This is a genomic window from Oceanisphaera sp. (genome assembly GCF_048268965.1).
Classification (GTDB): Bacteria; Pseudomonadota; Gammaproteobacteria; order Enterobacterales; family Aeromonadaceae; genus Oceanimonas.
The window spans coordinates 1-55,304 of the sequence record NZ_JBLWUK010000021.1; the positions used below are offsets into that span (position 1 = coordinate 1).

At 55.9% G+C, this 55,304-nt stretch carries 58 protein-coding genes (1 of these 58 running past the window's edge); 30 read left to right on the forward strand and 28 right to left on the reverse strand.

Annotated elements, in window-relative coordinates:
• Positions 1–294: 294 nt before the first annotated feature.
• Both ACN0VL_RS10365 and ACN0VL_RS10370 read right to left on the reverse strand, forming a co-directional pair.
• Complete coding sequence (locus ACN0VL_RS10365; protein ID WP_417617070.1) at positions 295–894, reverse strand: uracil-DNA glycosylase family protein; 600 nt, start codon at positions 892–894, stop codon at positions 295–297.
• A gap of 42 nt (positions 895–936) precedes the next feature.
• Positions 937–1,881 (reverse strand): D-2-hydroxyacid dehydrogenase, encoded by a 945-nt coding sequence (locus ACN0VL_RS10370; RefSeq protein ID WP_417617072.1) that lies wholly within the window; start codon positions 1,879–1,881, stop codon positions 937–939.
• A 154-nt stretch (positions 1,882–2,035) separates the two neighbouring features.
• Between ACN0VL_RS10370 and ACN0VL_RS10375 the strand changes: the two genes are divergently transcribed.
• The gene (locus ACN0VL_RS10375; RefSeq protein WP_417617183.1) at positions 2,036–2,617 is read left to right on the forward strand and encodes a YjaG family protein; all 582 of its coding nucleotides are present in this window, start codon (positions 2,036–2,038) and stop codon (positions 2,615–2,617) included.
• Positions 2,618–2,710: 93 nt separating this feature from the next.
• On the opposite strand, the gene ACN0VL_RS10380 is transcribed toward ACN0VL_RS10375, so the two are convergent.
• On the reverse strand, positions 2,711–3,184 hold the full coding sequence (locus ACN0VL_RS10380) for a MarR family winged helix-turn-helix transcriptional regulator (RefSeq protein WP_417617074.1): 474 nt from the start codon (positions 3,182–3,184) through the stop codon (positions 2,711–2,713).
• Between the two features lie 156 nt (positions 3,185–3,340).
• Here ACN0VL_RS10380 and hutC point away from each other — a divergent pair, with 156 nt between their 5' ends.
• On the forward strand, positions 3,341–4,051 hold the full coding sequence (gene hutC, locus ACN0VL_RS10385) for a histidine utilization repressor (RefSeq protein WP_417617076.1): 711 nt from the start codon (positions 3,341–3,343) through the stop codon (positions 4,049–4,051).
• Positions 4,052–4,130: 79 nt separating this feature from the next.
• Here hutC and ACN0VL_RS10390 read toward each other — a convergent pair whose 3' ends face one another.
• The gene (locus ACN0VL_RS10390) at positions 4,131–4,667 is read right to left on the reverse strand and encodes a YaeQ family protein (protein ID WP_417617077.1); all 537 of its coding nucleotides are present in this window, start codon (positions 4,665–4,667) and stop codon (positions 4,131–4,133) included.
• Between the two features lie 98 nt (positions 4,668–4,765).
• Positions 4,766–6,076: a YjiH family protein gene (locus tag ACN0VL_RS10395; protein WP_417617079.1), complete on the reverse strand. Its 1,311-nt coding sequence runs from the start codon at positions 6,074–6,076 to the stop codon at positions 4,766–4,768.
• Positions 6,077–6,268: 192 nt separating this feature from the next.
• On the opposite strand from ACN0VL_RS10395, the gene hutI reads away from it, so the two are divergent.
• From hutI to ACN0VL_RS10425, 6 genes are all read left to right on the forward strand, one after another.
• Positions 6,269–7,489, forward strand: a complete 1,221-nt coding sequence (gene hutI / locus ACN0VL_RS10400) for an imidazolonepropionase (RefSeq protein ID WP_417617081.1) — start codon at positions 6,269–6,271, stop codon at positions 7,487–7,489.
• Positions 7,486–8,415 carry a formimidoylglutamase gene (hutG, locus tag ACN0VL_RS10405; RefSeq protein ID WP_417617083.1) on the forward strand — a complete coding sequence of 310 codons (930 nt, stop codon included), beginning with the start codon at positions 7,486–7,488 and terminating at the stop codon, positions 8,413–8,415. Before hutI ends, hutG begins: the two co-directional genes overlap by 4 nt.
• 12 nt (positions 8,416–8,427) lie before the next feature.
• Complete coding sequence (hutU, locus tag ACN0VL_RS10410) at positions 8,428–10,125, forward strand: urocanate hydratase (protein WP_417617085.1); 1,698 nt, start codon at positions 8,428–8,430, stop codon at positions 10,123–10,125.
• Between the two features lie 4 nt (positions 10,126–10,129).
• Complete coding sequence (hutH, locus tag ACN0VL_RS10415; protein ID WP_417617087.1) at positions 10,130–11,662, forward strand: histidine ammonia-lyase; 1,533 nt, start codon at positions 10,130–10,132, stop codon at positions 11,660–11,662.
• A 407-nt stretch (positions 11,663–12,069) separates the two neighbouring features.
• Positions 12,070–12,744, forward strand: a complete 675-nt coding sequence (locus tag ACN0VL_RS10420; RefSeq protein WP_417617089.1) for a metal-dependent hydrolase — start codon at positions 12,070–12,072, stop codon at positions 12,742–12,744.
• A 103-nt stretch (positions 12,745–12,847) separates the two neighbouring features.
• The gene (locus ACN0VL_RS10425; RefSeq protein WP_417617091.1) at positions 12,848–13,951 is read left to right on the forward strand and encodes a phosphoribosylaminoimidazolesuccinocarboxamide synthase; all 1,104 of its coding nucleotides are present in this window, start codon (positions 12,848–12,850) and stop codon (positions 13,949–13,951) included.
• A 69-nt stretch (positions 13,952–14,020) separates the two neighbouring features.
• Here ACN0VL_RS10425 and crp read toward each other — a convergent pair whose 3' ends face one another.
• Entirely contained in the window at positions 14,021–14,659 is a 639-nt protein-coding gene (gene crp / locus ACN0VL_RS10430; protein WP_417617093.1) for a cAMP-activated global transcriptional regulator CRP, read from the reverse strand.
• A gap of 182 nt (positions 14,660–14,841) precedes the next feature.
• Between crp and ACN0VL_RS10435 the strand changes: the two genes are divergently transcribed.
• Positions 14,842–15,246, forward strand: a complete 405-nt coding sequence (locus ACN0VL_RS10435) for an OsmC family protein (RefSeq protein ID WP_417617095.1) — start codon at positions 14,842–14,844, stop codon at positions 15,244–15,246.
• Positions 15,247–15,314: 68 nt separating this feature from the next.
• Here ACN0VL_RS10435 and ACN0VL_RS10440 read toward each other — a convergent pair whose 3' ends face one another.
• Genes ACN0VL_RS10440 through ACN0VL_RS10450 form a run of 3 tightly spaced genes read right to left on the reverse strand, consistent with a single transcriptional unit; the run spans position 15,315 to position 17,444 of the window.
• On the reverse strand, positions 15,315–16,184 hold the full coding sequence (locus ACN0VL_RS10440) for a phosphoribulokinase (RefSeq protein ID WP_417617097.1): 870 nt from the start codon (positions 16,182–16,184) through the stop codon (positions 15,315–15,317).
• A gap of 58 nt (positions 16,185–16,242) precedes the next feature.
• On the reverse strand, positions 16,243–16,467 hold the full coding sequence (locus tag ACN0VL_RS10445) for a YheU family protein (protein ID WP_417617099.1): 225 nt from the start codon (positions 16,465–16,467) through the stop codon (positions 16,243–16,245).
• Positions 16,464–17,444, reverse strand: coding sequence for a hydrolase (locus ACN0VL_RS10450; protein WP_417617101.1), 981 nt, complete (start codon positions 17,442–17,444; stop codon positions 16,464–16,466). The genes ACN0VL_RS10445 and ACN0VL_RS10450 overlap by 4 nt, the downstream gene beginning before the upstream one ends.
• Positions 17,445–17,601: 157 nt before the next feature.
• Here ACN0VL_RS10450 and ACN0VL_RS10455 point away from each other — a divergent pair, with 157 nt between their 5' ends.
• The gene (locus ACN0VL_RS10455; protein ID WP_417617103.1) at positions 17,602–18,195 is read left to right on the forward strand and encodes a LysE family translocator; all 594 of its coding nucleotides are present in this window, start codon (positions 17,602–17,604) and stop codon (positions 18,193–18,195) included.
• Between the two features lie 85 nt (positions 18,196–18,280).
• Positions 18,281–19,387: a 1-acyl-sn-glycerol-3-phosphate acyltransferase gene (locus tag ACN0VL_RS10460; RefSeq protein ID WP_417617105.1), complete on the forward strand. Its 1,107-nt coding sequence runs from the start codon at positions 18,281–18,283 to the stop codon at positions 19,385–19,387.
• Positions 19,388–19,622: 235 nt separating this feature from the next.
• Here the strand turns inward: ACN0VL_RS10460 and ACN0VL_RS10465 are convergent, their stop codons facing one another.
• From ACN0VL_RS10465 to ACN0VL_RS10485, 5 genes are all read right to left on the reverse strand, one after another.
• A complete protein-coding gene (locus ACN0VL_RS10465) occupies positions 19,623–20,492 on the reverse strand; it encodes a methyltransferase domain-containing protein (protein WP_417617107.1) in 870 nt (289 codons plus the stop codon).
• A gap of 307 nt (positions 20,493–20,799) precedes the next feature.
• On the reverse strand, positions 20,800–21,672 hold the full coding sequence (locus tag ACN0VL_RS10470; RefSeq protein ID WP_417617109.1) for a 23S rRNA (adenine(2030)-N(6))-methyltransferase RlmJ: 873 nt from the start codon (positions 21,670–21,672) through the stop codon (positions 20,800–20,802).
• 27 nt (positions 21,673–21,699) lie between these two features.
• Positions 21,700–22,131, reverse strand: coding sequence for a TIGR02444 family protein (locus ACN0VL_RS10475; RefSeq protein ID WP_417617111.1), 432 nt, complete (start codon positions 22,129–22,131; stop codon positions 21,700–21,702).
• Complete coding sequence (locus tag ACN0VL_RS10480; RefSeq protein WP_417617113.1) at positions 22,128–24,026, reverse strand: ABC transporter ATP-binding protein; 1,899 nt, start codon at positions 24,024–24,026, stop codon at positions 22,128–22,130. The genes ACN0VL_RS10475 and ACN0VL_RS10480 overlap by 4 nt, the downstream gene beginning before the upstream one ends.
• 36 nt (positions 24,027–24,062) lie before the next feature.
• Complete coding sequence (locus ACN0VL_RS10485) at positions 24,063–24,752, reverse strand: hypothetical protein (RefSeq protein ID WP_417617115.1); 690 nt, start codon at positions 24,750–24,752, stop codon at positions 24,063–24,065.
• Between the two features lie 61 nt (positions 24,753–24,813).
• On the opposite strand from ACN0VL_RS10485, the gene ACN0VL_RS10490 reads away from it, so the two are divergent.
• Positions 24,814–25,014 carry a YheV family putative zinc ribbon protein gene (locus ACN0VL_RS10490; RefSeq protein ID WP_417617116.1) on the forward strand — a complete coding sequence of 67 codons (201 nt, stop codon included), beginning with the start codon at positions 24,814–24,816 and terminating at the stop codon, positions 25,012–25,014.
• Positions 25,015–25,133: 119 nt separating this feature from the next.
• On the forward strand, positions 25,134–25,652 hold the full coding sequence (gene slyD / locus ACN0VL_RS10495; RefSeq protein WP_417617118.1) for a peptidylprolyl isomerase: 519 nt from the start codon (positions 25,134–25,136) through the stop codon (positions 25,650–25,652).
• 49 nt (positions 25,653–25,701) lie between these two features.
• On the opposite strand, the gene ACN0VL_RS10500 is transcribed toward slyD, so the two are convergent.
• The 4 genes from ACN0VL_RS10500 to ACN0VL_RS10515 form a co-directional block, all read right to left on the reverse strand.
• Complete coding sequence (locus ACN0VL_RS10500) at positions 25,702–26,640, reverse strand: AEC family transporter (protein ID WP_417617120.1); 939 nt, start codon at positions 26,638–26,640, stop codon at positions 25,702–25,704.
• Positions 26,641–26,731: 91 nt separating this feature from the next.
• Entirely contained in the window at positions 26,732–27,385 is a 654-nt protein-coding gene (locus ACN0VL_RS10505) for an HAD family hydrolase (RefSeq protein WP_417617122.1), read from the reverse strand.
• Positions 27,386–27,522: 137 nt separating this feature from the next.
• Complete coding sequence (locus ACN0VL_RS10510) at positions 27,523–28,824, reverse strand: TRAP transporter large permease (protein WP_417617124.1); 1,302 nt, start codon at positions 28,822–28,824, stop codon at positions 27,523–27,525.
• Positions 28,825–28,853: 29 nt separating this feature from the next.
• Entirely contained in the window at positions 28,854–29,342 is a 489-nt protein-coding gene (locus tag ACN0VL_RS10515) for a TRAP transporter small permease (protein ID WP_417617126.1), read from the reverse strand.
• Positions 29,343–29,673: 331 nt separating this feature from the next.
• Here ACN0VL_RS10515 and ACN0VL_RS10520 point away from each other — a divergent pair, with 331 nt between their 5' ends.
• The 7 genes from ACN0VL_RS10520 (at position 29,674) to ACN0VL_RS10550 (ending at position 37,386) form a co-directional block, all read left to right on the forward strand.
• Entirely contained in the window at positions 29,674–30,645 is a 972-nt protein-coding gene (locus ACN0VL_RS10520) for a TRAP transporter substrate-binding protein (RefSeq protein WP_417617128.1), read from the forward strand.
• Between the two features lie 113 nt (positions 30,646–30,758).
• Positions 30,759–31,514 carry an FCD domain-containing protein gene (locus ACN0VL_RS10525; RefSeq protein ID WP_417617130.1) on the forward strand — a complete coding sequence of 252 codons (756 nt, stop codon included), beginning with the start codon at positions 30,759–30,761 and terminating at the stop codon, positions 31,512–31,514.
• A gap of 97 nt (positions 31,515–31,611) precedes the next feature.
• A complete protein-coding gene (gene uxuA / locus ACN0VL_RS10530; RefSeq protein WP_417617131.1) occupies positions 31,612–32,799 on the forward strand; it encodes a mannonate dehydratase in 1,188 nt (395 codons plus the stop codon).
• An 89-nt stretch (positions 32,800–32,888) separates the two neighbouring features.
• Positions 32,889–34,364 (forward strand): mannitol dehydrogenase family protein, encoded by a 1,476-nt coding sequence (locus ACN0VL_RS10535; protein ID WP_417617133.1) that lies wholly within the window; start codon positions 32,889–32,891, stop codon positions 34,362–34,364.
• 24 nt (positions 34,365–34,388) lie between these two features.
• A complete protein-coding gene (uxaC, locus tag ACN0VL_RS10540; protein ID WP_417617135.1) occupies positions 34,389–35,810 on the forward strand; it encodes a glucuronate isomerase in 1,422 nt (473 codons plus the stop codon).
• Positions 35,807–36,763: a sugar kinase gene (locus ACN0VL_RS10545; RefSeq protein ID WP_417617137.1), complete on the forward strand. Its 957-nt coding sequence runs from the start codon at positions 35,807–35,809 to the stop codon at positions 36,761–36,763. The genes uxaC and ACN0VL_RS10545 overlap by 4 nt, the downstream gene beginning before the upstream one ends.
• Entirely contained in the window at positions 36,760–37,386 is a 627-nt protein-coding gene (locus ACN0VL_RS10550) for a bifunctional 4-hydroxy-2-oxoglutarate aldolase/2-dehydro-3-deoxy-phosphogluconate aldolase (protein WP_417617139.1), read from the forward strand. The genes ACN0VL_RS10545 and ACN0VL_RS10550 overlap by 4 nt, the downstream gene beginning before the upstream one ends.
• A gap of 148 nt (positions 37,387–37,534) precedes the next feature.
• Here ACN0VL_RS10550 and ACN0VL_RS10555 read toward each other — a convergent pair whose 3' ends face one another.
• Positions 37,535–37,750 (reverse strand): SlyX family protein, encoded by a 216-nt coding sequence (locus ACN0VL_RS10555; RefSeq protein WP_417617141.1) that lies wholly within the window; start codon positions 37,748–37,750, stop codon positions 37,535–37,537.
• The gene (locus tag ACN0VL_RS10560) at positions 37,750–38,790 is read right to left on the reverse strand and encodes a WD40 repeat domain-containing protein (RefSeq protein WP_417617143.1); all 1,041 of its coding nucleotides are present in this window, start codon (positions 38,788–38,790) and stop codon (positions 37,750–37,752) included. The genes ACN0VL_RS10555 and ACN0VL_RS10560 overlap by 1 nt, the downstream gene beginning before the upstream one ends.
• An 83-nt stretch (positions 38,791–38,873) precedes the next feature.
• On the opposite strand from ACN0VL_RS10560, the gene fkpA reads away from it, so the two are divergent.
• Complete coding sequence (gene fkpA / locus ACN0VL_RS10565) at positions 38,874–39,665, forward strand: FKBP-type peptidyl-prolyl cis-trans isomerase (RefSeq protein ID WP_417617145.1); 792 nt, start codon at positions 38,874–38,876, stop codon at positions 39,663–39,665.
• A 35-nt stretch (positions 39,666–39,700) separates the two neighbouring features.
• Here fkpA and ACN0VL_RS10570 read toward each other — a convergent pair whose 3' ends face one another.
• A complete protein-coding gene (locus ACN0VL_RS10570; RefSeq protein WP_417617147.1) occupies positions 39,701–40,024 on the reverse strand; it encodes a GIY-YIG nuclease family protein in 324 nt (107 codons plus the stop codon).
• Between the two features lie 52 nt (positions 40,025–40,076).
• Here ACN0VL_RS10570 and ACN0VL_RS10575 point away from each other — a divergent pair, with 52 nt between their 5' ends.
• Positions 40,077–40,787 carry an SIMPL domain-containing protein gene (locus ACN0VL_RS10575; RefSeq protein WP_417617149.1) on the forward strand — a complete coding sequence of 237 codons (711 nt, stop codon included), beginning with the start codon at positions 40,077–40,079 and terminating at the stop codon, positions 40,785–40,787.
• 110 nt (positions 40,788–40,897) lie between these two features.
• On the opposite strand, the gene ACN0VL_RS10580 is transcribed toward ACN0VL_RS10575, so the two are convergent.
• Positions 40,898–41,383 carry a protein-disulfide reductase DsbD domain-containing protein gene (locus tag ACN0VL_RS10580; RefSeq protein ID WP_417617151.1) on the reverse strand — a complete coding sequence of 162 codons (486 nt, stop codon included), beginning with the start codon at positions 41,381–41,383 and terminating at the stop codon, positions 40,898–40,900.
• Positions 41,384–41,571: 188 nt separating this feature from the next.
• Here ACN0VL_RS10580 and ACN0VL_RS10585 point away from each other — a divergent pair, with 188 nt between their 5' ends.
• On the forward strand, positions 41,572–42,036 hold the full coding sequence (locus ACN0VL_RS10585; RefSeq protein ID WP_417617153.1) for an FxsA family protein: 465 nt from the start codon (positions 41,572–41,574) through the stop codon (positions 42,034–42,036).
• A 142-nt stretch (positions 42,037–42,178) separates the two neighbouring features.
• On the opposite strand, the gene ACN0VL_RS10590 is transcribed toward ACN0VL_RS10585, so the two are convergent.
• Positions 42,179–43,477, reverse strand: coding sequence for an MATE family efflux transporter (locus ACN0VL_RS10590; RefSeq protein WP_417617185.1), 1,299 nt, complete (start codon positions 43,475–43,477; stop codon positions 42,179–42,181).
• Positions 43,478–43,728: 251 nt separating this feature from the next.
• On the opposite strand from ACN0VL_RS10590, the gene ACN0VL_RS10595 reads away from it, so the two are divergent.
• The 4 genes from ACN0VL_RS10595 (at position 43,729) to ACN0VL_RS10610 (ending at position 48,361) form a co-directional block, all read left to right on the forward strand.
• Positions 43,729–44,019 (forward strand): co-chaperone GroES, encoded by a 291-nt coding sequence (locus ACN0VL_RS10595; RefSeq protein WP_417617155.1) that lies wholly within the window; start codon positions 43,729–43,731, stop codon positions 44,017–44,019.
• Between the two features lie 35 nt (positions 44,020–44,054).
• A complete protein-coding gene (groL, locus tag ACN0VL_RS10600) occupies positions 44,055–45,701 on the forward strand; it encodes a chaperonin GroEL (RefSeq protein ID WP_417617157.1) in 1,647 nt (548 codons plus the stop codon).
• Between the two features lie 228 nt (positions 45,702–45,929).
• Positions 45,930–46,430 carry a molybdopterin-binding protein gene (locus ACN0VL_RS10605; protein WP_417617159.1) on the forward strand — a complete coding sequence of 167 codons (501 nt, stop codon included), beginning with the start codon at positions 45,930–45,932 and terminating at the stop codon, positions 46,428–46,430.
• Positions 46,427–48,361 carry an EAL domain-containing protein gene (locus ACN0VL_RS10610; protein ID WP_417617161.1) on the forward strand — a complete coding sequence of 645 codons (1,935 nt, stop codon included), beginning with the start codon at positions 46,427–46,429 and terminating at the stop codon, positions 48,359–48,361. Before ACN0VL_RS10605 ends, ACN0VL_RS10610 begins: the two co-directional genes overlap by 4 nt.
• A gap of 62 nt (positions 48,362–48,423) precedes the next feature.
• On the opposite strand, the gene ACN0VL_RS10615 is transcribed toward ACN0VL_RS10610, so the two are convergent.
• On the reverse strand, positions 48,424–48,738 hold the full coding sequence (locus ACN0VL_RS10615; RefSeq protein ID WP_417617162.1) for a hypothetical protein: 315 nt from the start codon (positions 48,736–48,738) through the stop codon (positions 48,424–48,426).
• 31 nt (positions 48,739–48,769) lie between these two features.
• Positions 48,770–49,798 carry an EF-P beta-lysylation protein EpmB gene (gene epmB / locus ACN0VL_RS10620; protein WP_417617164.1) on the reverse strand — a complete coding sequence of 343 codons (1,029 nt, stop codon included), beginning with the start codon at positions 49,796–49,798 and terminating at the stop codon, positions 48,770–48,772.
• Between the two features lie 33 nt (positions 49,799–49,831).
• On the opposite strand from epmB, the gene efp reads away from it, so the two are divergent.
• On the forward strand, positions 49,832–50,398 hold the full coding sequence (efp, locus tag ACN0VL_RS10625) for an elongation factor P (RefSeq protein WP_417617166.1): 567 nt from the start codon (positions 49,832–49,834) through the stop codon (positions 50,396–50,398).
• A 116-nt stretch (positions 50,399–50,514) separates the two neighbouring features.
• On the opposite strand, the gene ACN0VL_RS10630 is transcribed toward efp, so the two are convergent.
• Positions 50,515–51,558 carry a GMP reductase gene (locus ACN0VL_RS10630; RefSeq protein ID WP_417617168.1) on the reverse strand — a complete coding sequence of 348 codons (1,044 nt, stop codon included), beginning with the start codon at positions 51,556–51,558 and terminating at the stop codon, positions 50,515–50,517.
• Positions 51,559–51,807: 249 nt separating this feature from the next.
• Between ACN0VL_RS10630 and ACN0VL_RS10635 the strand changes: the two genes are divergently transcribed.
• Both ACN0VL_RS10635 and epmA read left to right on the forward strand, forming a co-directional pair.
• Positions 51,808–52,224, forward strand: coding sequence for a VOC family protein (locus ACN0VL_RS10635; RefSeq protein ID WP_417617170.1), 417 nt, complete (start codon positions 51,808–51,810; stop codon positions 52,222–52,224).
• Between the two features lie 79 nt (positions 52,225–52,303).
• Entirely contained in the window at positions 52,304–53,278 is a 975-nt protein-coding gene (gene epmA / locus ACN0VL_RS10640; protein WP_417617172.1) for an elongation factor P--(R)-beta-lysine ligase, read from the forward strand.
• A gap of 9 nt (positions 53,279–53,287) precedes the next feature.
• Here epmA and ACN0VL_RS10645 read toward each other — a convergent pair whose 3' ends face one another.
• Both ACN0VL_RS10645 and mscM read right to left on the reverse strand, forming a co-directional pair.
• Entirely contained in the window at positions 53,288–53,785 is a 498-nt protein-coding gene (locus ACN0VL_RS10645; RefSeq protein ID WP_417617174.1) for a DUF4136 domain-containing protein, read from the reverse strand.
• 68 nt (positions 53,786–53,853) lie between these two features.
• Positions 53,854–55,304 carry the 3' portion of a miniconductance mechanosensitive channel MscM gene (gene mscM / locus ACN0VL_RS10650; protein WP_417617176.1) on the reverse strand. The gene runs 1,876 nt beyond the window's last position, so the window shows 1,451 of its 3,327 coding nt (coding positions 1,877–3,327); its start codon lies beyond the right edge, outside the window; it ends in the stop codon at positions 53,854–53,856.

Sequence of the window (55,304 nt, forward strand, 5' to 3'; positions counted from 1 at the left end):
GACGCTCAGCACATGACGTCCTGTCATGTGATGGTCGGCTGAGGCTATCCCAGTCGCCTCTTTTTAGGTCCCGAGTCTTCGGTGAGCATTACTGACCGACGGCACCGGTGTTAATGAGAAGGCAGAGGGTGTCTGCTCAGCCGACCATCCGCGCCAGGGATGGCGTGGTTTGAGCCCCCAGGGATGGGTTTACGGCGTGTCGGAGGAGTAGTGCCCTCTGCCTGACAAGCCACACTAATTTCAAAAATATCAACAGTATAGTCGTGACTAAGAGACAGGCTTACAGCTGATGGCTTAAAGCTTAAAGCTGCTTTTTCCTAATACCTGGTGTACTCGCTGGCGCAGTGCCGGCAGCTCTTCTTGTTCAAACCAGGGGTTCCTGGTTAACCAGTGACGGTTGCGTGGCGAAGGGTGGGGCAGGGGTAAACGAGTAGGAGCAAACTCCCGCCAGTGGCGGACGGTTTCGGTCAGGGTCTGGTATTGTTTACCCAGATAATGGCGCTGGGCATACTGGCCAATCAGCAGGGTAAGCTCAATGTTCGGCAACAGCTCCAGCAGTTGTTCATGCCAGGCGGGGGCACATTCCGGTCTGGGGGGAAGATCGCCACTTTTTCCCTTGCCCGGATAGCAAAAGCCCATTGGCATAATGGCGACAAGCTCGGGGTTGTAAAACTGCTCTCTGCTGAGTTGCAGCCAGCGGCGCAGCGTATCGCCGCTGGGATCATTCCAGGGAATGCCGGTTTCATGAACACGCAGGCCAGGGGCCTGGCCGATGATCATGATGCGAGCATTGGGGGCCATTTGCAGCACGGGCCTAGGCCCCAGCGGCAGCTGGGCTTCACAGATCCTGCAGGCCCGGGCCTGCTTCAGTCGCTGTGCAAACAGACTGCTCATGCCATCCCCCGAAATTTATAATGAAACCTAGGTCAACAGACCCTAATAACCCAGATTAAAGTCCACCAGACCTTCCATCGGTTTGCCCTCTATGAACTTTAGATAGTTACGGCTGAAGCGGGTCACTATCTGCTCTGGAAAGCTGTACCCCGAGTTGTGTGGGGTGATCACCACATTGGGCATATCCCATAAGGGGCTTGCGGCTGGCAGGGGTTCGGTGGTGAAGACATCCAGCACGGCCGCGCCCAGGTTGCCGTGGCGCAGTGCCTGGATCAGCGCGCCTTCATCAACCGCATCGCCCCTGCCCACGTTGAAGAAAATCGTGCCTGGCTTGAAATGATTGAGGCGTTCCGCGTTAAACAGGCCACGGGTTTGCGGCGTGGAGGGGATGATGCTGACCACCACATCGGCACGGGGCAGCACATTGTTCAGGGCTGGCAGCTGATAGGTATGATCAAAGCCCGCCGCCTCGCGGCCCGAGCGGTTGATGCCCAGCACCGTCATGCCAAAATGCTTGGCGGTATGGGCAATATGCTGGCCTATGCTGCCGGTGCCAATAATCAGCATGGTTTTGCCATCAATACTTTGGTAGGGAATTGGCTGCCAGTTGTGCAGACGTTGCTGCTCTTTGTAATGGCGTAGATGACGGGTAAAGGACAACAGATGCGCAAACACGTATTCGCTAATCAAGGGACCAAAAATCCCCCGGATGTTGGTCAGCTGATAATCCTGGCGACAGCCAGCATCCAGCAATGCATCTACTCCGGCATAGGTCGATTGTGCCCATTTCAGTGCGCGGGCTTCTTTTAAACGTGCACGCAGTCTGGCCGGTTCGCCAAGCAGAATATCGGCTTTGGTCAAGGCGGCCTGAATATCTGCTTCTTGTTCCGGTGCCAGAATCGTCAGCCCCGGCAGGTAGGCCTGCTGCAGTAACGTCTGGTATTCGGCGTTATCCTGGCTGAGCAATAACAGAGTATGATTGGCCATCCCTTCTCTCCTTAATATGCTTTTTGTCGCGGCATTTTATGAGACAATGACACAAGCATAAGCTTATACCAGCGTTTGCCCCGTAAAATGTGAACCTCGGCTTAAAAGAGCCATAATGGCAAAAATACCGCAGCTTAACCACAAGGAAATATCCGTGTTTGGTGAGAAATTCTATAAAAAAATCAACAAGCTAGCACCCTGGCAACAAACCGTATTTGCACTGGCGCTGGCACAGCGGATGTATCCCAATTATCAGCTGTTTAGCGAGACGAGCCAGTTTGGCAACAGCGGCCGCATGCGCGAAACCCTGGATGTCCTCTGGACGTATCTGACGGTAAAAGGCTCCCGGGTGGATCTGAGTGCCGAGCTTGAATCATTTGAAACGCAGATCCCCGATCCTGCCCGCTTTGAACAATACGGTGCTTATCCGGCGCTGGATGCCTGTATTGCCCTGGGCGCCGCCTATAACTCGGTTATTTGCCGGCTGGGTGAAGAAGCCATTGAAGCCAGCAGCGCGTCTTTGGGGACGGTAGCCGGCTTTGTCGAGCTGCTGGCCGAACGGGAGCTAAGCGAAGAAGAGCTGTACGACAATGAGTTAATCATGGCCGAGATGGAGTTTCAGGTCGAGTTGCTGGAAAAAGTCAGCCAGCCAAGAGACGCCAACGTTATTCTGGCGATCCGCGACTTCGCCAGCCAGGGGGGCGTGTCCAACATCGGTATCAGTCTGGAAACTTGAGAGGATAAGAATGTGCAGGGTGAATGGTGAGGCCTGAGGTGAGGAGTGTTACTCCTCACCTCTAACGGAGCCGTTTTCACCTCTTACGGCAAATTATTCGCGCAGCAGGCTGCCGACTTGCAGGAGCGGTGCAACGTCCAGATCGTTGGCGTTCATCATGGATGACACCCGCTGTACCGATGATAACAGCAGGTTCTGTTCCCACTCTTCCAGCGCCTGAAAACGCTGGATAAAGCTTTCCTGCAAGGGTCTTGGCGCAGACTTGAGTTTGGTCACGCCGTCTTCGGTCAGTACCGCATGCACCTTGCGTTTATCGGTTTGACTGCGCTCTCGCCGAACCAGCTGCTTCTGCTCCAGCCGGTCGATAATGGTAGTGGCGGTGGCCTGGCTCATGTGCGTGGCCTGTGCCAGCTTGCGCATTGTAATGTCGCCGTGCTCGCTAATGGCCTGCAGCAGAAGTAGCTGAGGGCCGGTCAGGCCAGAGGCCTTGCTGAGTTGACGAGAGTGGAGGTCGATGGCGCGAATGATCTGGCGCAGTGCCACCAGCACGTCTTCATGTTTTTCCAAAGTATTCCTGCCGATGGCTGACTGAATTTGCGCGCACCATAGCGTAAATCGGTGACGGTTTAAAGCCCTAGTGGGATCAGGCTCATGGTTTAATCGGTGTTGTATATGACAGGCTGGCAATTGTATGTACAATTGAACCTTGTTACCGGAGGCCACGTGACCCAATCCATTCCCCTTTATCAGCAGATCAAACAGCATATCCTGGTTCGAATCGAGTCTGGAGAGTATCCGCTGCATCAGCAGATACCGCCGGAACAGGAGCTGGCCGGGCAGTTCAAGGTCAGCCGGATGACGGCCCACAAGGCGATACGGGATCTGGTGCAGGAAGGCTATCTGATGCGTCGGGCCGGGCTGGGGACCTTTGTCACCGAGCCCAAGGCAGAGTCACCCCTGGCGGATATCAGCAATATAGCCGACGAGGTCCGCTCTCGGGGTCACGAGTACAGCAACAGCGTCATCGTGCTGGAAGCGATTCGGGCCAACGAAGAAGTGGCCCTGAACATGGGCATGCGGCTCAACGCCCGGGTATTTCATTCGGTAATAGTGCATCTGGAAAACAAGCAGCCGATACAGGTAGAAGAGCGCTTCGTGCATCCGGCGCTGGCGCCGGGCTATTTGCAGTGTGACTTCGGCCAGCAGACCCCAAACGCTTATCTGGTGGAGCATTGTCCGCTGTCGGATCTGGAGCATATCGTCGAGGCCCGGCTGGCGCCGGCCAACATTTGTGACTGGCTGCAGTTGTCGCCAGCGGCGCCCAGCCTGTTGGTTACCCGGCGCACCTGGTCGTTGCATCAGCTGGTCAGCTTCGCCCGGCTCTGGCATCCCGGCGACAAATACAAGCTGCGCTCCGCCCTCAAACTGGGCTAGGCAGGCCGCCGGCCCTTGCCCGGGCAAGATGGAAGCGACGATCCTGCCCGCCTCACGCCTCACGCCTCACGCCTCACTCTCAGCGCCACTGGCTAAGCTTCAAGTCCAGGCTGTGTTCACCATCGGTAACCTGAACTTCATTTTCCTGCAGGGTGGCGAACAGGTCGATGCTACGCTGGCACAGTTGGGACAGCTCTGCCGGTTGTGGGTCATCCAGGTGATAAATCTGCAGCCGTGGCAGCTGACCCAGCTCGCTCTGGTGCTTGTTCCACCATTCCTGGGCACTGCGGCCACCATAACTGTACACCACCACCTGCTCGGCGCGAGACAGCGCCTGCTTGATGCGCTTGGTGCTGGGCTCTCCCAGCTCTACCCATAACAGAATGCGGCCATCTGCGGATTTCAGCCACAGTTCCGGCTCGTCATCTGTGCTCAGGCCCTTGGTAAAGCTCAGGTGTTCGTCCGCATGGCGCATAAAGGCCAGCAGGCGCACCATGAGCCGGGTGTCGGTTTCGGACGGATGCTGGGCCACGGTCAGGCTGTGTTCTTGATAATAGTGTCGGTGCAAGTCGCTGATATTCATGCGGACTTTATGCAGGGTGGCAGTCAGGGCCATGAGGTTGCCTCGTGTAAAAGGCGATATCTTAACGGTAAGCTGCAGTTGGAGCCAGCCCGGCGCGCCGCAGCGGCCGGGCAGGGAAGGGGGATGAGGGGTTAAGGAGCGATCAGCATGGCCACGGGAATGGCCAGCAACAGACTCAGAAAGGCGCGAATAAACCACACCAGCACCAGAGTACCGACCTTCAGTGGCAGTCGGGTCGCCAGAATGCAGGGAATGGACGCCGAGAAGAAGAGTATCGACGACACGCACACCACGCCGGCGGCGAAGCGGGCGACAAAGTCGGCTTCGGCCATCAGCAACGCCGGCAGAAACATTTCCGCCAGCCCAGAGGCGGTGGCCTTGGACAACAGCATGCCGTCTTCCACGCCCCACAGCCAGGTTACCGGGTAGAACAGATAGCCCAGCCAGTCGAACACCGGGGTGTACTTGGCCACCAGCAGGCCAATCAGCCCCACCGACATGATGGACGGCAGTATGCTGATGGTCATCACCAGGCCGTCCTTGAAGTTATCGACCACGTTACGGCCGAGAGGCGGCGCCTGCTCGGCAATCTGCAGGCCATTCTGCCAGGCGGTGCTCATGCGATTACCATTTTCACAGGCCGGCTCCCTGTGCTCGGCCCGGTTATCCAGCCGTGACAGCGGCGGCAGCCGTACCGTAATGGCGGTCACCACGAAGGTGATCAGCAGGGTCAGCCAGAAGTACTGGTTCCAGATAGCCATCAAATCCAGGGTCTTGGCCACTATGATCATGAAGGTGGCAGACACGGTGGAAAAGCCGGTAGCGATGATGGCCGCTTCCCGGGCCGAGTAATGGCCGGAGACATAGACCCGGTTGGTGATCAGCAGGCCGATGGAGTAGCTACCGACGAAGGAAGCCACCGCATCGATGGCGGAGCGGCCCGGCGTGCGCCAGATAGGCTGCATCAGTTTCTGCACCATGATGCCGATGGCTTCCAGCAGGCCATAGCCCACCAGAAAGGCCAGGAATACCGAGCCGATGGGCACGATCAATCCCACCGAAATCACCAGCTTGTTGAACAGGAACGGCAGCATGTCCGGCGTTTGCAGGGCGGCAGGTCCGACGCCCGTCAGCGCCAACACGCCGGCGACCACCCCCAGCCACTTCAGTAGCAGAAAGATACGGTCGGTCAGGCTCTGCTTCCAGCGGCCGGTGAGCAGCGGGTAAACCGCCCCGGCGACTATCATCGCCATGGCGTACCAGCCGGCGCCGGTTTCACCCAGGGCGGTCCGCAGCCAGCCGACCATGTGATCCAGAGGGATGCTGGTCTTGCCCTGCAGGCTGATGGGGATAAAGAAGATAAAGATGCCGATGGCACTGAGTCCGAGCAGCCGGCCGATGGCCTTGCCGGGGGAATGGGTTTGCTCCGAGGCCTGCTGCATGAGAAGGCTCCTTGTAAGTGTTGAGGAATAGGAAGGTGCTCAATGTATATACAGTGGAAGCCGCAAAGTTAATAACATGTATGTAATAATGTGATCAGGATCGGTTATTTTAGCGTTTTTGATTAACAAGGCTTGTCAGGCAGCCGTAATAGGTTTAAATGTATATACAAATATCGATTTGAGGAGCTTTTCATGCACCAGTCACTACCGCAGCTTTGGATTAATGCGTCTCTGTTTGATGGTCTGGATAGTGCCGCCGAGCCGATGGCGGTGGCGGTGAAAGAGGGCCGGATTGCCTGGCTCAAGCCGATGAGCGCATTGAGAGCCGACGACAAGACCGGCTTCACGTGCATCGATGCGAAAGGTGCCTTGATGACTCCCGGGCTGGTTGACTGCCACACCCATCTGGTGTTCGGCGGCAACCGGGCCAGCGAATTTGAAGCCCGGCTGGAAGGGGCGAGCTACGAAGAAATCGCCCGTGCCGGCGGTGGCATCATCAGTACGGTGCGCGCCACCCGCGCCGCCACTGAAGACGAGCTGTTCGAGAGCGCCAGGCCCCGCCTGCAGGCCCTGATGGCCGACGGTGCCACTACGGTCGAAATCAAATCCGGTTACGGACTGGATCTGGAAAACGAATTGAAGATGCTGCGGGTGGCGCGTCGCCTGGGCCGCGAGCTGCCGGTGCGGGTGGTGACCACGCTGCTCGGCGCCCATGCCCTGCCGCCGGAATACAAGGACGATGCCGATGGCTATATCGATCTGGTGTGTAGCAAGATGATCCCGACCGCCGCCGCCGAAGGGCTGGCCGATGCGGTAGATGTGTTCTGCGAAAACATCGCCTTCTCGGTCGAGCAGTGCGAGCGGGTCTATGCCGCCGCCAAGGCGCACGGTCTCGCCATCAAGGGGCACACCGAGCAGCTGTCCAACCTGGGAGGCAGCGCCGCTGCCGCCCGGGCCGGTGCGCTGTCGGTGGATCATATCGAATACCTGGACGAAGAGGGGGTCAAGGCCCTGGCCGAGGCCGGCACCGTGGCCACCTTGTTGCCCGGCGCCTTCTTCATTCTGCGCGAAACCCAGCTGCCACCCATAGATCTGCTGCGTCGTTACCGGGTGCCGATGGCACTGGCCACCGATGCCAACCCGGGCACCTCGCCCATCTTCAGCCTGAAGCTGATGCTGAACATGGCCTGTACCCTGTTCCGCCTGACCCCGGTTGAGGCCCTGCGCGGTGTGACCGCCCACGGTGCCCGGGCGCTGGGATTACAGGATCAAGTGGGTCGTATTGTCCCCGGACTGCAGGCGGACTTCTGCCTGTGGGATACCAATAATCCGGCGGAGCTGGCCTACAGCGTGGGGCTGCCCCGGTTAACACAGCGTGTCGTTGCCGGAAAAATAACAGGAGATGCAGCATGACACCGGATATGAACGTCTGGACCGGTCGGGTCGATCCCGAGGCCAATACCGATCGCTGGCACCAGCAGGTGCAGCCCTTCAGTACCGCGGCCGAGCCGGGCACCACCCTGATTGGTTTTTGCAGCGACGAAGGCGTGCGCCGCAACAAGGGGCGAGTGGGTGCCGCCAAGGGACCGGCCGCCATGCGCAAGACGCTGGCGAGCCTGGCCTGGCACCAGTCGGCCCCGGTCTACGACGCCGGCGATGTGGTCTGTGAAGGCGAAGATCTGGAAGCGGCGCACAGCGCCCTGGCCGACCAGGTCGCCGAGTGTCTGGCGCTCCGCCAGCTGCCCATCGTCATGGGCGGTGGCCACGAGGTGGCCTTCGGCTCCTGGAGCGGTCTGGCGCAGCACCTGGCGACCCAGGAAGAATGCCCGCGTATCGGCATCATCAACTTCGATGCCCACTTCGACTTGCGCGATCCGGGCTTTGTGGTGTCGTCCGGCACCCCTTTTGCCCAGATAGCCCAGGCTTGTGAGCAAAAAGACTGGCCCTTCCAGTACGCCTGTCTGGGGGTGAGCCGGGGCGCCAATACCCGGGCCTTGTTCGACAAGGCCGAACAGCTGCAGGTACTGACCTGGGAAGACAGAACCATGGTTCAGAGCCGACTGGCCGAGATGCACAGCGAACTCGACGCCTTTATCGGTCGTTGCGACCACCTGTACCTGACCATAGATATCGATGTGTTTCCCGCCGCACAGGCACCGGGTGTCAGTGCTCCGGCCGCCCGGGGGGTAGCACTGGATGTGATTGAACCATTGATTGAACAGATTACCGCCAGCGGCAAGTTACGACTTGCCGACCTGGCAGAGCTTAACCCCGAGTATGACGTTGATGGCCATACGGCCCGGCTGGCGGCTCGGTTAATTCATACTTTGACACTGTAAGAGGGACATACCATGTCACAGCAAAATACGTCTCAGCAAGACAAGCGCCACGCGCCAGGCCGTGTAATCAAATCACCGACCGGCGTGAACAAGATCTGCAAGAGCTGGCTGACCGAAGCCGCCTACCGCATGCTGCACAACAACCTGCACCCGGACGTGGCCGAGCGCCCCGAAGATCTGGTGGTGTACGGTGGTATCGGCCGTGCGGCCCGTGACTGGAACTGTTTCGATCGCATTGCCGAAGTACTGACTCGCCTGGAAGACGACGAGACCCTGCTGGTGCAATCCGGCAAGCCGGTTGGTGTGTTCAAGACCCACGCCGACGCCCCGCGCGTGCTGCTGGCCAACTCCAACCTGGTGCCTCACTGGGCCAACTGGGAGCACTTCAACGAGCTGGATAAGAAAGGCCTGATGATGTACGGCCAGATGACCGCCGGTTCCTGGATCTACATCGGCTCTCAGGGCATAGTGCAGGGCACCTACGAAACCTTCGTCGCCGTGGCCAAGCAGCACTTCAAGGGTGAAGCCAAGGGACGCTGGGTACTGACCGGTGGTCTGGGTGGCATGGGTGGCGCTCAGCCCCTGGCCGCCACCATGGCCGGTTTCAACTGTATTACCGTTGAGTGTGACGAAACCCGTATCGATTTCCGTCTACGTACCCGTTACGTCGACAAGAAGGCCTACAGCCTGGACGAAGCGCTGGCCATGATCGATGAAGCGAAAGCCAAGGGCGAAGCGATTTCCGTCGGCCTGCTGGGCAACGCCGCCGATGTATTCAAGGAGCTGGTAGCGCGTAATATCACCCCGGATGTGGTCACCGACCAGACCTCTGCCCACGATCCGCTGAATGGCTACCTGCCTCAGGGCTGGACCATGGAGCACGCCGCCGAGATGCGCAAGCAGGACGAGGCCGCCGTGGTCAAGGCCGCCAAGCAGTCGATGGCAGTACAGGTACAGGCGATGCTGGATCTGCAGGAGCGCGGTGCTGCTACCCTGGATTACGGCAACAACATCCGCCAGATGGCGCTGGAAGAAGGCGTGAAGAATGCCTTTGATTTCCCCGGCTTCGTCCCCGCCTATGTGCGTCCGCTGTTCTGCGAAGGCATAGGTCCTTTCCGCTGGGTGGCACTGAGTGGCGATCCGGAAGATATCTACAAGACAGACGCCAAGGTGAAGGAGCTGATCCCGGATAACCCGCACCTGCACAACTGGCTGGACATGGCCCGCGAGCGTATCGCCTTCCAGGGTCTGCCTGCCCGTATCTGCTGGGTCGGCCTGAAAGACCGCGCCCGTCTGGCGCTGGCTTTCAACGAAATGGTCAAGAGCGGCGAGCTGAAAGCGCCCATCGTCATTGGCCGTGATCACCTGGACTCCGGCTCCGTTGCCAGCCCCAACCGCGAAACCGAAGCCATGCTCGACGGTTCCGATGCGGTTTCCGACTGGCCGCTGCTGAATGCCCTGCTGAACACCGCAGGCGGCGCGACCTGGGTATCTCTGCACCACGGTGGTGGTGTGGGCATGGGCTTCAGCCAGCACTCGGGTGTGGTGATTGTCGCGGACGGCACCGATGCCGCCGCCGCCCGCCTGGGCCGGGTACTGCGTAATGACCCGGGTACCGGGGTGATGCGTCACGCCGATGCCGGTTATGATATTGCTATCGATTGTGCCCGTGAACAGGGTCTGGACTTGCCAATGGTTAACAAGGATTAATGTAATGACGACTCTGACTATCAACCCCGGAAAAATGACCCTGGCCGAGATGCGCAAGGTCTACGAACAGCCGGTCCAGCTCGAGCTGGACCCCGGTTGCCACGAAGCGATTCAGGCCTCTGTTGACTGCGTTAACCGCATGGTCGCCGAAGATCGCACCGTATACGGCATCAATACCGGTTTTGGCCTGCTGGCCAGCACCCGCATCAAGCCGGAAGATCTGGAAACCCTGCAGCGCTCCCTGGTGCTGTCCCATGCCACCGGCCTGGGCGAACTGATCAGCGACGAGCTGGTACGGCTGATTATGGTGCTGAAGATCAACGGCCTGGCCCGTGGCTTCTCCGGCATCCGTCTGCAGGTGCTGGAAGCCCTGATGGCGCTGGTCAATCACGAAGTCTATCCCTGCATTCCGGGCAAGGGCTCCGTGGGCGCCTCCGGCGATCTGGCGCCGCTGGCTCACATGAGCTGCGTGTTGCTGGGCGAAGGTACCGCCCGCTACAAGGGTGAAGTGATCAGCGCCGGCCAGGCGCTGGAAATTGCCGGCCTCAAGCCGATGGCACTGGCACCGAAAGAGGGCCTGGCCCTGCTGAACGGCACCCAGGTGTCCACCGCCTTCGCCCTGCGCGGCCTGTTTGAAGCGGAAGACCTGTTCGCCAGCGCCATCGTGATCGGCGGCCTGACCGTAGAGGCGACCTTGAGCTCCCGTCGTCCCTTCGACCCGCGCATCCATGCCATACGTGGCCAGCAGGGGCAGATCGATGCCGCCGCCGGTTACCGTCATGTGCTGGGCGAGTCCAGTGAGGTCAGCCAGTCTCACAGCAACTGCTCCAAGGTGCAGGACCCGTACTCGCTGCGCTGTCAGCCCCAGGTGATGGGTGCCTGCCTGACCCAGCTGCGTCAGGTTGCCGAGGTGCTGCTGGTCGAAGGCAACGCCGTGTCCGACAACCCGCTGGTGTTTGCCGAAGACAATGACGTGATCTCCGGTGGTAACTTCCACGCCGAGCCGGTGGCCATGGCGGCGGATAACCTGGCACTGGCGATTGCCGAAATCGGCTCCCTGAGCGAACGTCGGGTGTCCCTGATGATGGATACCCACATGTCCGGTCTGCCGCCTTTCCTGGTGGACAACGGCGGCGTCAACTCCGGCTTCATGATAGCCCAGGTGACCGCCGCGGCACTGGCGTCCGACAACAAGGCCTTGTCGCACCCGCATTCGGTCGACTCGCTGCCAACGTCAGCCAACCAGGAAGACCATGTGTCCATGGCCCCCAACGGTGGACGTCGTCTGTGGCCAATGGCGGAAAACACCCGTGGCGTGCTGGCCATCGAATGGCTGGCCGCCTGTCAGGGCCTGGACTTCCGCGAGGGTCTCAAGACCACAGAAACGCTGGAGGTTGCCCGCCAGGCTCTGCGTGAAAAAGTCAGCTACTACGACAAGGACCGTTTCTTCGGCCCGGATATCGAACAGGCCGATGCCCTGCTCAAGGCCAACACCCTGAGCCACCTGGTACAGCCGGGTCTGTTACCCACTCACTGAACAGGAGTGAAGGTATAGGGAAAGTGAAGGGGGTTGCCGAGGCAACCCCCCTTTTTTTGTTCGAGATGGAGTAATACCAAACAGATTAAATAGCAGATCTATTTTCTTGCTCTATAAAGGTCGGATAAAGGGCCTCCTCCACCGACACGCTTCGGATAAATGACACTCACCGTTTCAACCTGACCGAACATCCAGTGAATGTTCGCAGTAGGCTGCAACGGTGAGTGTCATTTATCAATGGCGTGTCGTGGGAGGTGACTGTGGTGCCTCTGGTATTCAGGTTCAAAGGTGAACAGATCTTTACTGTAATTGGTATAAGTCCAAAACAAGGCTCTTATGAACCCTGTTTTTTTATCCAGTATCCACATGATACACTCGCAGCCCTTTATGAGCCTGGAAACTGCTTGATGGCAAATTTTAAAACCCATGTGCAAGTCGCGTCTGTAGCGAGTGGTGTCTTGGCGGGGGCCTTGGCCTGGGCTCAGCTGGTGAGCCTGCCCGAAGCGGGCCTGTTGTGGCTAACCGGCACCCTGGGCGGCATTATGCCGGATATAGACGCAGACACCTCCCGTTCCATTCAGATTATCTTTCGCTTGTTTGGCGCGCTCGGCACCACGCTGACGCTGCTCTATGGCCGCCAGCATTTGCCCCTGCTCGACACCCTGCTGCTGGGAGGGGCGGCTTACCTGCTGGTGCGTTATCCCCTGTGCTGGGCATTTGCCCGCCTGACGGTACACAGGGCCAGTTTGCACTCGCTGCTGGCCAACCTGGTGTTCGCCATGGTTACCGTGGTGATTAGCCACCAGCTGTTTCATCTTGGTGCCGAGCTGGCCTGGCTGATGGGCGTGTTCATGTTTGCGGGCGCCACCATTCATTTGCTGCTGGATGAGCTGTACAGCATCGATCTGGAAGGGCGGCGGCTGAAAAAGTCGTTTGGCACTGCCTTCAAAGTGATGGCATGGCCCGCGCCCTTGCCCAATCTTGCCTTGCTGGGGTTGCTGTTGCTTTGCTGGTGGCTGGTGCCGTCCCCCCAGCCTTTACTCGTGGTGCTGCAGCAACTATTGCCGCTTTCCCACATCTGATAAGATACAGTGGCTGGCATGGCTCGCTACCGCCAAACACTATTCTAACAATCGAGTGGCGACGGCCAGAGCCGATTAACATTCCACACACAGGACACAAGTGATGAGCCTTGCAGACAAGGTATTGGCCGTAAACAACGACCTCCCTATCCGTACCCAGCAACCGGTGCACAGCGGCAAGGTGCGCTCCGTATACTGGTTAACCGAAGCCGACAGCCGTCGTTTAATTCAGGAAAAAGGCTATAACGTAGCCGCCGATGCGCCGCTGGCGATCATGGTGATCAGCGACCGTATTTCGGCATTCGACTGCATCTGGCATGGTGAAGAGGGCATGCAGGGCGTACCCGGCAAGGGCGCGGCGCTGAATGCCATTTCCAACCACTGGTTCAAGCTGTTTCAAGAGCAGGGCCTGGCCGACAGTCATATTCTGGACATTCCCCATCCCTTTGTGTGGATAGTGCAAAAGGCCACACCGGTAAAAATAGAGGCTATTTGCCGTCAGTATATTACCGGCTCCATGTGGCGTAGCTATGCCAAGGGCGAGCGGGAATTCTGTGGCATTCGTCTGCCCGACGGCCTGCAAAAAGATCAGAAATTACCCGAGCTGCTGATGACGCCTTCCACCAAGGGCATTCTGACCGGTATTCCCGGCGTGCCCGAAGCGGACGACGTGAATATCACGCGAAAAAATATCGAGGACAACTTTGCGGCCTTTAACTTCAAACAGCCGGACGATATCGCCCTTTACGAGCGCCTGTTGAAAGAAGGCTTCGATGTTATAAGCAAAGAGCTGGCCAAGCTGGAACAAATCTTCGTGGATACCAAATTTGAATTTGGTTACGTGGTGGATGCCGCGGGTAATGAAAAACTGATCTATATGGATGAAGTGGGCACGCCCGATTCTTCCCGAATTTGGGACCAAGCCGCCTATAATGAAGGGCGTATCGTGGAAAACTCGAAAGAAGATTTCCGCCAGATGCTGCTGAACCATTTTCCCGATCCGGATATTTTGCTTAATAAAGAGCGTATGTCCGAGCGAGAAGCACTGGCGCGTGATAATGCCTTGCCAGTGGAAGCATTAATGAATATCTCTCGTACTTATGTCGGTATGGCGGAAAAGATCACCGGTCAAAAGCTGCAGTTATCGGATAACCCCAAGGCGGATATTATTGCGATCTTACGAGATCAATACGACTTGATTGATTAATACTGCATCTTAATCATAAAAAAACCCGAGGCTTGCCTCGGGTTTTTTTATTGCGCTTGGCGAGGGTAATTAACGGGTGCCAAAGACCACTATGGTTTTACCATGAGCCGAGATAAGTTCTTGTTCTTCCAGCATCTTTAATATGCGGCCCACGGTTTCGCGGGAACAACCGACAATCTGGCCAATTTCCTGACGGGTGATCTTGATTTGCATACCGTCGGGGTGGGTCATGGCATCGGGCTGGCGCGCCAGGCTCAGCAAGGTTTCGGCGATGCGTCCGGTCACATCCAAAAATGCCAGGTCACCGACTTTCTGGCTGGTAGTTTGTAAACGCTCGGCCATTTGCGCCGACAGTCGCATCAGAATTTCCGGATTTACCTGAATTAACTGACGAAACTTCTTGTAAGAAATTTCGGCGACTTCACAGGGGGATTTAGCGCGTACCCAGGCGGTACGCAGTGGATTGTCTGTTTCTTCAAACAGCCCCAATTCACCGATAAAGTCACCCTTGTTAAGATAAGACAGGATCATTTCCTTGCCGTCTTCATCTTTGATCAGCACGGAAACCGAGCCCTTGACGATGTAATACAGGGTTTCCGCTTTTTCACCCGCATGGATCAAAGAGCTTTTTGCCGGATACTTATGAATATGACAATGCGACAAAAACCATTCCAGGGTGGGGTCACTTTGGGGCTTGCCAATAACCATGATGCTTCCTCTTGATTACTTCCATTAACTCTGGGCTTAGGCCTGGCAAGCAGGCTGCCTTATGCGTACATAATCCGCTAGCATAAAAGGCTTACGCCTTGTCATCAAGGGGCTTGCACTTTTATCCTGCTCGTCGGGATGCAGCCGATACGCTAATATGATGGTTTTTCTGAGGAGTTGTTATGAAAGCCAAGGTGACCTGGTTAGAAGGAATGTGTTTCGAGGGACTGTCTGAGTCTGGCCATAAACTGGTGCTGGATGGTACTAATCCCGGTAAGGGCCCCAGCCCCATGGAGGCGGTGTTGTTGGGAGCCGGAGGCTGTAGCGCCATTGATGTGGTGTCTATTCTGGAAAAAAGTCGTCAGCAAATTACCGGCTGCGAAGTCGAACTTGACGCCGAACGTGCCGAGCAGCCCCCTAGGGTATTTACCGCGATCAAGCTGCACTTTGTGGTCACGGGTCAGGATTTATCGGAAAAGCAGGTGGCCCGGGCGGTTCAGCTGTCGATGGAAAAATACTGTTCGGTCATGAAAATGCTGGATAAAGCCCTGAGTGCCTCTTCGTCTTACGAGATCCGTCAGGCGTAATGTCATCGTGAGCAGTAAAGAGTAAGGCGTGAGGTCTGTCACGCCTTGCTATTCCCCCCTCAGGTTCGTTAGCGAATCTTTCCGGTTTCCAGCAAGCGTTCCAGCATGGGGCGCAGTATCAGCTCCATCACAAAGCCAACCTTGCCACCGGGGACCACTATGGTGTTGCGGCGCGACATGAAAGAGCCGTCGATCATGGCCAGCAGGTAGGGGAAGTCGACGTTTTTAATGCCGCGAAAGCGGATCACCATCATGCTTTCGTCGGCGCTGGGGATCACCTTGGCGCTGAACGGGTTGGAGGTATCCACAGTCGGGATCCGCTGAAAGTTGATATGAGTGCGGGAAAACTGCGGAGTAATAAAGTTAATGTAGTCTTCCATCGAGCGCACGATAGAGTCGGTAACGGCTTCCCGTGAATGGCCCCGCTCGGCGGTATCGCGGATCAACTTCTGAATCCACTCCAGGTTGACGATTGGCACCATGCCGATCAGCAGATCCACATGCTGCGCCACATTGTGATCTTCGGTGAGCACACCGCCGTGCAGCCCTTCGTAGAACAACAGGTTGGTATCATCGGGCAACTGCTGCCAGGGCGTAAAGGTGCCAGGCATCTGGTTAAAGGGCACGGCCTCGTCAAAGGTATGCAGGTAGCGGCGAAACTGGCCCGTTCCCGTGTCGCCATATTCCTTGAAAAAGCGTTCTAACAGCTCGAAGTCGTTGGCTTCCGGGCCAAAATAGCTGATATGTCTGCCTTGCTCCCGGGCACGGCGAATCGCCACGTCCATCTCTGGCCGAGTGTAACGATGAAAACTATCGCCTTCGAGCATGGCGGCCTTGACCCCCAGCTGGGCAAACATGGATTGAAACACCTCGGTAGAGGTTGAGGTGCCGGCACCCGAGGAGCCGGTAATTGCAATAATGGGGTGCTTGGCAGACATAAAAAACCTTAAATATAGTCAAACTGTGAATGTTTATACGCAGTGCCTTGGGGCCAGGTCAAGATTTGTCTCGGAATCGTGCCGCGGGCACTATGTTCACGCTCTCATGCAACTCACTGTACACTATGACCGCCTCACCCTGCTTAAGTTGCTGTTTAACCTCAATAACTTTTTCATCTAAGGAAATGTCCCGGGCGCCGTACTCGGTCCCTTCCTGCAGTACGAATTGCTCGATCAAATTGTTGAGCGCGTCTTCACTGAGTTCGGTAAAAGGAATAATCATGCATTCTCCAAATAAAGTGGCCATTGCCGGTCAAGCCACTGGGGCACCCGGTATTCCAGCCAGTAATCAGGTCGCCAGGGTAGCCCCTGCATAAACCCGACATGGCCACCGGTGCGGCTGAGCTCATAGGTAATGGATGGCGGCAGCTCGCTGGCATCGGGGATCACCGCATCGTTCATAAAGGGATCGTCGGCGGCATGAATAATCAGGGTTGGGGTCGAGATCCGGGCGAGCTTGTATAAACCAGAGCACCGCTGATAGTAATCCTCTGCATCACTGAAGCCGTGTACGGGCGCCGTTATTTTATCATCAAACTCGCGCAGACTCTTGATCCGGGTCAGATCCCCTTGCCATTGCTGTTGAGGGTGGCGTCGTAGACGTCGCTGCCAGTTATCTATCATGCGCTTGAGCAGGTAGCCCTGATAACAGCGAGAAAATCCGGAGTTGATCCGCTCGGCACAGGCCGCCAGTTGCAGGGGCGCCGACACCACAGTGGCCGCGCACAAGGGATTGCGCGGGTGCTCGGCCAGGTAGTTCACCAGCATGTTGCCGCCAAGAGAATAGCCGATGGCGGCCATGGGGCGCTCCGGGTAGCGTTGGCGCAGCAGGCCTAACACATAATGCGGGTCTTCAATGGCACCGGAGTGATAGGCCCGCATAGAGCGGTTGGGTTCGCCACTACAGCCTCGAAAGTGCATGAGTACCGCCTGCCATCCCTGTAAGTGCAGGGCGGTCATCATGCCTTGAATATAGTGTGACTCTATGCAGCCTTCCAGACCATGAAACAGCACCACCAGCGGCCTGTTGTCACTTTGCTCGGGCAGGCCCCAGGCTAGGTCGACAAAGTCACCATCGGGCAGCTCCAGCCGCTCTCGCCGGTGCTTGATGCGAGTGCGATGCAGGTACTTGGCCAGAATGGTCTGCACATGGGGATTTCTCGCCCACCAGGGGGAGTGAAACTGGCTGGGATGTATCATGATGTTTTGCTAATGCACATAAGAGGCAGGCCTGTATAAGCGGTGGCGCACCACCAGGGCGACACACATGTGATCACATTCAGCCGATAAAATACTGGGCGGCGCGCACAAAATCGAGTAAAACAACGTTTTTGCATGACTATTTGCCGAGTACATCATGGATTTTGCCTTATTGGGTTCTGCTGCCGGCTTTGCCTTTGCCGCCTGTGGCACGCCTGGCCCCAATAATATGCTGCTGACCAGCTCGGCCACCCGTTTGGGCTATGGTCCAACCCTCAGGCTGCTGCTGGGCATTATGCTGGGCTTGCAGCTGCTGATGCTGTTGACGGCGTTGGGGCTGGGCCAGCTGTTCCTGATGTGGCCTTCCTTGCAGTGGGGGCTGAAAATCGGTGGTAGCGGGTATTTGTTATGGCTGGCCTGGAACATCGGCCGCGCCGATTCGCAGGCAACAGACGAACTGGCCCGCGGCATGGGCTGGCGACAGGGGGCCTTGTTTCAGTTTCTCAATCCCAAGTCCTGGTTGATGGCGGTATCGGCGATCAGCGGTTTTACCCAGGCCGGCGAACACTACTGGCCCTCGGCATTAGCGGTGCTGGCCATCTTTCTCTCGCTGGGGCTGGTGACGGGTCATCTCTGGGCCTTCTTTGGTCTTAACCTGCGTCGCTGGTTGCACACCCCGGGCGATTGGCGACGTTTCAATCAGTTTATGGCGTTATTAACGGCGGCCAGTGTACTGATGATCTGGCATTAAGCGGCTTTTGCGCTTTATCGTTACAGTTTGCCGCTAAAGCGTGTAAAATCTGGGCGTTTTTCGTTTCATAAACCCCAAGGTTGTCATGGTCTCAGACACGGATTTATTTAAAGATATTCGTCCCTATCGGGATGATGAAGTCGCCGGTGCCATTCAGCGCCTGATCCGCGACGACGAATTTATTGGTGCCATCGCCAAATACCGTTTTTCCACTTTGTCCGGTATGGGTGGCCCTGTAATCAAGGCGATGATTCGTCTTTATTTAAGCTGGCGCTGGCGCAAGCTGAACAGCGTGCGGCAAATTCAGCTGGAAGTGGCCAGCTACATGGAAAAAATGATCAGCCGCACCACCTCGGGTGTCAGTTTTTCCGGTCTGGAGCAACTCAAGCCGGATCAGGGCTATCTGTTTATTTCCAATCATCGTGATATCGCCATGGATCCCGCCTTCGTGAACTGGGGCTTGCACAGCCACGGGCTGGATACGGTGCGTATCGCCATTGGCGATAACCTGTTGCGCAAGCCCTGTGCTGCCGAGCTGATGAAGCTGAACAAAAGCTTTATCGTGAAACGTTCGGCCAAAGGTCCACGAGAAATGATGAAGGCCTTTAGTGAGCTGTCGGCCTATTTGCGTCACTCGTTAGATGAAAATCAGTCTGTCTGGATTGCGCAAAAAGAAGGGCGGGCCAAAGATGGCAACGATAAAACCGATCCGGCGATCCTTAAGATGTTTTATATGGAAGGCAAGCGGCAGAAAATTCCGTTTTCAGATTACATCAAGAGTCTGAATCTGGTGCCGGTGTCTATCTCTTATGAATATGACCCAGGTGATCAGGCCAAGGCCCGGGAGCTGTATGCCAAAGCCACCCAGGGGGCCTATGAAAAAAGAGAGTTTGAAGACGTAGAAAGCATAGTGCAGGGCATTGTTGGCCAGAAAGGGCGGGTACACGTCGCCTTTGGCGAGCCCCTGAGCGGTGAATTTGAAAATGCCGATCAACTGGCCGCCGCGATCGATAAGCAGATTTATGACAACTACCATCTTTTTCCCAGCAACCTGCTGGCCGCGGGCCAGACGCTGGAAGGACATCAGGCCGAAGTGAAGCTGTTTGAGCAGCATATTGCCCAGATCCCGGCCGAGCTGAAGGAAATGGTGCTGTCGATGTATGCCCGACCGGTGCTGAACAAAGAGCGGTAAACCGCAGCTAAACAGCATCGACAAAAAAAGCCGGTTCGCGTGATGCGCGAACCGGCTTTTTAATAGCAACCTGGTTAAGTAATACCAAACAGATAAAATAACAGAACTATTTTATTGCTCTATAAAGGTCGGAGGAGGCTACCCGGTTGCCTCTGGGCATTAATACACTGGCTTGTGACTTGTGACTTGTGACTTGTGACTTGTGACTTGTGACTAAGAGACAGCCCTACAGCATCTAGTTTATTTTTACTGCGGGCGTTGCTTGTAAGTCACCTTCGGCGGCAATCAATTGCTTTGCCTGGCAGCGCATCAAAAAACTGATAGGGCGGCTGTTGTCAGCGTGCACGGTCAGTTCAAGTAGGTCTCCCCGCAATAACGCACTTTTTAATGGTACCGCCTGGCCGTTCACCCAGGCTGTGCCCGTTACTTCCTGGTATTTTTGCTGAAGACTCACACGATAGGTGTCACCGTTTGTTGCCTGCCACTCCCAGGTACCGGTCACTTTGGCGGGGACAATCCATTTATAGATTTTGATATTGCCACAGCTTTGCTGCTGATCAGGCTTCCAGTTCCCCATATCAAAAGCATGCGAAACAATACGAGTACCAGGGCGTAGTTCGTCAAGAAATCGAGGACGTAGCTTTATGTTCACTAAATCAAGCAGATAAAGAGTGATTACGCTCGCTTCACTGAAGTCTGCTTCCAGTAAATCGCCTTCAAAGAAATGGACTAAATGCTCAACGCCGGTATGGCCTGCGTATTCAATGGCTTCAGTGATGCGCATCGGATCCATATCAATGCCCACGCCCCGCGTGTTGCGCTCTAACGCGGCAGCAACCAAGATGCGTCCATCACCACAACCTAGGTCATACAAGGTGTCTTCGCTGCTGACATCTGCAAAATCCAGCATGGCATGAACTATTTTTTCATCGCTGGGCACATAAGGCACATCAAGAATCAAGTCTGGATCATCAGCTGAATAACCATCAAAATCCAGGTCTCTAAAGTCCGAGTCGGACAGGGAGTCATCAGCAAGCTCATAGCCTAAATCTCTAAGCTCATCGATCTGCTCGTCATCAAGATTAAATTCTGAATGGTTATACAAGATAGGTACCTAAGATTGAAAGTTAATATAAATAGCTGTTTTTAGTATTGTTAAGCAAGACCGAGTCTAGCTAAGTTAGTGAATGAGTGCAGCTTTAGGCTGATTTTCCTTTGTCGTTTAATAAAAGCACAAAAAGCCGGTCAGACGTGAGTCATGACCGGCTTTTTGGGGCTTATACCAATTCAATTAACAGTCGATCTATGCGGTTGCCATACCAGCCCAGAACAAAGCGTCCGCCCTACCGACCCGCTGCAGATGCATGACACTCACCGTTTCAGCCAGTTGCGAGCATTCACTGGATACTCGGTCAGGCTTGGCCTTTCAGCCAGCGCAATGACCAATCGGCGGCCTGGTCCTGCGCCAGTGCCTTGGTGAGTCGTGGCAGCAGCTCGCTGAGTTGCTCATCCAGCTTCCACGGTGGATTTAAAATCATCATGCCCGAACCGTACATGCCAAAGTCTTGGGCTTGCTCGCTGACGCTTAGCTCGGCACACAGAATATCCTGAAAGCCGCTGTTGGCAATCGCGGTTTTTAGCGCGCCACTGCGATCGACATTTTTGGCCAGCAACGGATACCAGATGGCATAAATGCCGATAGGCCAGCGCTTATAGGCCTTGGCCAGGGTAGTGGCGAGCGTTTGATAATCTTCTTTCAGCTCATAAGGGGGATCGATCAGCACCAGGCCACGCTTGGGCGTGGGTGGGAGCAGGGCGATGAGTCCTTCAAAGCCATCTCTATGATGAATGGTCGGGCCTTTGCTTCTACCAGAGCGTCTGCCTTGCGGCGCCATGTTTTCTCGCAATAGCTCCACTTCGTTATGGTGCAGCTCCATCAGGGTCAGGCTGTCTTGCGGACGCTGAAAATACTCGGCGACCTTGGGGGAGCCGGGGTAGAAGTCCAGTTGCTCGCCGCCGTTCATGGCCTCGATGGCGGCAAAATAGCCGGCCAGTTGTGGCCATTGTTGCCGTTGCTGCCACAGGGGAGCTATGCCGCCCAGGTATTCCGATTTTTTTTGCGTCCACTCATGGTCCAGCGCGTAACCACCGGCCCCGGCGTGGGTGTCGATATAGCTAAAACCCTTATCCTTGATACTTAGCGCTTCCAGTATCAGCGACTGTACCGCGTGTTTAAGTACATCGGCATGATTGCCCGCATGAAAAGCATGGCGATAACTCAGCATGAAATAGTCCGTATGAAAAAGGCCGTATCAACCGGCGAGTTTAAGCTGCCACAAGGGCGCATCGGCCACCTGTAATAGCGTGAGATAGGTCAGCAAGCCGCCGCTACCCGGGGAGGGAGGAGACAGCTCCAACTGCTGCAACAGCTCTTGTTGCTGCCAGCGTTCCAGCTCCAGCTCGTGCTGCAGCAGTTGCAGGTAATCGTCATTATGGAGTGTGGCTTTCAGCTGACGACGTAACCGGCGCCACTGGTTAAACAGCCCCTGGCGCCTGGCCAGCAGCGGCATAAAAGACGCAGGTTCGACCGTAACCCCCCGCTCTTCCAGCATCAAGAGCAACAGCAGCAGGTTGACGTTGGCGCCATGCTCATCCTGCAGTTGCAAGCAGGCCTGAGCCACCCCGGGGCGAGCATAATGCTGCTCGCTAAACTGCCAAAACTGCTCGGCGTCGGGCTGGTTCATGCCTGCTCCAGCTCTTCCAGCTGCTCCTGCAGCTCCAGCCATTCGGCTTCCGCCTCGGCCAGTGTTTGCTGCAAGGGGATTTGCGCCTTCAGCAGTTGCTGCAAGTTGGCTTTTTGCTCGGCGGTGTAGATTTCGGGGTCCGCGAGTTTTTGCTCTATGTCGGCCAATTGCTGCTGGCAGTGCTCCATTTGCTGCTCGAGTTTGGTGATGGCTTTGCGCAACGGCTGGGTTTGCTGGCGCAGTTCGGCCTGGCGACGTTTTTCGGCCTTGCGATTCTGTGCCGAGTGCTCGCCTGCGGTGCTGGTGGTGGCGGGCTGCTCGGCCTTGTCCTGAGCCACCAGCCACTGGTGATAGTCTTCAAGGTCGCCATCAAAGGGCTGCACCTTGCCGTTATCTACCAGGTAGAACTCGTCGGTGGTGGCGCGCAGCAAGTGCCGGTCGTGAGACACGATAACCATGGCGCCTTCAAAGTACTGTAATGCCATGGTGAGGGCGTCGCGCATGTCCAGATCGAGGTGGTTGGTCGGTTCATCGAGCAACAGCATATTGGGCTTTTGGTAGACGATCAGTGCCAGTACCAAACGGGCTTTTTCACCGCCGGAGAAGGGGCCGACCGGTTCTTTTACCTTGTCACCCTTGAAGTCGAAGCCACCCAGGTAGTCTCTCAGGCTCTGCTCGGACGCCTTAGGATCCAGGCGGGTCAAATGCATCAGCGGCGAATCATCCAGATACAGACTTTCCAGCTGGTGCTGGGCAAAATACCCCAGCGAAATGCCACTGTTGGCCGTGAGCTTGCCCGACAGGGGCGTGAGCTCACCGGACAGCAGCTTGATAAAGGTCGACTTGCCGGCGCCGTTCCGACCCAGTAAACCAATACGGGAGCCGGGCACCAGGTTCAGCTTGATGTCCGACAGGATCACTTTGTCGCCATAACCGGCGGACAGCTTTTCCATGGTGATCAGCGGAATGGGCAGGCTGCCGGGCGCCAGAAACTTGAAACTGAAAGGCGAGTCGGCATGGGCAGGCAGAATGCGCTCCATGCGTTCCATGGCCTTGAGCCGGCTTTGCGCCTGTTTGGCTTTGCTGGCTTTATAACGAAAGCGGTCCACATACTCCTGCATGTGGGTGATCTCGCGCTGTTGCTTTTCAAACATCGACTGCTGAAGCGCTAACTGCTCGGCGCGCAGCCGCTCGAAGTCGGAGTAGTTGCCGGTATATTCGTTAAGCTGGTTATTTTCGATATGAATAATGCGATTGACCACGGCATCCAGAAAGTCCCTGTCGTGAGAAATCAGGATCAGGGTGCCGGGGTAGCTTTTCAACCAGCGCTCCAGCCAAATGACCGCGTCCAGATCCAGGTGGTTGGTGGGTTCATCCAGCAGTAACAGGTCGGAGCGACAGATAAGTGCCTGTGCCAGGTTAAGGCGCATTCGCCAGCCACCAGAAAAGGCGCTCACGGGGCGGCTTTGGGCCTCGTTGGCAAAGCCCAGACCATGAAGCAGCTCGGCGGCACGGGCATGAATATGGTAGCCACCGTGAATGTCCAGCTTGCCGTGTAACTCGGCAATGGCAATACCGTCGTGCCGTTGCTCGGCGTGTTCCAGTTCGCGGCACAGGCGGCGATACTCCTGGTCACCGTCAATCACATAATCCAGGGCGGAACATTCCAGCGCCGGGGTTTCCTGGGCTACGCTGGCCAGCTGCCAGTCGGCCGGCAAGTAAAACTGACCGCTATCCAGGCTTATATCGCCTTTGAACAAGGCAAACAGCGTTGACTTGCCACAGCCATTTTTCCCCACCAAACCGACTTTATGGCCGCCATGAATGGTGGCACCGGTGTCTTTTAACAGGGGGCGGCCGCCCCTGAGGAGTTCAATCTGGCTGAGGGTGATCATAGAGCCCTAATATATCCGAGGTGAAAGAACGCCATTTTACCCGTTTTTGGCGCCAGTATCATTGCTCGTTCCCAACCAATGATCATGGGCGTGTTCAAACTGTGCCACAGAGGCAAAGCCATGGCGTTGCACCAGCTGTTCGAGCTGCGGGCTTTTCGCCAGATCGCGCAAGATCAGTAACAAGGCACACTGTTGTTTAATGGTGTGGCTGTCGGTGTTAAACGCCAGCCCGAACTCGGCTTCTTCGGCTGCTGTCAGGGTAAAACCGGCGATATCATCACTCATCTTCTGCAACAAGGGGGATGGGTTGGCCATGGGTTGTGGCTGGTGGCGCAGTAATTCATCGTGCAACACGCGGCACAAGCGGCCATGGGCTCCTTGCCAGTCCGGCGGCATTTGGCCGTCGGCAAGTCGTGCCGCACCGGCCAGCAAGAGCGGCGCCGACAACAGGCGTCCCGCCTGGGTAGGTTGAGCCAGCCGGGGCGAAAATACCAGCCGACTCACGCGGCTATGGGCAAAGCAGTGCCAGGCAAACAGCGTGTTAGCCGGTAAAAAGACGACATCATTGCCGGCTAGAGGGTAGTAATCACGGCCCAGCTGCAAGAGCCCACCGCCCTGGTGTACGATAAGCAGGGTGCCTTTTATGTGGCGTTGGCGTTTTCCCGGGCTGAAGTGAGTTAGCTCAAGAAGCTGATGATCAATACTGTAATGGGCGCTTGTGGTCATTGTGGTTGATTCATTTTTGGCGGAGAATTCAGGACAAGGTTTATTTTCAGGATGTAAAACCATGGAAACTCGTCGTAAGAAACGCTTTATTGCCGGAGCCGTGTGCCCCAGCTGTAGCGAGGTAGATACCATGATGCTGTATCTGGAGCACGGTGTCGAGAAAGTAGAATGTGTCAGCTGTGGTCATACCCAAACTCAAACGGATGATCAGGTCGCCGAGGCCAGTCACGGCGAAGTGATCGGCATATTCAAGCCGGAATAACAGGGGGTAAGAGCCGGTAATCTGACAGTGAAAAGTGGCAATATTGTCGCTATGCTGCATTTAAACCCGCTTGGCCATCCTGTATGCTAAACAACAAAATTCATTAACAGGTTAATCCTATGAGCATTTCTGAAAACAGCGTAGTGACGCTGGACTTTACCGTTACCAACATCAAGGGTGACATCCTCGATACGACCGAAGACAAACAGCCGCTTGAGTATCTGCACGGCATCGGTTATCTGGTAGCCGGCCTGGAAGCCGTACTGGACGGCAAGGCGGTCGGCGACGACTTCGACGTTACCCTGACTCCCGATCAGGCTTATGGCGAGCGCGACGATGTCCTGGTACAGACGGTACCCGGTGAGTTGTTTGATGGCATGGAAGTATCAGAAGGCGATACCTTTGTGGCTGAAACCGATGATGGCCATCGCCCGGTGACTATCGTTGAAGTGGCTGAAGAATACGTTAAAGTCGACGGCAACCACCCGCTGGCAGGCATGACGCTCACCTTTAAAGGTGTGGTGCGCGCCATCCGTGAAGCAACGGAAGAAGAGCTGGCCCATGGCCATGTTCACGGCGCTCATGATCATGATGAAGAGCACCACCATGAAGGCGGTTGCTGCGGTCACCAGCACTGAGTGTGTCATTGAGGTGATGATTGAAATTGGGGCGCCTAGGCGCCCTTTTTCATATCTGTATCAGCCACAGGGCGGCGGAAAGGGTGATAAAAGCCGTGATGGTCGTCAGCAGCAGGGTGCCGGCGCAAAAGCGACCATGGCCGTACTGAGCCCCAATGATAGGGTACATGCTCATCATCGGCATGGCGGCAATCAGTATCAGGGCCTTGCTTAACCCGGCATCAAAGGGCGGCAGCAGCCAGATCATCAGCGCCGCCAGCAAGGGGTGAAGCATCAACTTTCCCATCATGACCATGGCCATATCAGGAAGCTTGCCCTGAATTTTGTTACCAACCAGGGAACCGCCAATGGCAAATAACGCCACGGCAACCGATGCCTGGCCCAGCAGCCGGAGGGGAGTGTTGATGATGTCTGGCAGCCGGATGTCCCATAACGAAACGCACAAACCCGCCACGATAGCCAGCAACAGGGGGTTGCGCAGCAGACGCCCCAGCAACAGCCACCAGAGTGAACCTGCCTGATGGCGACCGTTATTGGGAGCGCTGTATTCCAGCAGCAGCAGTCCAAGCGGAATGATAATCAGGTTTTCCACCATGACCGACATGGCAAAGGCCTTGGCTGACGACGATTCCAGAACCTGCAGCAGGATCGGGTAACCAAAAAAAGCACTGTTGGGTGCCGTCATGCCCATGGTCTGGATGGCCGCCAGCGAGCCGTCTTTATGCCGGAAACACCGGATCAGCAGCAGGCCCACTGCCAGAGTCAGCAGGGAGCCGCCGGCATAGGCAGTCAAGTACAGGGGCTCCAGAACCTCCTGAAACTCCATCTGACTCAGGCTCTGGAACAGCAGGGCGGGCATGGCGAAATACAGCACGAACTGCCCGAGGCCCTGAATGGAGTGGGCCGTTATCAGCTGCCACCTTACCGCGCCATAGCCCAGGGCAATCAGCATGAAAATGGGCACTATGATCGACAGGATAAACAGCATCAGCCACTCCGTTGTTATTTTAAGTGTTGTTATTTTACGTTAGGTGCCAGCCCTTCCTGGTGCTGGCAGGCATTGAACGACCTGTGTTCTGTCAGGCCAGAGTCTCGATTACCCTGTTCAAGTCTGACCAGGCGTTGAGCATAATCGCCCCGGTCGGGGTGGGCTCTTGTTCAGGAAAGCGGTTGTAATGAATGACATGCATGCCGGCCGCGAGTGCCGCACTTAATCCCGCCGGGCTGTCTTCGATAACGGCACACTCTGCCGGAACAAAGCCGAGTCTTGCTGCCGATTCGAGAAAGATAAGCGGGTCAGGCTTGAACAGCTGCAATTCATGAGCACTGAAAATCCGCTCTGCAAAAAAAGACCGCAGTCCGGTAGCATCGAGTGCCAGCTGTATTTTGGCTAATGGACCATTAGAGACCACCGCCAGGGTATGGGGCTGAACTGACAAGGTATCCATGGCGCCGGGCATGGCCAGCAGCGAGGTGCGCATCCGCTCTGCCGTGCGCCGGCGCACTTCCTGCTCTATGGCCGAGAGCTGTGCAAAGGGCAGCGGTTGCCGATGAGCCTTGGCCACCGCAGTCAGGATCCTGTCTAGGACCACACCACGCCAGTTCTGCATATACTCGGTGGCGGTAAAAGGTAGCCCCGAATGACAGAAAACCTCTGCCAGCACTTCTGCCAGCAGAGTTTCGCTGTCGACCAGGGTGCCGTCACAGTCGATCAACAGGCACTTGATTGGCATGGCTGCACTCCACTACAAGATAGACACGGCGGGATTGGACGGTTTACCGCTTGTTGCTATGCAAGTCCCTTTATCTCCTCATGACTGCAATGCACTGGTGAAACTGCCGGGAAGGTTTCCCTTCCCGGCGGTGTCAATCAGTAACCCAGCAGCAGTCTGGGGAGGAAAAGGCTGATTTCGGGCACATAGGCCACGAGTAGCAAGGTGGCGAAGAGGACCGCATAGAAGGGCAGCAGTGGCTTGATGACCTTATCAATGGATACACCGCCGACGGAGCAGCCGATAAACAGCGCACTGCCGACCGGGGGAGTACAGATGCCGATACACAGGTTGAAGGTCATCATGATGCCGAAATGCACCGGGTCCAGCCCCATTTCCTGGGCGATGGGCCAGAAGATAGGCGTGAAAATCAGTACCGCCGGGGTCATGTCCATGAAGATACCGACCACCAGCAGAATGACGTTGATGATCAACAGCAGTATCAGCGGGTTTTCCGAGATGGCCAGCAAGGCATCACTGATCATGTAGGGGATATCGGCGTTGGCCATGGCCCAGGACATGCCCATGGAAGCCCCGATCAGCAGCAGCACTATGGAAGTGGTAATCGCCGAGTCCAGGATGATTTTCGGCAGATCCTTCACCTTGACCTCACGATACACGCCTACTGCCAGAAACAGGGTGTAGACGACGGCAATGGCGGAGGCTTCGGTGGCGGTAAACACGCCGGAGATAATACCGCCCATGATAATGAAGATCAGCGCCAGTGAAGGCAGGGCATCCCAGGTCAGGCGCATGACGTCCTGCCAGGTGGAGCGTTTATCGACCGGGTAACCACGGCGCTTGGCGATGATACCCGCCACCAGCATGATCCCCAGACCCATCAGCATACCGGGGATATAACCGGCCAGAAACAGCGCCGAAATGGAGGTGCCACCCGAGACCAGAGAGTAAACAATCAGGGTATTGGATGGTGGGATCAGCAGACCGCTTGGGCAAGAGGCAATATTAACGGCGGCGGAATAGGTCGGGCTGTAGCCCTCTCTGCGCTGCATAGGTGCCATGGTGCCACCTACGGCGGCAGCGGAAGCGACCGCCGAGCCCGAGATCGAGCCGAACATCATGTTGGCCAGCACATTACAGTGGGCCAGGGAGCCGGGCAGACGGCCACCCAGCACTTTTGCCAGATTGATCAGCCGCATGGCGATACCGCCACAGTTCATGATGTTACCGGCCAGAATAAAGAACGGAATCGCCAGCAATGAAAAGCTGTCCAGTCCCGAGGCCATCTTCTGGGACACCACGGCAATGGCCGGTTCAAAGGGTAACGACATCAGTATCGTGATGACGGAGGAAATGCCGATGGCGAAGGACACGGGAATGCCCAGCGCCAGCAGCACGAAAAAAGAACCAAACAAGGTCAGAATGACTTGCCATTCCATAGTAAACCCTTCCTGTAAACCGAAAAATATTATGCCGCGGGTGAAGTCAGTGTTTTCAGCTTATCCAGCGAGTCCACTACACAATAAAACAGTATCCCTATGCCACTGACAGGCAGGCAGAGATAGACGTAGCCCATGGGCAACCCCAGAGCCGGTGATATCTGACCGGTAGACAGGGTTTTATTGACCAGCCCCATGCCGCCATACACCATGACCACAGCGGCAAAGCCGGCAATAGCCAGTTGCACCAGCAGTTCGGAGCAGGCCTTGCGTTTTCCCGTCAGCCGCATGGTCAGCAGATCGATGGCCAGGTGACGCTTTAATCCCGTTGCATAGGCGGCGCCGAGCAGGCCGACCCACATGAACAAAAAGCGAGCCATTTCGTCGGTGACGGTACTGGGGGAACCCAATACATAGCGGCTCAGTACCTGCCAGACCACGCACCCGACCAGGACGGTCGAAATGGTGATCGTGAGCCAAGCCAGAGTTTGGTTGACCAGATTGGTTAGTGCTTTCATATGATTACCTTGGCATATGATGATGACCGGATGTGAATACACCCTGCTGCTTGCTGCTGAAAAAGGGCGAGGATGTTGAAAAATTGGCTCTTTGTCAATCTTGGAGGCACTTATATTTCTAAGTGTTACATCGATGTTGATCTATAGCACAAATAGTTTGGTCCAATATGTTTTTGTATTTTAAGTGTGATCCGGTTCAGCCGGTTTGTGATTGGTTTTTGACTTTGGCGGTATCTGGCCACATGGTATAGGGTCAGAAATAGGGTGCAGGCTGTACAAAGATGCAGGCTGGGCTGGCACTTTAATCAATGAACACATGGAGAACATCTGTATGCAAGGGAAAAAAACGATACTGGCGTTGATCGTGGGGGCTACCATGGCCGTGAGTGGTGCGGTACAGGCGACCACCCTTAAGCTGAGCCACAACATGGACACCAGCTACCCGGTACATAAAGCAATGAAGTTTATGGCAGACAGAGCCAAGGAACTGTCTGGTGGCGACCTCAAGATCCGTATCTATCCCAATGGCCAGCTGGGCTCCCAGCGTGAGTCTCTGGAGTTGATCCAGAACGGCGCCCTGCATATGGCCAAGTCCAATGCCGCTGAACTGGAAGCCTTTGCCAAGGCCTATGGCGCCTTCAACATGCCATACCTGTTCGATGATCAGGACCATTATTACCGGGCGCTGGAAAGCGACATCGGTCAGCAGATCCTGCAGTCCTCCGAGGCCAACGGTTTTGTCGGCGTGACTTACTACGATGCAGGCGCGCGCAGCTTCTACGCTAAAAAAGCCATTATGTCACCGGCTGATGTCAAGGGCATGAAGGTCCGGGTTCAGCCCAGCCCGACCGCCGTTGAAATGATTAAACTGCTGGGCGGTCACCCGACACCGCTGGCGTTTGGTGAGCTGTATACCGCGCTGCAGCAGGGTGTGGTGGATGCCGCCGAAAACAACCTGCCGTCGATGACCATGAACCGTCACAGCGAAGTCACCAAGTTTTTCAGCATGGACGAGCACACCATGATCCCGGATGTGCTGGTGATCTCCGCCAAGGTATGGAAAGAGCTGCCCGAGCATGAGCGCAATGCCCTGAGCCAGGCCGCCGCCGAGTCGATGCAGGAAATGAGAAAGCTGTGGGCCGAATCGGAAATTGCCGAGCGCAAATCTGCCGAGAAGCAGGGAGTAGAGTTTGTTACCGTCGACAAAGGCCCTTTCCAGCAGGCAGTGGCGCCCATGTACGACACACTGAAGCAGGAAGATCCCGAGCTTTATCAGCTGGTGGATGGTTTGCGTAACCTGTAATCCCCTTTGGCAAACCACAACACAAAACTGGTATACCAATTTTGTTGCGTGGTTTGCCAACTTTGATAGAATTTGCCCATGCAATGAAAGTTTAATGGTCGAGGTCGCTGATCATGTTTGAGCCGAAACGGCTGTACCAAGAAATAGGCATGAAGCTGCGTGATGAGCTTCGTTCCGGTCGTTACCAAATCGGCGATCGACTGCCTCCCGAGCGTAATATTGCGGAGCAGCTGGGTGTCAGCCGCACCGTGGTGCGCGAGGCGATGATCATGCTGGAACTGGAAAACCTGATCGATGTACGCAAGGGCTCGGGGGTCTATGTGATCAACCTGCCGGATCAGCAACACGAGCTACAGACTCTGAAAGTCATACATGACGATGTCGGGCCCTTCGAGCTGTTGCAGGCCAGACAGTTGCTGGAGAGTGATATTGCTGCCTTTGCGGCGACTCAGGTCACCAAGAGCGGCATTGCCCAGATGCGTCAGGCGCTGGAGCTCGAGCGTCAATCTTTGCTGGCCGGTGAAGATAACGAAGATGGCGATGAGCAGTTTCATCGACTGATAGTCGAGGCCACCGAGAACGGGGTACTGATAGATATTATTCATCAGCTCTGGTTGCGGCGGAAAAACAGCCCCATGTGGCAAAAACTGCACTCACGTATTGCCGGCACCAGCTATCGTCGCTCCTGGCTGGATGATCATCTTAAAATATTAACTGCCCTCCAACATAAAGACCCCAAGGCTGCACGTCAGGCCATGTGGCAGCACCTGGAAAACGTCAAGGAAACCCTGCTGGAATTATCGGATATTGCCGACCCTGAATTCGATGGCTACCTGTTCAGCTCAATTCCGGTTGCCATTGGCGAATAACAAATTCAAGAGATTGAAAATCATACTGTTTCACATTGGGTGAATGAAAAATTCATTTAGCAGAAACAGCTCAAGCCTAAAACACGAGGATGAAGTAATGGAACAAACATGGCGTTGGTATGGCCCAAATGATCCAGTATCGCTGGCCGATGTGCGGCAAGCAGGTGCAACCGGCGTTGTGTCCGCTCTGCACCATATTCCCAACGGTGAAGTATGGCCGATTGAAGATATTAAAGAACGCAAGGCGTTGATAGAAAAAAGCGGTCTGACCTGGTCGGTGGTCGAGAGTGTGCCTATCCACGAAGACATCAAGACCCAGACCGGCGATTACCTGACATACATCGAAAACTACAAGCAGTCACTGCGTAATCTGGCCGAGTGCGGTATCCATACCGTCTGCTATAACTTCATGCCGATTCTGGACTGGACTCGTACCGATCTGGAGTATGAGCTGCCGGATGGTTCCCGGGCACTGCGTTTCGATCAGATCGAATTCGCGGCCTTTGAACTGCATATCCTGCAGCGTCCCGGAGCCGAAGCGGATTATACTGCCGAAGAAATCGAGCAGGCCAAGGCGCGTTTTGCGGCCATGACCGACGCCGAAAAAGAAAAGCTGACCCGCAATATCATTGCCGGTCTGCCCGGTGCCGAAGAAGGCTATACCATAGAGCAGTTCCGCGAGCGTCTGTCAGTGTACGACGGTATCGACAAGGCCAAACTGCGTGAGCATTTTGCCTTCTTCCTGAAAAACATCATCCCGGTTGCCGAGCAGTGCGGACTGCGGATGGCGGTTCATCCGGACGATCCGCCTCGCGCCATTCTGGGGCTGCCGCGTATCGTATCGACCGCCGAAGACATGCAGTGGATGGTCGATACCATCGACAGCATTGCCAACGGTTTTACCATGTGTACCGGCTCTTACGGCGTGCGTGCCGACAACGATCTGGTCAATATGATCCAGCGCTTCGGGAACCGTATCTACTTTACCCACCTGCGCGCCACCTGCCGGGAAGGGGATAACCCCAAATCCTTCCATGAAGCGGCGCACCTCAATGGCGACGTGGACATGTACGAAGTGGTCAAGGCCATACTGGCAGAAGAGCATCGTCGCAAGCAGGAAGGTAATGAATTGCCGATCCCGATGCGTCCCGACCACGGCCATCAGATGCTGGACGATCTGAAGAAAACCACCAATCCGGGCTACTCCGCCATCGGCCGTCTGAAAGGTCTGGCCGAAGTCAGGGGCGTGGAACTGGCAATTAAGCGGGCCTTTTTCAACGACTAGTGTCCGCCGGCAGTAGCATAACCAGGGGCTTTCGCAGTGTTTACGATGCAAGCCCCTATTTTTCATGATGAGCAGTAAAAGGTTTTCAAATGACTAATGTCGATAAAAATATTGCAAATACCGAGCTGGATCCCAGCGTGAAAACAGTGAGTTACGATCCTAGTCATTTAAAAACCAGAATTGTTCATTTGGGTTTTGGTGCCTTCCATCGGGCCCATCAGGCGCTGTTTAACGATGAACTGGCCGCCCGTCACCACAGTGACTGGGGCCAGTGCGTGGTCAAGTTGTTCAGCGGAGCCGACGAAATCAGCGCCCTGCGCGCCCAGAACCATCTTTATACCGTGGTCGAGAAAGGCGCCGCACAGACCGATGTCAAGATTATCGGTGTGGTGCGCGAATCCCTGCATCCTCAGCTGGACGGTATTGATGCCATACTGGAAAAAATGGCCGACCCCGATGTTGCCATCATCTCCCTGACCATCACCGAAAAAGGCTATTGCGTTGATCCGGCTACCGGCCGGCTGGATAAGGAGAATGCGCTGATCGCCCATGATCTGACTGATCCGGCCCATCCACAGTCTGCCATCGGCTACCTGGTGCAGGCCCTGCAAATCAGGCGTGAGCGGGGGCTGGGCGGGTTTTCGGTCATGTCCTGTGACAATGTGCCGGAAAACGGCCAGCTGGTGCGCCAGGTGGTGCTGGACTTTGCCGCGCAGCGGGATCAGGAGCTGGCCGACTGGATCGCGACCCATGCCAGCTTTCCCAGCACCATGGTGGATCGTATCGTCCCGGCCGCGACCCCGGAAATGCTGGCCGAGATCGGCGGTCTGCTGGGGGTTGAAGATCCCTGCGCCATCGCCTGTGAGCCGTTCCGTCAGTGGGTGATCGAAGACAACTTCGTTGCCGGTCGCCCACAGTGGGAAGAAGTGGGTGCCGAACTGGTGCAGGACGTGGTGCCCTTCGAGGAAATGAAGCTGCGCATGCTCAACGGCAGTCACTCCTTCCTGGCGTATCTGGGCTACCTGGGTGGTTATCAGCATATCGATGACACCATGACCGACGACCATTATCGCCGGGCGGCACTGGCGCTGATGACCAAAGAACAGGCGCCGACCCTGAATATGCCGGCCGGCACCAATCTGACGGCCTATGCCGAGATGCTGATTGAGCGGTTCGCCAACCCCAACCTGAAGCACAGAACCTGGCAAATCGCCATGGACGGTAGCCAGAAGCTGCCACAGCGGTTGCTGCAACCCATTCGTACCCATCTGCAACGGGGCAGCGACTTTTCTCACCTGGCGCTGGGCGTGGCCGGCTGGATGCGTTATGTCAGTGGCGTGGACGAGCAGGGACAGGCGATAGAAGTGCGGGATCCCATGGCCGAACAGTTGAAAAGCATTTGCGACCAGCATGGGCTGAACGCCTCGGTCGTACCTGCCCTGGCCGGAGTCGAGGCCATTTTCGGCGCCGATCTGGCGGCCAAGCCGGTGTTTATCGATGCGGTCACCCAGGCCTATATCAAACTGGTGACGGATGGCGCACGCGCCGCCGTGGCTGCTTTATAACGCATTGAACAACAAGGATAGCTTATGAAACCCTTTCTCGATGACGACTTCTTGCTCAGCACCCCGACGGCCGTGCGTCTGTATCACGAGTTTGCCAAGGATCAGCCCATTTATGACTACCACTGCCATTTAAGTCCGCAGGCGGTGGCCGAAGATCAGCGTTTTGACAACCTCAGCCAGATCTGGCTGGCAGGGGATCATTACAAGTGGCGGGGCATGCGCTCGGCCGGCATCGATGAGCGGCTGATCACCGGCAATGCCACCGATCTCGAAAAGTATCAGGCCTGGGCCAGAACCGTGCCCCAGTGCCTGGGCAACCCTCTGTATCACTGGACTCACCTCGAGTTGAAGCGGCCCTTTGGCATTACCGATACGGTGCTTAATCCCGATACCGCCGACCGCATCTGGAACCGCTGTAACGAGCTGCTGGCCACGCCCGAGTTTTCCGCCCGGGGCATCATGCGCCAGATGAAGGTCAAGATGGTGGGCACCACAGATGATCCCGTCGACTCGCTGGAGCATCACAAGGCCATTGCCGAAGACAGCAGTTTCGATATCGAAGTGGCCCCGAGCTGGCGCCCGGATCGCGCCTTCAAAATCGAGCTGGACGGCTTTGCCGACTATATGAGCCTGCTGGGGCAGGCTGCCGATATCGAGATTCGTCGCTTTGACGATCTGCTGAGCGCCCTGACCCGTCGTCTGGATCACTTCGCCGCTCATGGTTGTCGCGCCGCCGATCACGGCATCGAAATCGTGCGCTTTGCCGCTGTGCCTGCCGAAAGCGAGCTGGACAGCCTGCTGGCCCGTCGTCTGGCCGGTGAAGCCCTGAGCGAGCAGCAGGCCGCCCAGTTCAGCACCGCAGTCCAGGTCTGGCTGGGGCGTCAATACGCCAAGCGCGGCTGGGTGATGCAGCTGCATATCGGTGCCCAGCGCAACAACAACACCCGCATGTTCCGTCTGCTGGGTGCCGATGCCGGTTTCGACTCCATTGGCGACAAGCCGTTTGCCTTCGAGCTGGCTTCGTTGCTCGATGCCATGGACATCACCAATGAGCTGCCCAAGACCATCCTCTACTGCCTGAATCCGCGGGACAACGAGATGATGGCCACCATGATCGGCAACTTCCAGGGCGGCGGCATCGCCGGCAAGGTACAGTTTGGTTCGGGCTGGTGGTTCAACGATCAGAAAGACGGCATGCAGCGCCAGCTGGAGCAGTTATCCCAGCTGGGTCTGCTGAGCCAGTTTGTCGGCATGCTCACCGACTCGCGCAGCTTTCTGTCCTATACCCGTCATGAATACTTTCGTCGCATCCTGTGCGAGATGATCGGCAAGTGGGTCGAAAATGGCGAAGCTCCCAACGATATCCAGCTACTCGGCAGCATGGTACAGAACATCTGTTACCACAATGCCAAGGACTATTTCCGTCTGCCGGGAGAAGAGGCATGAACCGCATTGCCATTATCGGCGAGTGCATGATTGAGCTGAACGGCGCTCCCTTTGGCGCCATGCAGCAGACCTATGGTGGCGACAGCCTGAACACCGCCGTCTACCTTGCCCGTACCGCCGGTGACGCCGTCAATATCGATTACATTACCGCCATGGGGACCGATGCGCTGAGTGAGGGCATGGTGACCCGATGGCAGCAGGAAGGGCTCAATACCGACCAGGTGCTGCGGGATCCACAACGTCAGCCCGGTCTGTATCTGATCCAGCTGGACGAGCAGGGAGAGCGAACCTTCCTCTACTGGCGCAACCAGTCTGCCGCCCGCCACATGATGCAGCATCCACAGTTTGACGCCGTTGCCGAGTACCTGGCCAGCTGTGAGCTGGTGTATCTGAGCGGGATCAGCCTGGCCATACTGCCCGAACAGGACAGAGAACGCCTGTTGTCGTTGCTGAAAACCCTGTCCGAGCAGGGCGTGGTGATTGCCTTCGACAGCAATTACCGCCCTGCCTTGTGGAACAGCCTGGAAGAAACCCGGGCTGTCTATGGCGAAATGCTGTCCTTTACCGATCTGGCGTTGGTGACCTTTGATGACGAACAGGCCATTTGGGGGGATGAGGTGCCGGACGCGGCCCTGAGCCGACTCTATCGTCAGGGGGTAAAAAAAGCGGTGATCAAGCTGGGTGCCGAAGGTTGCCTGTATGGTGAGGCCGCGAACGGCCAGTCCGAGCGGGTCGGCACCACGCCCGTGAGCCGGGTAGTGGACACCACCTCGGCCGGCGATGCCTTCAATGCGGGCTTTCTCGCCGGTTATCTGGCCGGTAAGCCGGCCACCGTCTGTTGCCAACAGGGCCATCAACTGGCCGGTATCGTGATCCAGCATAAAGGCGCCATCATTCCCGCCTCGGCCACTGCAGATATGTCATTTACCACTACCAAGGAATGCCAGAAATGAAGACGCTCGTTGAACAGATTGCTGAATTGAAAATACTGCCGGTTATCGTCCTCGACAAGGCCGAAGACATTGTTCCTCTGGGCAAGGTGCTGGCGGAGAATGGCCTGCCGGCCGCAGAAATTACCTTCCGCTCCGATGCGGCGGTGGAGGCCATCCGGTTATTGCGCCAGGCGCAGCCCGATATGCTGATTGGCGCCGGTACCGTGCTCACTCGTGAGCAGGTGGTGGCGGCCAAGGAAGCTGGTGCCAGCTTTGTCGTGTCTCCGGGGTTCAACCCGAATACGGTTAAAGCCTGCCAGGAGCTGAATATTCCGATTATTCCGGGCATCAACAACCCCAGCACCATTGAGGCCGCCCTGGAAATGGGCCTGACCACGGTCAAGTTTTTCCCGGCGGAAGCCTCCGGTGGCGTCAAGATGATCAAGGCGTTGCTCGGACCCTTCAACCAGCTGAGCATCATGCCGACAGGCGGTGTGAATGCCAACAACATCAATGATTACCTGGCTATCCCCGGCGTGATCGGCTGCGGCGGCTCCTGGATGGTGGACAAGGCGCTGGTCAATGCCGGTAAGTGGGATGAAATCGGTCGCCTGACCCGTGAGGCCGTCAAGCTGGTTAAATAACACCAATCACAGACTTGATTGGATAAAGCAGGGTGGCGATGGTCACCCTGCTTTTTTTTGTTTGAGCGGGACAAAGCAGGTGCTATGTCGAACCGCAAGATAAGCGTATCCGGACCGGAGCAGGACTTTCCTGCTTGCTGTGGATGATTCAATAATGTGGCGGTGGAGTTTCCTCTGCCTCGGGGGCGACTTCTCCCGGCTGCAGCTCCTTCAGTTTTTTCACCATAAAGCTCAGTTGTGCCTTCAGTCGGGCGATTTCGGCGCCCTGAGTGGTAATTTCCTGATTCAGCTGTTCTATGGTGTCGTCTTGAAACACCAGTCGGGTTTCCAGTTGCTCTAATCGATGGAGGATATCGTTATTCATTAATTGAGTTCTCTCGAATTGCGTGAGTCCAGGGCCCAGGTTTCCCCCAGGCCGGAGGAGCTGATGCTGTAAATATGCTGTTGATCGATAAAGGCCACGTCGTACACCATGGCACTGGCGGGGCGTAGCTTGGTGTGGGTGCCCACCAGCCAGTCTTGTAGCAGTTGCCCGGTGTCGAGCTGCCATAGCTCCAGGCGTCGAGAGGTGCTGCCGGTTAACAGTTGGTTCTGATCCGGATTAAACCGGGCACTGATAAAGGTCTGACCGCGATAGGGGACCTGCAGGCGAGACAATAACCGACCCGAAGGCAAGTGTCGTAGCTCGCCTTGCCCGTGGGCATCGGCACTGAAGGCCAGCTTTCCCTGGGGGCCCAGGCGAACCAGGGTAATACTGTTTTCATGTTGCCACTGGCTGATGATGGTGGCGTCCGATGTTTGCCACAGTATCACCCGGCCATCCTGGCTGGCGGTGAGGGCGTAGCGTCCGTTGGCAGAGAGATCAACCGAGTTGATGCGATTAGGCCGTTCTGTTTGCGGATGCTGATGGCCCAGAAACACCAGGCGCCGACCGCTGGGCAAATTTACAAACTCGGCGCTGCCATCCAGGTACCCCAGCAGCAGGTCACGGCCATTATTGCCGAGCGCAAGGGTACGTAACGGCTGCCTGAGCTGATAGAAGCCCAGATTTTCACCGTTTTGCAAAGACCACACCGCCACTGTGGTGAGGGTGGCCGTGGCAGCCGCCTGGCTGTCTGGAGACACGGCCTGCAGTATGATGTCGTCGCGCGACTCGCCCTGATACCAGTGATAGACAGGTTCGGCAACACCTTGCTGCCAGACCTGTACCGGACTTGGGCCGAGGGCAACCAGGGTAAAATGCCCATCGGTACTGGTTTGTGCCGCCAGCAGGGTGCCCTTGGTATAACGGCTTTGGCTAACGGGTTCGTCGCCGGTATCACACCCGGTGATCAGTAAAAAGGTGACGCATAACATCATTGTCAGCGAGCGGGCGGGCATTTTTATCGGTTTGGGCTTTCGCATCGGTAACTTGAGACGGTAGTATAGGTCCGGATTTATAAGCATCTCATTTTCCATGGGGTTTTTCCCCTGTTCTGGAGCGAATAATGAAAAAACTGTTACAAGTCAGTTTGCTGGCCTCTGCGGTACTGGTGGGTCTGAGTGGTTGTAATGATGACAAGGCGTCTGCGCCAGCCCCTGTGGCAGAGCAGGCAGCCCCCGAGCTTACCAGCTTTGAAGATAAATCTGCCTATGCGATTGGCCTGTCTATGGGGCGTTACATCGGCTCGACCCTTGAGAAGCAGCAAGAGCTGGGGGTCGCTCTGGATAACGACATCATACTCAGTGGCGTACGGGACGGTTTTTCAGATAAAGGTCAGATGAGTGATGAAGAAATTCAGACCGCACTCACCGCCTATGACGAGCATATCAACGAGCTGATTGAAGCTCAGGCCAAGGAGCAGGCGGCAGCCACTCTGGAAGAAGGCAATAAATTCCTGGAAGAGAACGCCAAGAAAGAGGGTGTGATCGTCACCGATTCCGGTCTGCAGTATGAAGTACTGACCGAAGGTGAAGGTGCCAAGCCGAACGCCGAAGACGTAGTGACCGTGCATTACACCGGCACCCTGGTTGATGGCACCACCTTCGACAGCTCGGTTGAACGTGGTGAGCCGGCCAGCTTCCCGTTGAATCAGGTGATTCCAGGCTGGACCGAAGGCGTGCAGTTGATGCCGGTTGGCGCCAAGTACAAGCTGGTTATTCCTGCCGAGCTGGGTTACGGCGAAGCGGGTGCCGGTAGCATTCCGGGAAATTCCGTATTGATTTTCGACGTCGAGCTGCTGGACATCAAGTCTGCCGACGCACCACAGAGCAGCGAGCCTGCAGCGGCCAACGGCTGAGTAAACACCTTAGCACTTGGTTATGCAACGGCGCCTCAGGGCGCCGTTTTTATTGTGGCTTGCAGGGAGTGCCAGAGAGCGTCTTCTTTCAGTAACCGTTCTTTGCGGGCTTTGGGCAGTCGCTTGAGGCGATATTCCAGCCGCAACGCCAGGGTTTGATTGGCAACCGGACGCTGCCACACCAATTGCGCGGGCCGGCGGGCCCAGACATAGCGAGAGGCACGGGAGGGCTGCTGATTATGCTCCCTGCAGCGACGTTCCGGGTCTATGCTAATACCGGTATACAGGCTGCCATCGCTGCAGCGTAATAGATAAAGGTACCAGTGCTGAGGTACGCATTCGGGGGCTAAATCAGGCATAAGTGGCTTGTGAGTCAACAAGTTATGACGGCCATCATAACGGGGTAAATCAATGAATAAAAATGATCTTGGGCCGGCTCTGGTACTGGGTATCGCTGTGGCGACAGGACTTGTCTGGGGCGGCAGTTATCTGAAGGATGCGGTACAGCTGTGGAAGCAGGCCGATAGAGTGGTGTCGGTAAAAGGCCTGGCCGAGCTGGAGGTTGCAGCGGATCTGGTGCTGTGGCCGATCAGTTTTTCGGTCTCTGCCGGCAGCCTGGCTGATTTGTATCAGGTCATTGACGGCGACAGAAACAAGATCCGTGCCTTTTTAGCGCAGGCGGGGTTTAAGGATGAAGAGCTGAGTTTTGCCGCCCCCGTGGTACAGGACTTGTGGGCCAATCAGTATGGCGAGCAGCGTCCGCCATTGCGGTACAGGGCCGATGCGGTCTTGCTGGTGCGCTCTCGGCAGGTGGAGCTGGTGAAGAAAACCCAGCCCGAATCGGCACAACTGGTCAGTCAGGGGGTGCTGCTGACACAAAGCTACGAGCACAAAATACAATATATCTTTACCCGGCTGAATGAGATTAAACCGCAGATGATTGCCGATGCGACCGCCAATGCGCGCCAGGCCGCCGCCCAGTTTGCCAAAGATGCAGACGCCGAGGTTGGGGCGATTCGTTCGGCTCAGCAAGGATACTTTTCGGTCTCGGATCTGGACTCGTACACCCCGGAAATAAAGCGGGCACGAGTGGTAACCAGCGTCGATTACCTGCTGGACTGATAGGTGGTAAACCGGCTCAGGAAGGCAGCCTCTTGTCTCTGGGTTGGTTTACCCTAGTGCTGCCCGGTGACGACAAAAGACAGGTGACGCGTGTTTATCGCTTTGCCGGATCAGGGCTGAGGGAGCACCGCAAGCTGCCTGGTTTGAGGCGGGTAGCAGAGCCCGGTGGTGCAGCCTTGATAACGCACTTCAAGCTGGCCGTTTTTTTCTACATTGTGTAGCGGTATATCCAGGGTCAGCTGCCGATAATATACCTGGCTTTTGCCAAAGTACTCATCCTCGTGCGGCGTACCGTCGGGTAGGGTCCAGTCGCCCATGTGGGCGTTGTGTACGGAAGCCGCCAGCGTATGGCGATACAGATAATAACCCGGCTCGATATCAAAGGTGAGTTGCAGGGAATTGGCGCTCTGCTTGCTGCTGAGTACAAACGCCTGATCTACCGGTAAGAAGTCGGTATGGGGGCTGGATGTTGCCGGCGAGCTCAGTCCTAGCCACTCCAACACACCGGCCTGGGCTGGCAGGGTAAGCAGAGAAGTGGCCATCAGCAGGGCAGTCAATAAGCGCTTAACAGCTAAAAACATCGATATACTCGGCATAAATCACCTTTCGCTCGTCAGATGTTGTCACTATAGCGCCGGTGTAGGTTAAAATCATCGGCAAAGCGGATTTGAAAACCATACCCTTGACCCCCATGTTAAGGGTTTCACCCAGATAAGCGCCAATGCAGGCGCGAGATGAGGTATGAGTGGGTAAGATTTTTTTACTGTTTATAGCAGCAACCTTGATGGAAATTTTTGTTTTTATCGAGGTGGGCTCGGCCATCGGCGCCTGGAGCACCATAGCGCTGATTGTATTAACGGCCGTGATCGGCCTGAGTCTGGTGCGCATTCAAGGCTTCCAGACGCTGATGGAAGCTCAGCGCAAGGTCAACATGGGCGAGACACCCGCGCGGGAAATGCTGGCGGGCATGATGTTGGCGGTCAGTGGCGTTTTGCTGCTGTTGCCGGGCTTTGTTTCCGATCTCGGTGGTGTACTCTTGCTGTTACCGCCGGTGCGCGCCGCCCTGGTGGAGCGCTTTATCAGTCGGATGAAGGTGCAAACTCATCAGGGGCAAACCTTTACTGCGGATTATCACAGAACCGACGACACCGATCAGCAAGCGCGACTGGATCAGTACCTGAAACAAAAGCGCAACGATGAAGGCACCACCTTTGAAGGTGACTTTCAGCGCAAAGACGACGACAAGTAATCAGCACATAGCTGTAAGCCATCAGTGGTAAGCGATCAGCCACAGATAACATTTAAAAATATAAAGACAGATACTGACAAAAGACGGTTTCTGCCTTTATCCGGTCTGTTTTCTTATCGCTTATCGCTTATCGCTTATCGCGTTAGTTTGCCGGTTGTTTTATCTTCCAGGGAAAGCACCACCAGGCGAAGGTGCCGGCTATGATGCCGGCCAGTATGTTGGCGATTAATATACCGGTGAAGACGCCCGTCTCACCAAACCAGTGGTTACCCATCCAGGCCAGGGGCAGCAAGAGGCCAAACAGCCGTATACTGTTGAGCAACAAGGAAATACTGGAGACACGCAAGCCGTTCAATGCCGACGCCAGCAGCATGAAACAGCCCTGCAGTCCATAGCCCAGTGGCACCAGGCGAAGATAAAGGGTCAAATGCCGACTCACTTCCGGGCTGTCCGTGAACTGGTCTGCCAGCCAGGGAGCCAGTAGCCACAACAGCGCAAAAACAACCAACTGAAAGCCAATGGCAAAATGCATCGACTGCAGCAATGCCAGCCTGCTGCGCTGATGCTGACCCGCCCCCGTGTTTTGTGAAACAAAGGGCGCCAGCACCGAGCTGAGGGCCATCATGGCGATCAGCATCAAGGCTTCGATGCGTGAGGCCGCGCCATATGCAGCGACCACTTCCGTGCCCAACCCGGCCAGTATCATCATTAATACCGCCGTGCTTAACGGGTTGAGCAGGTTGGTAAAGGAGGCGGGAATGGCCACTTGTAACAGTTTGCGCCAGTGGCCGAATAACAGGCCAGGCTGTATCAATGGCCAACCTAACAGCCGTTCTCTACGCCACAATAACCAGATGCCCACACCGCTGGCCATCAGCCAGGAACAGGCCGAGGCAATGGCTGCACCTTTAATGCCCAGCTCGGGAAAGGGGCCAATGCCAAAAATAAGTAATGGATCGAGCAGGCCGTTGACCAAGCCGGCCACCGTCATGACCAGGCTGGGCGTTCGGGTGTCGCCGGTGGCACGAATGGCCGAGTTGCCGACCATGGGCAGAATGAGCAAGGGCATGGTGAGGTACCAGATCAGCATATAGTCGTGCAGCAGCACCAGTAGCGCATCGGTGGCACCCAGTAACCTGAACAAGGGATCTATGCTCATCACCCCCAGCACCGAGAGCAGACAAGCCAGCAACAAGGCTAGCAGCAGGCTGTGGCCGGTAAACAGGGCGGCCTGCTGCTGACAGCCGGCACCCAGGGCCTGACCCAGGCAGGCAGACAGGCCGGCCCCCAGCCCCATGGCCAGAGAGATCACCACAAAGGTCACGGGAAAGGTAAAGCTGATGGCGGCCAGGGCATCGGTGCCCAGCAAGCCGATAAAGAAAATATCCACCAGATTGAAGGCTTGAATAGCAACAATGCCCAGCGCCATGGGGCCGGCCATTTTTGCCAGTTGCCGACCTATCGGGGCTGTGAGTAGCAGGTTTTGTGATACCACAAATGTTCTCTTGAAGTGAGTAGCAGAGGCCACGAAGGTGACTCTTATGATAGCGGTTGTGCGCCCGGCTTGAAAAAAAATACCGCCTTAGCCCTTGAAGGGCAGGAATGTGCTCCCATATAGAAGAACAGTATAACAGTTTGCGGCCGCCGGCCGCTTATATCACTAGGTAACAACACTCATCAGGAGAGTTATCGATGAACATTCGTCCATTACATGATCGCGTTATTATCAAGCGTATTGAAGCCGAGTCAAAATCTGCCGGAGGCATAGTGTTGACCGGTTCTGCTGCCGAAAAATCCACCCGAGGTGAAGTGCTGGCGGTAGGTAATGGCCGCACATTGGATAGCGGTGAAGTAAAAGCCATGTCTGTCGCTGTGGGTGACAAGGTTATTTTCAATGAAGGCTTTGGTGTGAAAACCGAGAAGCTGGACGGTCAGGAAGTATTGATCCTGTCTGAAAACGACATTCTGGCTATCGTCGAATAATCATCTGGCTAATCTATTTTCAAGGAATATGAATAATGGCTGCTAAAGAAGTAAAATTTGGTAACGACGCTCGCGTACACATGCTCAAGGGTGTGAACATCCTGGCCGATGCCGTTAGGGTAACTCTGGGCCCTAAAGGCCGTAACGTAGTGCTGGACAAGTCTTTCGGTGCCCCCGTGATCACCAAAGATGGTGTATCCGTGGCCAAGGAAATCGAGCTGGAAGACAAGTTCGAGAACATGGGTGCCCAGATGGTAAAAGAAGTGGCATCCAAGGCGAATGACGAAGCGGGTGACGGTACCACTACTGCCACCGTACTGGCTCAGTCTATCGTTAACGAAGGCCTGAAAGCCGTTGCAGCGGGCATGAACCCGATGGATCTGAAGCGCGGTATCGATAAAGCCGTGATTGAGGCCGTTGCCGAGCTGAAGAAACTGTCTGTACCTTGTAAAGACACCAAGGCGATTGCCCAGGTGGGTACCATTTCTGCCAACTCCGACCAAACCGTGGGCGCGCTGATTGCCGAAGCCATGGAAAAAGTGGGCACCGATGGCGTGATCACCGTAGAAGAAGGCCAGGGTCTGCAGGACGAGCTGGACGTGGTAGAAGGTATGCAGTTCGACCGTGGCTACCTGTCTCCTTATTTCATCAACAAGCAGGAAACCGGTACCGTTGAACTGGACGACCCCTTCATTCTGCTGGTTGACAAGAAAGTCTCCAGTATCCGCGAATTGCTGCCGGTACTGGAAGGCGTAGCCAAGCAATCCAAGCCGCTGCTGCTGGTTGCCGAAGACATCGAAGGCGAAGCCCTGGCGACTCTGGTCGTGAACAACATGCGCGGCATCGTTAAAGTCGCCGGCGTTAAAGCCCCGGGCTTTGGCGACCGTCGCAAGGCCATGCTGCAGGACATCGCCATTCTGACCGGCGGTACCGTCATTTCCGAAGAAGTGGGTCTGGAGCTGGAAAAAGCGACGCTGGAAGACCTGGGCCGTGCCAAGCGCGTGGTGATCAGCAAAGACAGCACCACCATCATCGATGGTGCGGGTGAAGAGACTGCGATTGAAGCACGCGTTGCTCAAATTCGTCAGCAGCTTGAAGAGTCGTCTTCAGACTACGACAAAGAGAAACTGCAAGAGCGCGTGGCCAAGCTGGCTGGCGGTGTTGCCGTGATCAAGGTCGGTGCTGCTACCGAAATTGAAATGAAAGAGAAGAAGGCTCGCGTTGACGATGCCTTGCACGCGACTCGTGCCGCAGTAGAAGAAGGTGTGGTACCGGGCGGTGGTGTGGCACTGGTACGCGCAGCCAGCAAGCTGAGCGAACTGCGTGGCGACAACGAAGACCAGAACGTGGGTATCAAGGTAGCCCTGCGCGCCATGGAATCTCCACTGCGTCAGATTGTTACCAACGCCGGTGAAGAAGCCTCGGTTGCCGTATCCAATGTAAAAGCGGGCGAAGGTAACTACGGTTACAACGCCGGCAACGACACCTACGGCGACATGCTGGAGATGGGTATCCTGGATCCAACCAAGGTCACCCGTTCTGCACTGCAGTTTGCCGCTTCCATCGCTGGTCTGATGATCACGACCGAAGCCATGGTTACCGAACTGCCTAAGCAGGATTCCCCAGCCATGCCTGATATGGGTGGCATGGGCGGCATGGGTGGCATGGGCGGCATGATGTGATTTAAATCACATTTATACTGCCTGGTCCTGGACCATGCACAACAAAACCGGGCCCTGGTGGCCCGGTTTTTTGATCTTGATGGCTGAACCTCTTCGCCGTTATCGGCAACCAATGCAGCGAAAGCAGATAGATTCAGGCTCACTGAGTTAAATGTTATAGTAGGAGCAGACGTTATGTTGCATTAACAATGCAAGTACAGTTGCCAGTCGGGTGCAAGGGATTGGGGTATGAAGCTGCTAGCCGGAATGCTGATGTTCGTGCTGTCATGGCCGCTGCAGGCGGTGAGCGAGCCGGTGATCCTGAGTGTATACGGTGATATCAGGATCAATGATCGTCATTACGGCCGAATGGACTTTACCTTGAGTGAATTACAGGCCCTTACCCAGGGTCACATCACCACAACCCACCCCTGGACCAGAGAGCCCAGGAGTTATCAGGGGGTGGACCTGAATGTCCTGTTTGGATTTCTGTTCCGTCACAGGCGCGTGCTGGGTTTGCAGTTGGAAACATTAAACGATTTCAGCGTCGCTGTAGACTGGAGCGAGATTGCGCCTCTTTCTCCCATTCTGGCCTGGCAAGAGAACGGAACCCTGATGACGCGACGTAATAAGGGGCCCCTGTGGCTGATGCTGCCATTCGAGCGGCTTTCCGACATACAGCAGACTAACTATGTGCCCCTCATGGCCTGGCAACTCAGGGCGATACGGGTGTACTCGGATCCTGAATGAAACGACTATTTTCTTTTTTCCCCCGCATCGATGGCCAGTACGACCGTGTGCACCCGTTCAAGTTTGTCATAGGCGGCTTCTTGCTGCTGACCATTGTCTGGCTGGGGAGTCACGCCACTCATACGCTGATAAACATTCGCCAGCACAATACCCTGTTAGAGCAGCGTACCTATGAAGTCCCCTGGTCTTTAATGCAATTGCAGCTGGAGATGGGACGGTTTCTGGATGCGGTACGCCTGCGCCATGCCGAAGCCATCACGCAGGAAGACTTTATGCTGCGTTATGACCTGTTATGGAGCAGAACACCGAATCTGCTCAGTACCCGGTTCAAGAATACGCTCAGCGAACAACCGGACTTATGGTTGCTGATCCGGCAAATTGATACACGGGTGCGCGAACTGGAGCAGCCAGTACAGAGCCTGCGGCCGGATACGACAGATTACCTGTTTATTCTCACCGAGCTCAGCCCTTATCTTGAGCCGCTTTCCCGCACCGTGACGGCCACCATGATCGACAGTGTGCGGTTTTATGCAGAATATGACCAGGTGTATCGTGAACTCGGCAAACGGCTCTATCACCAGATCATCGGTTTTTTTATTGCGCTGGTGTTGCTGCTGCTGCTGTTATTTCGTGAGCTGCGCCGCTATTGGCAGCTACAGCAACAGGACCCGTTAACGGGCCTGCCCAACCGCTTTGCCTTGCAACGCCACATGACCCCCATGATTGAACAGGGGATCCCGTTCAGCGTCACGGTATTGGAATTAAAGGACTTTACCAAGTATCACCACCGCTTTGGCTTTAAAGTCATCGATGGGCTACTGCAGGAGTGTTGCCGACGGCTGCAGCAAAGCCTGCAGGCTAACGAGTTTATCGCCCAGCCCGATCAGGGAGGGGTATTGATAGTGGCGCGCGGCGTGGTCGAGCTGGAAGAAGTGCGGGCGCAAATGTCTCGCTTTCGCCAGGCACTGGCCAAAAAAGCCACCGTTGACGGCTATGACTTTCATATGCAGCCCATCATGGGAGTGGTGCTGTACCCGGCCGATGCGGATAACCTGGTTGATCTGCTGGCCAGGGCGGAGCTGGCGTTAGAGCTGTGCAAGCAGAATAAGTCTTCCTATGTATTTTTTGATCCCTCCTTGCTGAAGGACATGTCGCGTCGTCAGCAGCTGTCCAGGGATCTGCCAGCGGCGCTGAACAGTGATAGCCTGAGCCTGCAACTGCAGCCGGTGGTCGAATGGCCCAGCCAGCAGTGCCTGGGGTTACAGGTGCTGATGAGCTGGCAGCATCCGAGTTGCGGCGTCATTTCCATGGCCGAGCTGCTGCGGGTAACCGAGCAATATCAGCGCTCGGAAAGCCTGATCCTGTGGGCGCTGCAATCGATATGCCATCAGCTGGCGGCCTGGCAGCGCCGCAGTACCGCGTCGTTATTCATCAGCTTGAGAATACCTGCCGATCTGTTTCGGCCGGGTGTCGAGCAGTCGCTGCTGCGGGTGTTGGAAGAGTACGCCATCAACCCTGAAGCGCTGGTACTGGAAATAAACGAAAGTGTTGCCATGCAAGATCCCCGGGAAGCCATGCATACCATGCAGGGCATACGGGCCACGGGGATGCGTATCATATTGACCGAGTTTGGCAGTGGCTACTCGGCGCTGGGGGCTTTGCCACAATTGCCGCTGAACTGGCTGCAGCTTGATCCTACCTTTTGCAGTGGCATCGAGCATGAAGGCGGGACGCGTCGTCAGCTGGAAACACTGTTTTCCATGGGCCAGCTGCTGCAGTTTCCTTTGGTTTATTCCGGCGTCAATCATCCAGCCGAACTGGCGGTGCTGGAAAAAATGGACAGCAGCTTGTTGATACAAGGCGATATGGCAGGCGAACCCCTGTTAACCACAGAGGTCGGAGAATGGCTGGAAAAAAACAGCCAGCGGTGAGCTAGAAGAAAATCTGAGCTTATATAAGGCGTGAGGCGGTTTGGCTGCTCACGCCTCATTCTTCACGCAGAAGGCAGCTGCATAAACTGGCTGAGGGTCTCGGCCAGCAGCTTGATTTTGTGCACCATGCGCGATAGCAGGTCCTGATATTCTTCTTCGGTTGTCGAGGTCAGAATTTCCAGCTCCTCCGCCAGTTCGGCCACGTAGGGCATAAAATGATCGGCATGCGTTATAAACTGGCTGTCTTCGCGCAAGACGGCACTGAACTTGGCCTGGCCACGACTCCGCAGCTCGGCCAGTTTCTTGTCCGCATCAATCGCCTGGTGATACAGCTCTTTCAGGGTGTCGTTCAACTTATTGGTAACAGAATCATTCATGCTGTGTTTACCTGTTCTTTAATGGAAGGCGTCAACCCGGCTCCAGGCCAAGGTCGATGGGAGTTTTATTATGTTCGCCGCCAATTTCACGCACCAGTTTAGGGATTAAAAAGCCGGGTAGCTGGGCCAGCATCTCGGCCATGAGGGCGGTGGCGGTGGCGTCATCAACCGCAAAGTGGGCTGCGCCTGCCACCTTGTCCAGCTGATGCAGGTAATAGGGTAAAATGCCGGCGACAAACAAGCGCTCAGACAGCTCGCACAAGGTGCTGGCGCTATCATTAACGCCGGCCAGCAAGACACTTTGGTTCAACAAGGTTATGCCGGCCTGACGCCAGCCGACGAGCCGCTGGCACAGGTCGTCATCAATTTCATTGGCATGATTGATATGCAAGACCATGACCGCCTGCAGGCGGCTGCTGGCAAGCCGTTGCAGCAAGTCGCCGGTCAGTCGGGAGGGAATCACCACCGGCAGTCGGGTATGAATACGCACTCGTGTTAGATGCGGGATGGCTTCCAGTCCGTCGAGCAGAGTGGCCAGCTGCGCATCTTTGGCCATCAGCGGATCACCACCGGACAGGATCACTTCGTTGATCTCGGGGTGGGCGGCAATATAGTCGAGCGCCTCGCGCCAGCCGGCCTGATTAGGGCTGTTATCGGCATAAGGGAAATGGCGGCGGAAACAGTAACGGCAGTTGATGGCACAGCCGCCGCGCACCACCAGTAGTACGCGGGAGCGATACTTGTGCAACAGGCCGGGCAGGGCACTGTGATGCTCCTCTAGGGGGTCGGCGACAAAGCCGGGCACCTCGTTGAATTCCTCGACTAATGGCAACACCTGACGCAGAAGCGGATCATTGGCATCCCCCGGGCGCATTTTTGCGGCAAAGGGCCGAGGTACCCGCATGGGAAATAACTGCCGGGCCTTGAATCCGGGCTGCCAGGAAGACGGGTCAAGCTGCAGGTAATTCAGCAACTGTTCGGGGGTGGTAAAGGCCTGGGCAAGTTCTTTTTGCCAGTTAATATGTAAATTTTCCTGTTTTAGGGGTATGATTGCCGGCATTTTCTGCAACTCTGTCAAACTCACGAGGGTAAAATGGCCTCTTATAGTACCAATGATTTCCGCTCCGGCCTAAAAGTTATGCTGGATGGCGAACCGTGTGCCATCGTTGAAAACGAATTTGTTAAGCCGGGTAAGGGCCAGGCGTTCAGCCGTGTGAAGATCCGTCGTCTGCTTAATGGCAAGATGCTGGAAAAAACCTTCAAGTCGGGTGAAACCCTGGAAGCGGCCGATGTGGTCGATATGGAACTGGCCTATCTGTATAACGATGGCGAGTTTTACCACTTTATGGATAACGATACCTTTGAGCAGCTGGCCGCCGACGATAAAGCGGTAGGTGATGCCAAACTGTGGTTGAAGGAGCAGGATATCTGCACCCTGACCCTGTGGAACGGTGCCGCTATTTCTGTTACTCCGCCCAACTTCGTTGAGCTGGAAGTGGTAGACACGGATCCGGGTCTGAAAGGTGATACCGCGGGTACAGGCGGTAAGCCTGCCACTCTTTCTACCGGTGCCGTGGTTCGTGTGCCACTGTTTATCCAGATTGGCGAAGTACTGAAAGTAGACACTCGCTCTGGTGAATATGTCTCACGCGTAAAATAAGCAGCGAGCTTTACAATAAAAACGGCGCCGAAAGGCGCCGTTTTTTATTGAGCAGAGCGGTGAGAAGCACACACCTCCCCCTCACGCCTCACCCTTCACGGCTTGCACTTCACGCCTTACTCCTTGCCGTATACATTGTTTTCCTGCTCGCGTACGCGAATAAAGGTGGTGCGCTTGGTCAGTTCTTTCAGCCGCTGTGCGCCCACATAAGTGCAGGTGGAGCGCACTCCACCCAGAATGTCCTGAATGGTATGTTCAACCGGGCCACGGTAGGCCAGCTCAACCGTCTTGCCCTCAGCGGCCCGGTACTTGGCCACACCACCCGCATGCTTGCCCATGGCGCTGGAAGAGCTCATGCCATAAAACTTCATGTAGGCTTTTCCATCGCGCTCTATCAGCTCGCCACCACACTCCTGGTGTGCGGCCAGCATGCCGCCGAGCATGACAAAGTCGGCGCCGCCACCAAAGGCCTTGGCCACGTCACCCGGACAGGTGCATCCCCCGTCACCAATGATTTGACCACCCAAACCATGGGCGGCATCGGCGCATTCGATAATGGCCGACAGCTGTGGATAACCTACACCGGTTTTAACGCGAGTGGTACACACAGAGCCCGGGCCTATGCCGACCTTAACGATGTCGGCCCCGGATAAAATCAGCTCTTCTACCATTTCACCAGTGACGACGTTTCCGGCAATAATGGTGTGATCCGGCCACTGTTTGCGGGCCTTGCTGACAAAAGCCGTAAAGTGCTCGCTGTAACCGTTGGCCACGTCGATGCAGATAAAGGTCAGTTCATCGGACAGCGCTAAAATCTGCTGTAGCTTTGCAAAGTCTTGGTCAGAGATACCACTGGATACAATAACGTGTTTTAGCGTTTCGCTGCTCTGGCTCGAGATAAATGCCTGCCACTCGTCCACGGAGTAATGCTTGTGTACCGCAGTCAGGATCTGATGTTGTGCCAGGGCGCGGGACATGGCAAAGGTCGCCACTGTATCCATGTTGGCGGCAATAATCGGCACGCCGGACCAGCAGCGACCCGAGTGCTTGAACACAAACTCACGGTTCAGCTCTACTTGGGAGCGGCTGTTAAGGGTTGAGCGTTTTGGGCGAAAAAGTACATCGCTAAAGCCCAGCTTCAAGTCTTCTTCGATACGCATTGCGGGTTTACCTCGGTAAGTGACAGGCACAAAAAACCGGGGGTTTCTTAGGCCCCCGGTTTTCAGCATTTTAGGTTTCTGAAATCTTTTTGCAACTATCCTGACTCCTTGTTCAGGAATTAATTTGTTCGGCTCTGTTTAGCAAAGCCATTTTTATGGTGAGTGCGGGGCTGATAAACAGCCGGTCTGCTGTTATTTTGTACAGATTTGCGTCATGCTGTTAACAAGCTTGGTAATGAGGGGTGGGTTATGTCTACGGTGCTGTTCAAGATAGTGGGGCTGGATCATCTGATGCTCAGAGTGCGCAATCCACAGCGAATGCTGGACTTTTACTGCCGGGTACTGGGCTGCACGCTGGAGCGAGAAAAAACGGACATCGGGCTTTATCAACTGCGTGCCGGTGCTCAACTGATCGACCTGGTGGATATTCGGGGCCCGTTGGGCGGAGAGGGATCGCCTGCGGATCAGTGCAGAGCCAACATGGATCATTTTTGCCTGAAAATCTCGCCCTTTCAGCCCGATGAGCTGAGTGCCTACCTGGCGAAAAATGGGGTTATTTACGAAAAACCGATTAGCCGCTACGGAGCCGAGGGCGAAGGACTGTCGATTTACCTATACGACCCTGAAGGTAACCAGCTGGAACTGAAAGGGGGGCTCGGCGAGTAGCTGACAGGCTGCTTTTTTAAAGGCTGCCTTAACCGGCTGGTTAAAGGTAAAATCCCCTTTATTTGGGGGATAACCATCTATGACATCAATTGCCTGGCCACCTACGGCGCCGCTTGCCTTGTTACAGCGGAGAGCCCAGTTACTGGCGCAGATCCGTGGTTTTTTTGCCGAACGCCAGGTTCTGGAAGTGGATACCCCGACCATGGCCAGCGCCGGTGTGACCGATGTGCATCTGGAAAACTTCAAGACGCATTTTGTCGGCCCCGGTATGGCCGGTGGCATCGAGCTGTATTTACAAACCTCGCCAGAATTTCATATGAAGCGCATGCTGGCGGCGGGGTATGGGGCCATTTATCAGATTGCCAAAGCCTACCGTAACGAAGAGTCCGGCCGTTTGCATAATCCGGAATTTACCATGCTGGAATGGTATCGCCCCGGGTTTGATCATCATCAGTTGATGGATGAAATGGCCGATTTGCTGCAGCTAGTGCTCAACACTGCTCCCCCTACCCGGATCACGTATCAGCAAGCCGTGAGTAGCACCCTGGGTGTCTGCCCGCTGACCGCGTCACTGACCGAACTCCGCCAGGCTGGATTGGGGCTGGGCGCCGATGACTTGTTAGCGCGAGAAACCGATCGTGATACCATTTTACAGCTGTTGTTTGCGTTGGGAGTCGAGCCGCGTATTGGCCAGCTTGAACCCTGCTTTGTGTATGATTTCCCGGCCAGTCAGGCGGCGCTGGCTCGCATCAGCCCGCAGGATGCCAGAGTGGCGGAGCGATTTGAGGTGTATTTCAAGGGCATTGAACTGGCGAATGGCTTTCATGAGTTGAGTGACGAGCGCGAACAGCGTCGTCGTTTTGAACTCGATAACCAGGCGCGGGAGGCGAGAGGCTTGGCCACGCGGCCTATCGATGAATATTTGCTTGCTGCCCTGGCCGCCGGTTTACCCGACTGTGCCGGAGTCGCGCTGGGCATCGACCGTCTGGTGATGCTGGCAGCGGGCGCCGAATCCCTTGATCAGGTGATTGCGTTTCCCGTTACTCGAGCCTGATGGGATTATTTACTTGGGTGGGTAGGTGGCCAACAGCTCGCCCACTTGTCGGGTAATACGCCGGCTACGTTCGCCACCACTGAGCTTGTCGGCAGGAAACGCGGAGTTGTGTTTGCTGCGCCAGACCACACGCTTGCTGGCGGGAAGCGTCAGCCATAGTTCCAGTTTTTGCTGGCGCACGGCACCGTATACTCTTTCTTCATCATCCCGGATATCGCCATGGCGAGACAGCATGCTCGGCATGGTGGTTAGTAATTTGGTCTCTGATTTCAACCGGTAATGCAACCACAGGGATGCCTGCTCGGGAGGTGCTAGATTAAGCCCTCTGGTGGGGAGTTGTGTGCGAGCGGCGGCGGCAATACGAGCGCCATCCAGTGAGTCGAGATCGCTGCCTGGCGCCAGAGATGCGCTGTTAAAGCGCGTAAAGTCCACATCTTCGGCATAGTCGTAGGCCGGAGTACAACCGCTGAGCAATAACCCGATAGCAAGCAAACGTATGAATAGCATGATTAACTCCGACTGACCTGTTTTGTTATTTATGGTCAGTCGGCGTTAAAAAGCAAGGTCGACAGGCCCTAGTTGCTTGCCTTATTGAGCTCACCGGCGCTCGGCATGGCCGTCATGAGCTGCTCGCCCAAGAGCCGGATATCGACCTGTTGATGGGGTATTTTGATGTCGTACTGGCGCAGACGAGTCAACAGCAGGTTATGCAGCTCGTGGGTCATGGGCATGCGATAGCTCATGTCTTCTACGTATACCCGCACTTCGTAAACCAGCGCCGAGTCGGTCAGTTCAACCAGAAAAACTTCGGGGGCCGGGGTGTCGAGAATCCGGCTGCACTCGTTGATGGCTTCGTAGGTAATGCGCTGTACCAGGTCGGTATCTGCATCGAGGCGCACCCGCACCAGGAGCCGGATACGGGTAATGGCATCCGACAACGACCAGTTGACGAACTGCTCGGTAATAAAGGCCTTGTTGGGGACGATAATTTCCCGTCGGTCCCAGTCCACTATGGTAGTGGCACGGGTTTTTATTTTAGAGATGGTGCCCGTCAGCTCACGAATGGTGACGGTATCGCCAATGCGGATCGGTTTTTCAAACAGGATAATGAGGCCGGATACAAAGTTGGCAAAAATCTCCTGTAACCCAAAGCCCAGCCCCACCGACAGCGCCGCCACCAGCCACTGGGTCTTCGACCAATCGATACCCAGCATGGCAAAGGTGGTAAAGGCGCCAATGATCAGCACGATATATTTAGAGATGGTGGTAATGGCAAAGCCGGTGCCCGGCGATAAATCCAGGTGCTGTAATACGCTCAGCTCCATCAGGCCCGGCAGGTTGCGGGCGGTGATCCAGGTGAGCACCACGACGAACAGGGCAATCACCAGATCCTTGAGCGAAATAGGCAGCAGGGCGTCTTCACCGGCCAGCGAACTGGAGACCTGCCAGACCTCTATGCTGTCGAGAAAGCTGAAAGCGGTATTAATCTCTGACCATAACAGCATCAGGCTGAGCAGATAGCCGAGCATGAGCGCCGAGCGCAGTAGCCCCAATGATTGGGCACTGATGATATCAAGATCAACCTCGGCCACGGCTGCCGCTTCCGCTTCCGGGCTGGCAGGGGTGTCGGGGGGATCATCTTTTTCTTTGCGCTGGGCCAGAATTTCGGCCCGTTTGCTTTTGGCCCGATCAAAGGCCAGGCGCCTGCGCTGGATCAGCATCCAGCGACGCACCAGGTAATAAAACATCAAGAAACCCATGCCCACCAACACCGAGACTTCGAGCTGGCGCAACAGCGTGTGTGCGGTGTACAGGTACCCCATCAAGGCACCCACCAACGCCAGCAATGGCGCCAGGATCAACAGCCCCCACAAGAAATGGTTGGCTATGGTTAGATGCTCCTGGCGGGGAGGGGAGACCAGCAGCGGCAGGTCTTCCCGAAACATGCGCCAGGAAAACAGACTGGTTAACAGGCAGACGATAACAAAGCTCAAGCGCCCCAGGGTGTCGTACAGGGAGTACTCCC

Coding starts and splice junctions, on each gene's coding strand:
- ACN0VL_RS10365 (WP_417617070.1), bottom strand. CDS start 894: ATGAGCAGTCTGTTTGCACAGCGACTGAAGCAGGCCCGGGCCTGCAGG.
- ACN0VL_RS10370 (WP_417617072.1), bottom strand. CDS start 1,881: ATGGCCAATCATACTCTGTTATTGCTCAGCCAGGATAACGCCGAATAC.
- ACN0VL_RS10390 (WP_417617077.1), bottom strand. CDS start 4,667: ATGGCCCTGACTGCCACCCTGCATAAAGTCCGCATGAATATCAGCGAC.
- ACN0VL_RS10395 (WP_417617079.1), bottom strand. CDS start 6,076: ATGCAGCAGGCCTCGGAGCAAACCCATTCCCCCGGCAAGGCCATCGGC.
- hutI (WP_417617081.1), top strand. CDS start 6,269: ATGCACCAGTCACTACCGCAGCTTTGGATTAATGCGTCTCTGTTTGAT.
- hutG (WP_417617083.1), top strand. CDS start 7,486: ATGACACCGGATATGAACGTCTGGACCGGTCGGGTCGATCCCGAGGCC.
- hutU (WP_417617085.1), top strand. CDS start 8,428: ATGTCACAGCAAAATACGTCTCAGCAAGACAAGCGCCACGCGCCAGGC.
- hutH (WP_417617087.1), top strand. CDS start 10,130: ATGACGACTCTGACTATCAACCCCGGAAAAATGACCCTGGCCGAGATG.
- ACN0VL_RS10420 (WP_417617089.1), top strand. CDS start 12,070: ATGGCAAATTTTAAAACCCATGTGCAAGTCGCGTCTGTAGCGAGTGGT.
- ACN0VL_RS10425 (WP_417617091.1), top strand. CDS start 12,848: ATGAGCCTTGCAGACAAGGTATTGGCCGTAAACAACGACCTCCCTATC.
- crp (WP_417617093.1), bottom strand. CDS start 14,659: ATGGTTATTGGCAAGCCCCAAAGTGACCCCACCCTGGAATGGTTTTTG.
- ACN0VL_RS10435 (WP_417617095.1), top strand. CDS start 14,842: ATGAAAGCCAAGGTGACCTGGTTAGAAGGAATGTGTTTCGAGGGACTG.
- ACN0VL_RS10440 (WP_417617097.1), bottom strand. CDS start 16,184: ATGTCTGCCAAGCACCCCATTATTGCAATTACCGGCTCCTCGGGTGCC.
- ACN0VL_RS10445 (WP_417617099.1), bottom strand. CDS start 16,467: ATGATTATTCCTTTTACCGAACTCAGTGAAGACGCGCTCAACAATTTG.
- ACN0VL_RS10450 (WP_417617101.1), bottom strand. CDS start 17,444: ATGATACATCCCAGCCAGTTTCACTCCCCCTGGTGGGCGAGAAATCCC.
- ACN0VL_RS10455 (WP_417617103.1), top strand. CDS start 17,602: ATGGATTTTGCCTTATTGGGTTCTGCTGCCGGCTTTGCCTTTGCCGCC.
- ACN0VL_RS10460 (WP_417617105.1), top strand. CDS start 18,281: ATGGTCTCAGACACGGATTTATTTAAAGATATTCGTCCCTATCGGGAT.
- ACN0VL_RS10470 (WP_417617109.1), bottom strand. CDS start 21,672: ATGCTGAGTTATCGCCATGCTTTTCATGCGGGCAATCATGCCGATGTA.
- ACN0VL_RS10475 (WP_417617111.1), bottom strand. CDS start 22,131: ATGAACCAGCCCGACGCCGAGCAGTTTTGGCAGTTTAGCGAGCAGCAT.
- ACN0VL_RS10480 (WP_417617113.1), bottom strand. CDS start 24,026: ATGATCACCCTCAGCCAGATTGAACTCCTCAGGGGCGGCCGCCCCCTG.
- ACN0VL_RS10485 (WP_417617115.1), bottom strand. CDS start 24,752: ATGACCACAAGCGCCCATTACAGTATTGATCATCAGCTTCTTGAGCTA.
- ACN0VL_RS10490 (WP_417617116.1), top strand. CDS start 24,814: ATGGAAACTCGTCGTAAGAAACGCTTTATTGCCGGAGCCGTGTGCCCC.
- slyD (WP_417617118.1), top strand. CDS start 25,134: ATGAGCATTTCTGAAAACAGCGTAGTGACGCTGGACTTTACCGTTACC.
- ACN0VL_RS10500 (WP_417617120.1), bottom strand. CDS start 26,640: ATGCTGTTTATCCTGTCGATCATAGTGCCCATTTTCATGCTGATTGCC.
- ACN0VL_RS10505 (WP_417617122.1), bottom strand. CDS start 27,385: ATGCCAATCAAGTGCCTGTTGATCGACTGTGACGGCACCCTGGTCGAC.
- ACN0VL_RS10510 (WP_417617124.1), bottom strand. CDS start 28,824: ATGGAATGGCAAGTCATTCTGACCTTGTTTGGTTCTTTTTTCGTGCTG.
- ACN0VL_RS10515 (WP_417617126.1), bottom strand. CDS start 29,342: ATGAAAGCACTAACCAATCTGGTCAACCAAACTCTGGCTTGGCTCACG.
- ACN0VL_RS10520 (WP_417617128.1), top strand. CDS start 29,674: ATGCAAGGGAAAAAAACGATACTGGCGTTGATCGTGGGGGCTACCATG.
- ACN0VL_RS10525 (WP_417617130.1), top strand. CDS start 30,759: ATGTTTGAGCCGAAACGGCTGTACCAAGAAATAGGCATGAAGCTGCGT.
- uxuA (WP_417617131.1), top strand. CDS start 31,612: ATGGAACAAACATGGCGTTGGTATGGCCCAAATGATCCAGTATCGCTG.
- ACN0VL_RS10535 (WP_417617133.1), top strand. CDS start 32,889: ATGACTAATGTCGATAAAAATATTGCAAATACCGAGCTGGATCCCAGC.
- uxaC (WP_417617135.1), top strand. CDS start 34,389: ATGAAACCCTTTCTCGATGACGACTTCTTGCTCAGCACCCCGACGGCC.
- ACN0VL_RS10545 (WP_417617137.1), top strand. CDS start 35,807: ATGAACCGCATTGCCATTATCGGCGAGTGCATGATTGAGCTGAACGGC.
- ACN0VL_RS10550 (WP_417617139.1), top strand. CDS start 36,760: ATGAAGACGCTCGTTGAACAGATTGCTGAATTGAAAATACTGCCGGTT.
- ACN0VL_RS10555 (WP_417617141.1), bottom strand. CDS start 37,750: ATGAATAACGATATCCTCCATCGATTAGAGCAACTGGAAACCCGACTG.
- ACN0VL_RS10560 (WP_417617143.1), bottom strand. CDS start 38,790: ATGCGAAAGCCCAAACCGATAAAAATGCCCGCCCGCTCGCTGACAATG.
- fkpA (WP_417617145.1), top strand. CDS start 38,874: ATGAAAAAACTGTTACAAGTCAGTTTGCTGGCCTCTGCGGTACTGGTG.
- ACN0VL_RS10570 (WP_417617147.1), bottom strand. CDS start 40,024: ATGCCTGATTTAGCCCCCGAATGCGTACCTCAGCACTGGTACCTTTAT.
- ACN0VL_RS10575 (WP_417617149.1), top strand. CDS start 40,077: ATGAATAAAAATGATCTTGGGCCGGCTCTGGTACTGGGTATCGCTGTG.
- ACN0VL_RS10580 (WP_417617151.1), bottom strand. CDS start 41,383: ATGCCGAGTATATCGATGTTTTTAGCTGTTAAGCGCTTATTGACTGCC.
- ACN0VL_RS10585 (WP_417617153.1), top strand. CDS start 41,572: ATGGAAATTTTTGTTTTTATCGAGGTGGGCTCGGCCATCGGCGCCTGG.
- ACN0VL_RS10590 (WP_417617185.1), bottom strand. CDS start 43,477: ATGGCCGGCCCCATGGCGCTGGGCATTGTTGCTATTCAAGCCTTCAAT.
- ACN0VL_RS10595 (WP_417617155.1), top strand. CDS start 43,729: ATGAACATTCGTCCATTACATGATCGCGTTATTATCAAGCGTATTGAA.
- groL (WP_417617157.1), top strand. CDS start 44,055: ATGGCTGCTAAAGAAGTAAAATTTGGTAACGACGCTCGCGTACACATG.
- ACN0VL_RS10605 (WP_417617159.1), top strand. CDS start 45,930: ATGAAGCTGCTAGCCGGAATGCTGATGTTCGTGCTGTCATGGCCGCTG.
- ACN0VL_RS10610 (WP_417617161.1), top strand. CDS start 46,427: ATGAAACGACTATTTTCTTTTTTCCCCCGCATCGATGGCCAGTACGAC.
- ACN0VL_RS10615 (WP_417617162.1), bottom strand. CDS start 48,738: ATGAATGATTCTGTTACCAATAAGTTGAACGACACCCTGAAAGAGCTG.
- epmB (WP_417617164.1), bottom strand. CDS start 49,798: ATGCCGGCAATCATACCCCTAAAACAGGAAAATTTACATATTAACTGG.
- efp (WP_417617166.1), top strand. CDS start 49,832: ATGGCCTCTTATAGTACCAATGATTTCCGCTCCGGCCTAAAAGTTATG.
- ACN0VL_RS10630 (WP_417617168.1), bottom strand. CDS start 51,558: ATGCGTATCGAAGAAGACTTGAAGCTGGGCTTTAGCGATGTACTTTTT.
- ACN0VL_RS10635 (WP_417617170.1), top strand. CDS start 51,808: ATGTCTACGGTGCTGTTCAAGATAGTGGGGCTGGATCATCTGATGCTC.
- epmA (WP_417617172.1), top strand. CDS start 52,304: ATGACATCAATTGCCTGGCCACCTACGGCGCCGCTTGCCTTGTTACAG.
- ACN0VL_RS10645 (WP_417617174.1), bottom strand. CDS start 53,785: ATGCTATTCATACGTTTGCTTGCTATCGGGTTATTGCTCAGCGGTTGT.